This is a genomic window from Caulobacter sp. AVps16, from assembly GCF_058681455.1.
In genome coordinates this window covers 2,090,816-2,143,929 of sequence record NZ_CM178739.1, presented here as the reverse complement: position 1 = coordinate 2,143,929, position 53,114 = coordinate 2,090,816, and the positions used below count along the sequence as shown (strand labels likewise).

57 protein-coding genes and 1 tRNA gene (2 of these 58 running past the window's edge) are annotated in these 53,114 nt (G+C 65.5%); 39 read left to right on the top strand and 19 right to left on the bottom strand.

What is annotated here, in order from left to right:
- The 15 genes from rplE to ACW17U_RS10265 form a co-directional block, all read left to right on the top strand.
- Nucleotides 1–234 carry the 3' portion of a 50S ribosomal protein L5 gene (gene rplE, locus ACW17U_RS10335; RefSeq protein ID WP_062145545.1) on the top strand. The gene continues 324 nt to the left of window position 1, outside the view, so the window shows 234 of its 558 coding nt (coding positions 325–558); the start codon falls outside the window, past its left edge; it ends in the stop codon at nt 232–234.
- 21 nt (nt 235–255) lie between these two features.
- Complete coding sequence (gene rpsN / locus ACW17U_RS10330; RefSeq protein ID WP_035049371.1) at nt 256–561, top strand: 30S ribosomal protein S14; 306 nt, start codon at nt 256–258, stop codon at nt 559–561.
- Between the two features lie 10 nt (nt 562–571).
- Nucleotides 572–970, top strand: a complete 399-nt coding sequence (gene rpsH, locus ACW17U_RS10325) for a 30S ribosomal protein S8 (RefSeq protein WP_062145548.1) — start codon at nt 572–574, stop codon at nt 968–970.
- A gap of 18 nt (nt 971–988) precedes the next feature.
- Nucleotides 989–1,522: a 50S ribosomal protein L6 gene (rplF, locus tag ACW17U_RS10320; RefSeq protein ID WP_492052321.1), complete on the top strand. Its 534-nt coding sequence runs from the start codon at nt 989–991 to the stop codon at nt 1,520–1,522.
- Between the two features lie 3 nt (nt 1,523–1,525).
- Nucleotides 1,526–1,879 carry a 50S ribosomal protein L18 gene (gene rplR / locus ACW17U_RS10315; protein ID WP_062145552.1) on the top strand — a complete coding sequence of 118 codons (354 nt, stop codon included), beginning with the start codon at nt 1,526–1,528 and terminating at the stop codon, nt 1,877–1,879.
- 10 nt (nt 1,880–1,889) lie between these two features.
- A complete protein-coding gene (rpsE, locus tag ACW17U_RS10310) occupies nt 1,890–2,495 on the top strand; it encodes a 30S ribosomal protein S5 (protein WP_062145554.1) in 606 nt (201 codons plus the stop codon).
- A gap of 3 nt (nt 2,496–2,498) precedes the next feature.
- Complete coding sequence (gene rpmD, locus ACW17U_RS10305; protein ID WP_062145556.1) at nt 2,499–2,684, top strand: 50S ribosomal protein L30; 186 nt, start codon at nt 2,499–2,501, stop codon at nt 2,682–2,684.
- A 149-nt stretch (nt 2,685–2,833) separates the two neighbouring features.
- Nucleotides 2,834–3,325: a 50S ribosomal protein L15 gene (gene rplO, locus ACW17U_RS10300; protein WP_492052320.1), complete on the top strand. Its 492-nt coding sequence runs from the start codon at nt 2,834–2,836 to the stop codon at nt 3,323–3,325.
- A 184-nt stretch (nt 3,326–3,509) separates the two neighbouring features.
- On the top strand, nt 3,510–4,865 hold the full coding sequence (gene secY / locus ACW17U_RS10295) for a preprotein translocase subunit SecY (protein ID WP_062145560.1): 1,356 nt from the start codon (nt 3,510–3,512) through the stop codon (nt 4,863–4,865).
- Nucleotides 4,866–4,984: 119 nt separating this feature from the next.
- Nucleotides 4,985–5,554 carry an adenylate kinase gene (locus ACW17U_RS10290; protein ID WP_062145562.1) on the top strand — a complete coding sequence of 190 codons (570 nt, stop codon included), beginning with the start codon at nt 4,985–4,987 and terminating at the stop codon, nt 5,552–5,554.
- 173 nt (nt 5,555–5,727) lie between these two features.
- A complete protein-coding gene (gene rpsM / locus ACW17U_RS10285) occupies nt 5,728–6,096 on the top strand; it encodes a 30S ribosomal protein S13 (protein ID WP_062145564.1) in 369 nt (122 codons plus the stop codon).
- Nucleotides 6,097–6,108: 12 nt separating this feature from the next.
- Nucleotides 6,109–6,498, top strand: a complete 390-nt coding sequence (gene rpsK, locus ACW17U_RS10280) for a 30S ribosomal protein S11 (protein ID WP_062145566.1) — start codon at nt 6,109–6,111, stop codon at nt 6,496–6,498.
- A gap of 75 nt (nt 6,499–6,573) precedes the next feature.
- The gene (locus tag ACW17U_RS10275) at nt 6,574–7,590 is read left to right on the top strand and encodes a DNA-directed RNA polymerase subunit alpha (RefSeq protein ID WP_062145568.1); all 1,017 of its coding nucleotides are present in this window, start codon (nt 6,574–6,576) and stop codon (nt 7,588–7,590) included.
- Between the two features lie 191 nt (nt 7,591–7,781).
- Nucleotides 7,782–8,195, top strand: coding sequence for a 50S ribosomal protein L17 (gene rplQ, locus ACW17U_RS10270; RefSeq protein ID WP_062145570.1), 414 nt, complete (start codon nt 7,782–7,784; stop codon nt 8,193–8,195).
- Nucleotides 8,196–8,321: 126 nt separating this feature from the next.
- Nucleotides 8,322–8,747 (top strand): hypothetical protein, encoded by a 426-nt coding sequence (locus tag ACW17U_RS10265; protein WP_492052319.1) that lies wholly within the window; start codon nt 8,322–8,324, stop codon nt 8,745–8,747.
- A 10-nt stretch (nt 8,748–8,757) separates the two neighbouring features.
- Here ACW17U_RS10265 and ACW17U_RS10260 read toward each other — a convergent pair whose 3' ends face one another.
- Nucleotides 8,758–9,576 (bottom strand): ABC transporter permease, encoded by an 819-nt coding sequence (locus ACW17U_RS10260; RefSeq protein ID WP_492052318.1) that lies wholly within the window; start codon nt 9,574–9,576, stop codon nt 8,758–8,760.
- Nucleotides 9,576–10,493: an ABC transporter ATP-binding protein gene (locus ACW17U_RS10255; RefSeq protein ID WP_492052317.1), complete on the bottom strand. Its 918-nt coding sequence runs from the start codon at nt 10,491–10,493 to the stop codon at nt 9,576–9,578. Before ACW17U_RS10255 ends, ACW17U_RS10260 begins: the two co-directional genes overlap by 1 nt.
- A 157-nt stretch (nt 10,494–10,650) precedes the next feature.
- On the opposite strand from ACW17U_RS10255, the gene ACW17U_RS10250 reads away from it, so the two are divergent.
- From ACW17U_RS10250 to ACW17U_RS10220, 7 genes are all read left to right on the top strand, one after another.
- Nucleotides 10,651–11,907 (top strand): alkaline phosphatase family protein, encoded by a 1,257-nt coding sequence (locus tag ACW17U_RS10250; protein WP_492052316.1) that lies wholly within the window; start codon nt 10,651–10,653, stop codon nt 11,905–11,907.
- A gap of 83 nt (nt 11,908–11,990) precedes the next feature.
- Nucleotides 11,991–12,449 carry a VOC family protein gene (locus tag ACW17U_RS10245; RefSeq protein WP_492052315.1) on the top strand — a complete coding sequence of 153 codons (459 nt, stop codon included), beginning with the start codon at nt 11,991–11,993 and terminating at the stop codon, nt 12,447–12,449.
- The gene (locus tag ACW17U_RS10240) at nt 12,446–12,796 is read left to right on the top strand and encodes an MmcQ/YjbR family DNA-binding protein (RefSeq protein ID WP_492052314.1); all 351 of its coding nucleotides are present in this window, start codon (nt 12,446–12,448) and stop codon (nt 12,794–12,796) included. The genes ACW17U_RS10245 and ACW17U_RS10240 overlap by 4 nt, the downstream gene beginning before the upstream one ends.
- The gene (locus tag ACW17U_RS10235; protein ID WP_492052313.1) at nt 12,793–13,116 is read left to right on the top strand and encodes an ArsR/SmtB family transcription factor; all 324 of its coding nucleotides are present in this window, start codon (nt 12,793–12,795) and stop codon (nt 13,114–13,116) included. Before ACW17U_RS10240 ends, ACW17U_RS10235 begins: the two co-directional genes overlap by 4 nt.
- Nucleotides 13,113–13,619: an SRPBCC domain-containing protein gene (locus ACW17U_RS10230; protein WP_492052312.1), complete on the top strand. Its 507-nt coding sequence runs from the start codon at nt 13,113–13,115 to the stop codon at nt 13,617–13,619. Before ACW17U_RS10235 ends, ACW17U_RS10230 begins: the two co-directional genes overlap by 4 nt.
- Nucleotides 13,616–14,863, top strand: coding sequence for a TCR/Tet family MFS transporter (locus ACW17U_RS10225; protein WP_492052311.1), 1,248 nt, complete (start codon nt 13,616–13,618; stop codon nt 14,861–14,863). The genes ACW17U_RS10230 and ACW17U_RS10225 overlap by 4 nt, the downstream gene beginning before the upstream one ends.
- A 57-nt stretch (nt 14,864–14,920) precedes the next feature.
- Nucleotides 14,921–16,390 carry a Do family serine endopeptidase gene (locus tag ACW17U_RS10220; protein WP_492052310.1) on the top strand — a complete coding sequence of 490 codons (1,470 nt, stop codon included), beginning with the start codon at nt 14,921–14,923 and terminating at the stop codon, nt 16,388–16,390.
- 24 nt (nt 16,391–16,414) lie between these two features.
- Here the strand turns inward: ACW17U_RS10220 and ACW17U_RS10215 are convergent, their stop codons facing one another.
- The gene (locus ACW17U_RS10215; RefSeq protein ID WP_492052309.1) at nt 16,415–16,834 is read right to left on the bottom strand and encodes a VOC family protein; all 420 of its coding nucleotides are present in this window, start codon (nt 16,832–16,834) and stop codon (nt 16,415–16,417) included.
- A gap of 35 nt (nt 16,835–16,869) precedes the next feature.
- On the opposite strand from ACW17U_RS10215, the gene ACW17U_RS10210 reads away from it, so the two are divergent.
- Nucleotides 16,870–18,171: a replication-associated recombination protein A gene (locus ACW17U_RS10210; protein WP_492052308.1), complete on the top strand. Its 1,302-nt coding sequence runs from the start codon at nt 16,870–16,872 to the stop codon at nt 18,169–18,171.
- A gap of 151 nt (nt 18,172–18,322) precedes the next feature.
- Entirely contained in the window at nt 18,323–19,105 is a 783-nt protein-coding gene (locus ACW17U_RS10205) for an RluA family pseudouridine synthase (protein ID WP_492052307.1), read from the top strand.
- A gap of 20 nt (nt 19,106–19,125) precedes the next feature.
- Here the strand turns inward: ACW17U_RS10205 and ACW17U_RS10200 are convergent, their stop codons facing one another.
- The gene (locus tag ACW17U_RS10200; protein WP_492052306.1) at nt 19,126–20,385 is read right to left on the bottom strand and encodes a hypothetical protein; all 1,260 of its coding nucleotides are present in this window, start codon (nt 20,383–20,385) and stop codon (nt 19,126–19,128) included.
- A gap of 143 nt (nt 20,386–20,528) precedes the next feature.
- Here ACW17U_RS10200 and crcB point away from each other — a divergent pair, with 143 nt between their 5' ends.
- Genes crcB through ACW17U_RS10185 form a run of 3 tightly spaced genes read left to right on the top strand, consistent with a single transcriptional unit; the run spans nt 20,529 to nt 23,391 of the window.
- Nucleotides 20,529–20,915 carry a fluoride efflux transporter CrcB gene (gene crcB / locus ACW17U_RS10195; RefSeq protein WP_062145598.1) on the top strand — a complete coding sequence of 129 codons (387 nt, stop codon included), beginning with the start codon at nt 20,529–20,531 and terminating at the stop codon, nt 20,913–20,915.
- Entirely contained in the window at nt 20,912–21,901 is a 990-nt protein-coding gene (locus ACW17U_RS10190; protein WP_062145600.1) for an RluA family pseudouridine synthase, read from the top strand. Before crcB ends, ACW17U_RS10190 begins: the two co-directional genes overlap by 4 nt.
- Nucleotides 21,898–23,391 (top strand): putative 2OG-Fe(II) oxygenase, encoded by a 1,494-nt coding sequence (locus ACW17U_RS10185; protein WP_492052303.1) that lies wholly within the window; start codon nt 21,898–21,900, stop codon nt 23,389–23,391. The genes ACW17U_RS10190 and ACW17U_RS10185 overlap by 4 nt, the downstream gene beginning before the upstream one ends.
- 354 nt (nt 23,392–23,745) lie before the next feature.
- Here ACW17U_RS10185 and ACW17U_RS10180 read toward each other — a convergent pair whose 3' ends face one another.
- Entirely contained in the window at nt 23,746–24,975 is a 1,230-nt protein-coding gene (locus ACW17U_RS10180; protein WP_492052301.1) for a DUF1501 domain-containing protein, read from the bottom strand.
- Complete coding sequence (locus tag ACW17U_RS10175) at nt 24,972–26,342, bottom strand: DUF1800 domain-containing protein (RefSeq protein WP_492052299.1); 1,371 nt, start codon at nt 26,340–26,342, stop codon at nt 24,972–24,974. Before ACW17U_RS10175 ends, ACW17U_RS10180 begins: the two co-directional genes overlap by 4 nt.
- 44 nt (nt 26,343–26,386) lie before the next feature.
- Here ACW17U_RS10175 and ACW17U_RS10170 point away from each other — a divergent pair, with 44 nt between their 5' ends.
- Together ACW17U_RS10170 and ACW17U_RS10165 are read left to right on the top strand one after the other, a co-directional pair.
- The gene (locus ACW17U_RS10170; protein ID WP_492052297.1) at nt 26,387–27,193 is read left to right on the top strand and encodes an ATP12 family chaperone protein; all 807 of its coding nucleotides are present in this window, start codon (nt 26,387–26,389) and stop codon (nt 27,191–27,193) included.
- A 124-nt stretch (nt 27,194–27,317) separates the two neighbouring features.
- A complete protein-coding gene (locus ACW17U_RS10165; protein WP_492052295.1) occupies nt 27,318–28,850 on the top strand; it encodes an acyl-CoA carboxylase subunit beta in 1,533 nt (510 codons plus the stop codon).
- Nucleotides 28,851–29,651: 801 nt separating this feature from the next.
- Here ACW17U_RS10165 and ruvX read toward each other — a convergent pair.
- A complete protein-coding gene (gene ruvX / locus ACW17U_RS10160) occupies nt 29,652–30,143 on the bottom strand; it encodes a Holliday junction resolvase RuvX (protein WP_492052293.1) in 492 nt (163 codons plus the stop codon).
- 122 nt (nt 30,144–30,265) lie between these two features.
- On the opposite strand from ruvX, the gene gatC reads away from it, so the two are divergent.
- Genes gatC through gatB form a run of 3 tightly spaced genes read left to right on the top strand, consistent with a single transcriptional unit; the run spans nt 30,266 to nt 33,521 of the window.
- The gene (gene gatC, locus ACW17U_RS10155; RefSeq protein WP_062145614.1) at nt 30,266–30,553 is read left to right on the top strand and encodes an Asp-tRNA(Asn)/Glu-tRNA(Gln) amidotransferase subunit GatC; all 288 of its coding nucleotides are present in this window, start codon (nt 30,266–30,268) and stop codon (nt 30,551–30,553) included.
- Nucleotides 30,553–32,025: an Asp-tRNA(Asn)/Glu-tRNA(Gln) amidotransferase subunit GatA gene (gene gatA, locus ACW17U_RS10150; protein ID WP_492052291.1), complete on the top strand. Its 1,473-nt coding sequence runs from the start codon at nt 30,553–30,555 to the stop codon at nt 32,023–32,025. The genes gatC and gatA overlap by 1 nt, the downstream gene beginning before the upstream one ends.
- A 5-nt stretch (nt 32,026–32,030) precedes the next feature.
- Nucleotides 32,031–33,521, top strand: coding sequence for an Asp-tRNA(Asn)/Glu-tRNA(Gln) amidotransferase subunit GatB (gene gatB, locus ACW17U_RS10145; RefSeq protein ID WP_492055721.1), 1,491 nt, complete (start codon nt 32,031–32,033; stop codon nt 33,519–33,521).
- Nucleotides 33,522–33,576: 55 nt separating this feature from the next.
- On the opposite strand, the gene ACW17U_RS10140 is transcribed toward gatB, so the two are convergent.
- Nucleotides 33,577–34,074, bottom strand: a complete 498-nt coding sequence (locus tag ACW17U_RS10140; RefSeq protein ID WP_492052289.1) for an RcnB family protein — start codon at nt 34,072–34,074, stop codon at nt 33,577–33,579.
- Between the two features lie 594 nt (nt 34,075–34,668).
- On the opposite strand from ACW17U_RS10140, the gene ACW17U_RS10135 reads away from it, so the two are divergent.
- Nucleotides 34,669–34,941, top strand: coding sequence for an SEL1-like repeat protein (locus tag ACW17U_RS10135; RefSeq protein WP_062151334.1), 273 nt, complete (start codon nt 34,669–34,671; stop codon nt 34,939–34,941).
- A gap of 45 nt (nt 34,942–34,986) precedes the next feature.
- On the opposite strand, the gene ACW17U_RS10130 is transcribed toward ACW17U_RS10135, so the two are convergent.
- Complete coding sequence (locus ACW17U_RS10130; protein WP_062145622.1) at nt 34,987–35,727, bottom strand: polysaccharide biosynthesis/export family protein; 741 nt, start codon at nt 35,725–35,727, stop codon at nt 34,987–34,989.
- Between the two features lie 85 nt (nt 35,728–35,812).
- Here ACW17U_RS10130 and ACW17U_RS10125 point away from each other — a divergent pair, with 85 nt between their 5' ends.
- The 4 genes from ACW17U_RS10125 (at nt 35,813) to ACW17U_RS10110 (ending at nt 40,536) form a co-directional block, all read left to right on the top strand.
- Nucleotides 35,813–37,312: a GumC family protein gene (locus ACW17U_RS10125; RefSeq protein WP_492052288.1), complete on the top strand. Its 1,500-nt coding sequence runs from the start codon at nt 35,813–35,815 to the stop codon at nt 37,310–37,312.
- 88 nt (nt 37,313–37,400) lie between these two features.
- Complete coding sequence (locus ACW17U_RS10120; RefSeq protein ID WP_062145626.1) at nt 37,401–38,102, top strand: P-loop NTPase family protein; 702 nt, start codon at nt 37,401–37,403, stop codon at nt 38,100–38,102.
- 62 nt (nt 38,103–38,164) lie between these two features.
- Entirely contained in the window at nt 38,165–39,343 is a 1,179-nt protein-coding gene (locus ACW17U_RS10115) for an O-antigen ligase family protein (RefSeq protein ID WP_492052286.1), read from the top strand.
- A gap of 182 nt (nt 39,344–39,525) precedes the next feature.
- Nucleotides 39,526–40,536, top strand: coding sequence for a sterol desaturase family protein (locus tag ACW17U_RS10110; protein ID WP_492052284.1), 1,011 nt, complete (start codon nt 39,526–39,528; stop codon nt 40,534–40,536).
- Here the strand turns inward: ACW17U_RS10110 and hfsH are convergent.
- The 4 genes from hfsH to hfsE are packed head-to-tail and all read right to left on the bottom strand — an operon-like array spanning nt 40,533 to nt 45,257.
- Complete coding sequence (gene hfsH / locus ACW17U_RS10105; RefSeq protein WP_062145633.1) at nt 40,533–41,306, bottom strand: oligosaccharide deacetylase HfsH; 774 nt, start codon at nt 41,304–41,306, stop codon at nt 40,533–40,535. The two genes, ACW17U_RS10110 and hfsH, sit on opposite strands and share 4 nt — an antisense overlap.
- On the bottom strand, nt 41,306–42,238 hold the full coding sequence (gene hfsG / locus ACW17U_RS10100; RefSeq protein WP_492052282.1) for a polysaccharide biosynthesis protein HfsG: 933 nt from the start codon (nt 42,236–42,238) through the stop codon (nt 41,306–41,308). The genes hfsH and hfsG overlap by 1 nt, the downstream gene beginning before the upstream one ends.
- Entirely contained in the window at nt 42,235–43,677 is a 1,443-nt protein-coding gene (hfsF, locus tag ACW17U_RS10095) for a polysaccharide biosynthesis protein HfsF (protein ID WP_492052280.1), read from the bottom strand. Before hfsF ends, hfsG begins: the two co-directional genes overlap by 4 nt.
- Nucleotides 43,678–43,685: 8 nt before the next feature.
- The gene (gene hfsE, locus ACW17U_RS10090; RefSeq protein WP_492052278.1) at nt 43,686–45,257 is read right to left on the bottom strand and encodes a polysaccharide biosynthesis protein HfsE; all 1,572 of its coding nucleotides are present in this window, start codon (nt 45,255–45,257) and stop codon (nt 43,686–43,688) included.
- A gap of 130 nt (nt 45,258–45,387) precedes the next feature.
- Here hfsE and ACW17U_RS10085 point away from each other — a divergent pair.
- Nucleotides 45,388–45,478, top strand: a tRNA-Ser gene (locus tag ACW17U_RS10085).
- A gap of 111 nt (nt 45,479–45,589) precedes the next feature.
- Here ACW17U_RS10085 and ACW17U_RS10080 read toward each other — a convergent pair.
- Both ACW17U_RS10080 and ACW17U_RS10075 read right to left on the bottom strand, forming a co-directional pair.
- A complete protein-coding gene (locus ACW17U_RS10080; RefSeq protein ID WP_492052276.1) occupies nt 45,590–47,440 on the bottom strand; it encodes a phosphoenolpyruvate carboxykinase (GTP) in 1,851 nt (616 codons plus the stop codon).
- Between the two features lie 241 nt (nt 47,441–47,681).
- A complete protein-coding gene (locus ACW17U_RS10075) occupies nt 47,682–47,879 on the bottom strand; it encodes a con-10 family general stress protein (protein ID WP_084745799.1) in 198 nt (65 codons plus the stop codon).
- A 294-nt stretch (nt 47,880–48,173) separates the two neighbouring features.
- On the opposite strand from ACW17U_RS10075, the gene ACW17U_RS10070 reads away from it, so the two are divergent.
- Nucleotides 48,174–48,848, top strand: coding sequence for a DUF1345 domain-containing protein (locus ACW17U_RS10070; RefSeq protein ID WP_492052274.1), 675 nt, complete (start codon nt 48,174–48,176; stop codon nt 48,846–48,848).
- A 172-nt stretch (nt 48,849–49,020) separates the two neighbouring features.
- Here the strand turns inward: ACW17U_RS10070 and ACW17U_RS10065 are convergent, their stop codons facing one another.
- From ACW17U_RS10065 to ACW17U_RS10050, 4 genes are all read right to left on the bottom strand, one after another.
- Complete coding sequence (locus tag ACW17U_RS10065) at nt 49,021–50,466, bottom strand: ATP-binding protein (RefSeq protein ID WP_492052273.1); 1,446 nt, start codon at nt 50,464–50,466, stop codon at nt 49,021–49,023.
- Nucleotides 50,463–51,227, bottom strand: coding sequence for a response regulator (locus ACW17U_RS10060; RefSeq protein ID WP_062145659.1), 765 nt, complete (start codon nt 51,225–51,227; stop codon nt 50,463–50,465). Before ACW17U_RS10060 ends, ACW17U_RS10065 begins: the two co-directional genes overlap by 4 nt.
- Nucleotides 51,228–51,348: 121 nt before the next feature.
- Complete coding sequence (locus ACW17U_RS10055; protein ID WP_492052271.1) at nt 51,349–52,068, bottom strand: MBL fold metallo-hydrolase; 720 nt, start codon at nt 52,066–52,068, stop codon at nt 51,349–51,351.
- 101 nt (nt 52,069–52,169) lie between these two features.
- Nucleotides 52,170–53,114, bottom strand: the 3' portion of a protein-coding gene (locus tag ACW17U_RS10050; protein ID WP_166504159.1) for an amino acid permease. It continues 687 nt past the right edge of the window; only the last 945 of its 1,632 coding nucleotides appear in the window; its start codon lies off the right edge, out of view — the gene reads right to left on this strand; the stop codon is at nt 52,170–52,172.

Genomic DNA, 53,114 nt, shown 5'->3' with positions numbered 1-53,114 from the left:
CTGGTCACGATCGCGCTGCCGCGCGTGAAGGACTTCCGCGGCCTGAACGGCAAGAGCTTCGACGGCCGTGGCAACTATGCCATGGGCCTGAAGGAGCACCTGGTGTTCCCGGAAATCAACTATGACCAGATCGAACAGATCTGGGGCATGGACATCATCGTCTGCACCACTGCGAAGTCCGACCAGGAAGCCAAGGCGCTCCTGAAGGAATTCCAGTTCCCGTTCACGAATTAAGAGCGGGCAGGGAAACACACCATGGCCAAGAAAAGCGCCGTCAATCGTAACGAGATGGTCAAGACCCTCGTCAAGCAATTCGCCGACAAGCGCGCTGCGCTGAAGGCAATCGCCAACGACGAGAGCCTGCCGCTCGAGGATCGCTTCGAAGCTCGTCTGAAGCTCGCGAAGCTCCCGCGTAACTCCTCCGCCGTTCGCATCCGTAACCGGTGCGAAGTCACGGGCCGTCCGCGCGCCTATTATCGCAAGCTGAAGATGAGCCGTATCGCGCTCCGCGAGCTCGGCTCGTCGGGCCAGATCCCCGGCCTCGTCAAGTCGAGCTGGTGAGGACGATCATATGTCGATGAACGATCCCCTGAGCGACCTGATCGCTCGTATCAAGAACGCCGCCACGCGCAAGCGCGCCAAGGTTGCGACGCCGGCTTCCAAGCTGCGCGCCCGCGTCCTGGACGTGCTGGCCGACGAAGGCTACATCCGCGGCTACTCGCTCGTCGAGAAGCCCGGTGCGTTCCCCGAATTCGAGATCGAGCTCAAGTATTTTGACGGTGAGCCCGTGATCGCCGAGATCGCACGCGTGTCCAAGCCGGGCCGCCGCGTCTATTCGTCGATCAAGGACCTGAAGCCGATCAAGAACGGCCTGGGCATCTCGATCCTTTCGACGCCGAAGGGCGTCATGTCGGACTCCGCCGCACGCGACGCTAATGTCGGTGGCGAAGTCCTCTGCCGCGTCTACTAGGCGCGGGAGGGAAAGAGCATGTCACGTATCGGTAAGAAGGCCGTCGCAATCCCCAAGGGCGTCACTCTGACGCTCGAAGGTCAGACTGTTTCGGTCAAGGGCCCCAAGGGTCAACTCTCCTGGACCGTTCCGGAAGAAATCGAGATCAAGGTCGAAAGCGAAGAGCTGACCCTGACCCCGCGGAACGAAACCACCCGCGCCAAGTCGATGTGGGGTCTTTCCCGCACGCTGGTCGCCAACATGGTGCACGGCGTCACCACCGGCTTCGAGGAAACCCTCGAACTGGTGGGCGTTGGTTACCGCGCCGCGATGAAGGGCACTGCGCTCTCCATCCAGCTCGGTTTCAGCCACGATGTGGATGTCGAGGCTCCGGCCGGCGTCACCTTCGCGGTTCCGAAGCAAACCGAAATCAAGATCGCCGGCGCTGACAAGCAGGCGGTTGGCGAGATTGCCGCGAAGATCCGTCGCATTCGTCCGCCCGAGCCCTACAAGGGCAAGGGTGTCCGTTATGCCGGCGAGAAGGTTCGCCGCAAGGAAGGCAAGAAGAAGTAAGCCATGGCGCTCACACCTCGCGAATCCGCCGTGCGTCGTGCCCAACGCACCCGCACCCGCCTCAAGGCTCTGTCCAACGGTCGTCCGCGTCTTACGGTCTTCCGTTCGTCCAAGAACATTTACGCCCAGATCATCGATGATGAACGCGGCGTGACCCTGGCTGCCGCTTCCACCCTCGAAGGTGAAAGCAAGGGCGGCAAGGACAAGGACGCGGCAGCCCTGGTAGGCAAGCTCGTCGCCGAGCGCGCGATTGAAAAAGGCGTCAAGGACGTCGTTTTCGATCGCGGCGGCTACATCTTCCACGGTCGGGTGAAAGCCCTGGCTGACGCCGCGCGCGAAGCCGGCCTCAACTTCTAAGGGAAACATCATGGCTCGTGGTGACCAACAGCGCGGTGAAGGCGGTCCTCGCCGGGACCGTCGCGACCGCAACGCCCCCGAAGAGCGGGTCGACAGCGACATCGTCGAAAAGCTCGTTCACATCAACCGCGTCGCCGCCACCGTTAAGGGCGGCCGTCGCTTCAGCTTCGCTGCTCTGATGGTCGTTGGCGACCAAAAGGGCCGCGTCGGCTTCGGTCATGGCAAGGCACGTGAAGTGCCGGAAGCCATCCGCAAGGCGACCGAAGAAGCCAAGAAGACCATGGTCCGCGTTCCCCTCCGGGAATCGCGCACCCTGCACCACGACGGCTACGGCCGTTGGGGCGCTGGCAAGGTCATGATGCGCGCTGCCCCTCCCGGCACGGGCGTCATCGCCGGTGGTCCGATGCGTGCGGTTCTCGAAACCCTGGGCGTCCAGGACGTCGTGGCCAAGTCGACGGGTTCTTCGAACCCGTACAACATGGTTCGCGCCACGTTCGAGGCCCTGAAGGTTCAATCGTCGCCCCGCCAGATCGCCGCCAAGCGCGGCAAGAAGGTTGGCGACATTCTCGGCCGCCGCGCCGACGGAGCTTCGGCTCCGGACGCCATCGAGGGCTAAGACATGGCTGAAGTCAAAACCGTCAAGGTTCGCCAAACCGGCAGCCCGATCCGTCGCAACAGCATCCAGCGCGAAACGCTGGCTGGTCTGGGTCTCAACAAGCTGGGCCGCGTGTCCGAGCTGGAAGATACCCCTTCGGTTCGCGGCATGATCCGCAAGGTCCAGCATCTGCTGGAAATCGTCGAGTAGGTCTGCTACGAGACGCCGAAATCGCCACCCCGGTGAAAGCCGGGGTGGTTTTCGTTTGAACGGCGGCTTCGGCGGCCCTTCGGACGAACCCCTTTTTCAAAGCCGAGTCTGGCCCTCAGCCAGGCGCAGATCTCCAAGGAGAGGCACATATGACCAAACTTAATGAACTCGCTCCGGCTCCCGGTTCGACCAAGGGCCGCATGCGCGTCGGCCGTGGTCCGGGTTCGGGCAAGGGCAAGACCGCCGGTCGCGGTGTGAAGGGCCAGAAGGCACGCTCGGGCGTCGCCATCAACGGCTTCGAGGGTGGCCAGATGCCGCTCCACATGCGTATGCCTAAGCGCGGCTTCAACAATCCCTTCCGCCTGGACTTCGCCGAAGTGAACCTGTGGCGCCTCGAGCAGGCCGTCGAAGCCGGCAAGCTGAAGGCCGGTGCCGAGGTTTCGGTGGCTGACCTGGTCGCTGCCGGCGTGATCCGTCGCGAGCTGGACGGCGTCAAGCTGCTCGGCAAGGGCGAAATCAAGTCGGCCCTGAAGCTGACCGTCTATTCGGCGACCGACGCGGCCATCAAGGCTGTCGAAGCTGCCGGTGGTTCGGTGACCGTGACCAAGAAGGTCAAGGTCGAAGCCGAAGCCAAGGCCTGATCGATATAGCTGTCATCCCGGACGGCCGTCAGGCCGGACCGGGACCGTGGCCTGGTTCGGTGTCCTGCAAGGTCGCTGCGCCGGGGCCCGTTTCGCCGGGATGACAGTTCTTTTCGAGGCTCGCCGTGACATCACGGCGAGCCTCACCTATTTGTGGCTCAGTATTAGAGTCGTGGGGAATTGAATGGCCTCGGCCGCCGAACAACTCGCAGCCAATATGAATTTCGCGTCGTTCCAAAAGGCGACCGAACTTCATAAGCGCATCTGGTTCACGATCATCGCCTTGGTCGTCTTCCGTCTCGGCACCTATGTGCCGATCCCCGGCATCAATCCGGACGCCTTCGCCAGTGCCTTCGCCGGCCAGTCGAAGGGCATCCTGGGCATGTTCAACATGTTCTCGGGCGGTGCCGTTGAGCGGATGGCGATCTTCTCGCTGAACGTCATGCCCTATATCAGCGCCTCGATCATCGTGCAGCTGATGGGCTCGGTTTACCCGCCGTGGGAAAAGCTGAAGAAGGAAGGCGGCGAAGCCGGCCGCAAGACCCTCAACCAGTACACGCGCTATCTGGCCGTGATCCTGGCCATTGTGCAGTCGTTCTCGATCGCCGTGGGCCTGCATAGCCAGGCCGGTCTGGTGTTCGAAGGCATCAGCGCACCGTTCTTCATAGCCTCGACCGTTGTGGCCCTCACCGGCGGTACGATGTTCCTGATGTGGCTGGGTGAGCAGATCACCAGCCGTGGCGTGGGCAACGGCGTCTCGCTGATCATCTTCGCCGGTATCGTGGCGGGCCTGCCGCGTGGCATCGGCCAGCTGCTGGTGCAGTCGCAGACCTCGGGCAACTATGTCCCGCTGTTCGTGATCGTGGCCCTGGCGGTTGCGGCTGTCTGGGCGATCGTCTTCATCGAGCGCTCGCAGCGCCGCCTGCTGGTTCACTATCCCAAGCGCCAGCAGGGCAATCGCATGATCGGTGGCGACACCTCGTTCATGCCGCTGAAGATCAACACGGCCGGTGTGATCCCGCCGATCTTCGCCTCCAGCCTGCTGCTGCTGCCGACGACGGCCATGGGCTTCCTGTCGACAGCGAACCTGCCGCCCTGGGCTGGCTGGCTGCCGGCCACCGTTGGGGCCCTGCAGCATGGCCAGCCGGCGTTCATGATCCTCTATGCCGCCCTGATCATCTTCTTCTCGTTCTTCTACACCTCGGTGGTGTTCAACCCTGAAGAGACGGCCGAGAACCTGCGCAAGTATGGTGGCTTCCTGCCGGGCATCCGGCCTGGGAAGCGGACGGCGGAATATCTGGACTATGTCCTGACCCGCCTGACCGTGATCGGCGCGGCCTACATCACGGCAGTCTGTATCATGCCGGAGATCATGATGGCGGGGCTGGGGGCGACCCAGTTCGCCCTCGGGGGCACCTCCGTCCTGATCGTCGTGACCGTGACCATGGATACGGTCGCTCAGATCCAGTCCCAGTTGCTGGCGCACCAGTACGAGGGTCTGATCAAGAAATCGAAACTCCGCGGCAGCAAGGGCCGCTAGGATTTCAGCCTTCTGGAAGCCGGTTTGTGACAAAACCGGCTTCCGTTTTTTCCGCCCGCGCTCTAGGTCTGCGGGGAGGGTGACCGGGCGAAGACCCGGCGACGCGCGAAGGGACATTCATGAACTTGATCCTGTTCGGACCGCCGGCGGCGGGGAAGGGGACCCAGGCCAAGCGGCTCGTCACCGAGCGTGGCATGGTTCAGCTTTCAACGGGTGACATGCTTCGTGCAGCGATCGCCTCGGGCTCCGAGCTTGGGGCCCGGGTCAAGGGCGTGCTCGACCGGGGCGAACTGGTGACCGACGAAATCGTCATTGCCCTGATTGAAGATCGCCTGCCCGAGGCCGAAGCGGCCGGTGGCGCGATCTTTGATGGCTTCCCCCGGACGGTGGCCCAGGCAGAGGCTCTGGACAAAATGCTGGCCGCTCGCGGCCAGAAGATCGACCTCGTCCTCCGACTCAAGGTAGACGAGCCCTCCCTGGTGGAGCGGATCTCGAAACGATTCGCCGAACAGGGTCGCCCGGACGACAATCCCGATGTCTTCGTGACCCGCCTGGCGGCTTACAACGCCCAGACCGCGCCTCTGCTGCCCTACTACGAGGGGCAGGGGAAGCTTAAGGAGCTGGACGGCATGGCGGACGTGGAAACGGTCGCTGCCTCTATCGACGCTGCCCTTTCGGGTGTGGCGTAAGACATTTTCAATTCGTTGATTTTCGGCGGATTCAACCATTGACGGCGGCGCAACGATCCCTATAACGGGGCGCTTCCGCGAAAGGGCGCGATCTGTGCGCGCCGGACTGGGTCGAAAGACCGGGCCGGGCGCGCCGTTCGCGTCTTTAGTGCGTGACTAGGAGAACATTAGACGTGGCCCGTATCGCAGGCGTCAACATCCCGACGAACAAGCGCGTTTTGATCGCGCTTCAGTACATTCATGGCATCGGCCAGAAGTCCGCTCGTGACATCGTCACGAAGGTGGGCATCGACGATACCCGCCGCGTCAACCAGCTGACCGACGCCGAGGTCCTGCAGATCCGTGAAACGATCGACAAGGACTTCACCGTCGAAGGCGACCTGCGCCGCGAAAACTCGATGAACATCAAGCGCCTGATGGACCTGGCCTGCTATCGCGGCCTGCGTCACCGTAAGGGCCTGCCGGTCCGCGGTCAGCGCACGCACACGAACGCCCGCACCCGCAAGGGTCCGGCCAAGCCGATCGCCGGCAAGAAGAAATAAGGTAGCCTGACGATGGCCAAGGAAACGGGTCGCGTTAAAAAGCGCGAACGCAAGAACATCACCTCGGGCGTGGCGCACGTGAACGCCTCGTTCAACAACACCATGATCACCATCACCGACGCTCAGGGAAATACGATTTCCTGGTCGAGCGCCGGCATGATGGGCTTCAAGGGTTCGCGCAAGTCGACCCCTTATGCTGCCCAGATGGCTGCGGAAGACGCGGGCAAGAAGGCTGCCGAGCACGGCGTGAAGACCCTCGAGGTCAACGTGTCGGGTCCGGGTTCGGGCCGTGAATCGGCCCTGCGCGCCCTCCAGGCCGCTGGCATGACCATCACGACCATCCGCGACGTCACGCCGATCCCGCACAACGGCTGCCGTCCGCCCAAGCGTCGTCGCGTCTAGTACTTTTTAGACTCAATTCTCCTTCGCCGGCTGCGCAAAACGCGGCCGGCGAGCCGCGTTCAAGGGATCGACCACGTGATCGAAAGAAACTGGAACGAGCTGATCCGTCCTGAGAAGCCGCAAATCGAGACTGGCGCCGACGCGACCCGCAAGGCGCGCATCGTGGCTGAGCCGCTCGAGCGCGGCTTTGGCGTGACGCTCGGCAACGCGCTCCGCCGCGTTCTGCTCTCGTCGCTTCAGGGCGCCGCCGTTACCGCCATCCAGATTGATGGCGTTGTCCACGAATTCTCCTCGCTCGAGGGCGTCCGCGAAGACGTCGTCGACATCGTTCTGAACATCAAGCAACTGGCCGTGCGCATGCACGCCGAGGGCCCGAAGCGCATGACGCTCCGCGCCACCGGCCCCGGCCCGGTGACCGCTGGCCAGATCGAAACGCCTTCGGATATCGAGATCCTGAACCCCGACCACGTGCTCTGCACGCTGGACGACGGTGCCACCGTGCGCATGGAGTTCACGGTCAACACTGGCAAGGGTTATGTCCCGGCCGACAAGAACCGTCCGGAAGACGCGCCGATCGGCCTGATCGCCGTCGACGCCCTGTACTCGCCGGTCAAGCGCGTCGCCTATCGCGTCGAACCGACGCGTCAAGGCCAGTCGCTCGACTATGACAAGCTGATCCTGGAAGTCGAAACCAACGGCGCTGTTACGCCGGTGGACGCCGTGGCCTATGCCGCCCGGATCCTGCAAGACCAACTGCAGATCTTCATCACCTTCGAAGAGCCCAAGGCCAAGTCGGCCGACGAGGCCAAGCCTGAGCTGCCGTTCAACCCGGCGCTCCTGAAGAAGGTCGATGAGCTGGAACTGTCGGTTCGTTCGGCCAACTGCCTGAAGAACGACAACATCGTCTACATCGGCGATCTGATCCAGAAGACCGAAGCCGAGATGCTGCGCACGCCGAACTTCGGCCGCAAGTCCTTGAACGAAATCAAGGAAGTGCTGGCTGGCATGGCGCTGCACCTGGGCATGGACGTGCCGAACTGGCCGCCCGAAAACATCGAAGACCTGGCCAAGAAGTTCGAAGACCAGATCTAAGATTAGCGTATCGCGCTCGATCCGGGCCGCTCGCCACCCCTCGGGACTGGCGGGCGGCCTGGGCCTTTTGAAGCCGCACCTGCGGTGGAGGGCCCCGGCGCTTCGTTCTGACCCGGCCGGGAACAGGCTGGGATGGGTGACAATCAGCGCTAGATCGCGCCACTGCGGGCCAAGGCCCAGGAGACACTACAATGCGTCACGGTAAAGCTCACCGTAAGCTCGGCCGCACCTCGGCTCACCGCACCGCCATGTTCGCCAACATGTCGGCCTCGCTGATCAAGCACGAGCAGATCGTCACCACCCTGCCCAAGGCCAAGGAACTGCGTCCCTTCGTCGAAAAGCTGGTCACCCTGGCCAAGCGCGGCGACCTGCACGCCCGTCGTCAGGCCATCTCGACCGTCCGCGACGTCGAGCAGGTCGGCAAGCTGTTCGCCACCATCGGTCCCCGCTACAAGGACCGTCAGGGCGGCTATATCCGCGTCCTGAAGGCCGGCTTCCGCTATGGCGACAACGCCCCGCTTGCCGTGATCGAGTTCGTCGACCGCGACGTCTCGGCCAAGGGCAAGGACTCGGGTCCGGACTACTCGGCCCAGGCCGAAGACTAAATCTCAGCCCCGGCTGAAACGAAGGGCCCCGGAGCGATCCGGGGCCCTTTGTCGTTTCTGGGCCCGGAGTGGACAGCCGCGCCGCCCTGAACCACTCTTCCGGAACACAAGCCGGGGGAACTATCCATGTTGCGTGCCATCCTTGCTGTCCTGGGGGCGATCGCCGCCAATATCATCCTCGTCACCCTTTGCGAGATGGTCCTGAAGGCCGGCTTTCCGCCGCCGCCGGGCCTGGACCTCAATGATCCGGCTCAGTTGAAGACCTTCGCCCAGTCCATGCCGCCCCTGGCCCTGGCCGGACTGGTGGTTGGCTGGGCCGTGGGGGCGTTCGGCAGTGCGGCGGCGGGCTTCCTGATTGCCCGCAGGACCTGGGCCGCCTGGGTCGGGCCGGCTTTCAATCTGCTGGGCGTGGTGATGAGCGTCACCATGATCCCGCATCCGCTCTGGGTGGCGGTCATCGGCGTCGTGACGCCCTTCATCGCCGGCTGGAGCGCACCGCGCCTGTGGGGCGTGCGTCCTGCCGCCGCTGAGGCCGTGGCGTCGGGCGACTGATGCCCGGCTCCTATTCCCGCGTCAGGTCCTGGCGCTGGAACAGGGCGATGGCAGCGGCCATCAGGGCCAGGGTCCAGGCGAGCAGGGCCAGGAAGGCCCAGCCGACGGCTCCGCTGTCCATGCCGGCATGGTTCGGGGCCGCCGCGAAGGCGCGCAGCAGATCGGCGTCATAGGCAGGAATGGCCAGGACCTTCCAGTTCGGCTCGGGGTTCATCGCTCCCAGTGTTCCAGCCAAAACCGACTGCACGAAGCGCACGACCAGACAGACCACGACGGCGGCCATGGGCGAGCGCGCGACCACCGCCACACAGGCCGCGAGCGCCGCCAGGCACATGGCTTCCAGCCAGGTGACCACGAAGACACCAGCGATTTCGGCCAGGCCGAGGGACGAGGCGACAATGGCCTTGCTGTTGATCCCCGCACCGATCACCGCCGCCAGCAGGGTCAGCAGAACCGTCAGGACAAGGTTCCACAGGACCGCTTCGGCGATCACGATCAGCTTGGCGGCCAGCAGGTTGAAGCGGCTGTTGCGCGGCGTGCGCAGTCGCCAGGTTTCCCAGCGATAGTCGCCGGCCAGGATCGAGGCCGCACCGATCATCAGAAACAGGGCGGCCATGGTCGAGGCCCCGGAGCCGAGGGCCTTGATGACCTGGGCGGCCAGATCGATCGTCGCGCCGGGGAACGGGCGCTTGATCACATGGCGCACGAACAGGTCGCCGCCGATGGCGAGGGCGAAGCCGACCAGGGGCGCAAAACAGAAGCCCCAGAACAGGGCGGAGCGATCCCGTAGCAGGCGGAAGCGTTCGGCGGCGATGGCGTCGACCAGCATCAGGCGGCTCCTTCCGGGGTGGCGGCCGTCGGCACTTGGCCCAGCGATTTCAGATAGACACCTTCAAGGTCGACCTCGCGCCAGCGGGCCTCGACGATTTCGGCGCCGGCCTCGACCAGGGCGCGGATCACGGCCGGCGCCTCGGGGCGCGGAATGTCGGCCAGGACGGCGTCGGGTCCATCGGCCTCGCCGCGATCACCCAGCACTGCCAGGACCGGGGCGAGGGGAGAGGCCAGGGTCAGGCGCAGGCGGGCTTCGCCGGCGGTGAGGTCATCGACGCGGCCCTCTGCCACGACCTTGCCGTGCGAGAGGATGGCGACGCGATCACAGACGCGCTTGACCTCGTCAAGTTGGTGGCTGGCCAGGATGACCGTCACGCCCTCGCGTTTTGCCAGATCGACGATCAGGGCGCGGATCTCCTGGATGCCGGCCGGGTCCATGCCGCTGGTCGGCTCGTCCAGGATGACCAGTTCGGGCCTGGTCAGGAAGGCCGCCGCCAGACCCAGACGCTGCTTCATGCCGACCGAGAAGCCGCTGGTGGCGCGATCGGCGGCATGGGTCAGACTGACCCGCTCTAGCCATGCGGGGATATCGGGGTTCTGGAAACCGCTTTCCAGGGCCAGCATCTGCAGGGTTTCCCGGGCGGTCAGATAGGGCGGATAGCGCGGGGTCTCGATCATGGCTCCGACGCGGCGCAGGGCGGCGAGGTCACCTGCGGGGGCCCCGAACAGCCGTGCGGTCCCGCTGGTGGGCCTGACGAGGCCCAGCGCGATGCGGAACAGGGTGCTCTTGCCGGCCCCGTTGGGGCCCAGCACGCCAAATACGCCGCCTACGGGAATGGCGATCGAGAAGTCGTCGAGCGCCCGAACGGCTCCATAGGTCTTGGTAAGGCCGGTGGCCTCAAGGGCGATGCTCATGCGCGCGCGACATCCAGGTCAGGAGAATCCTGCCAATGGGGTAACTATGGGCGTGCGGTCTGCGTCCGCCAAGTTAAGTCGCGGTCATACGCGGCTGTCACACGGGCGAGACCTGGGGATGGCATCGACGCCAAATGAACATGGGATGGGGTGTGTGATGAAGAGCCTGTATCGCCTTGCGGCCCTCGGCGCCGTGCTGCTGCTGTCGGCCTGCGCATCCCTCGGCGGCAGCATCGGCGGCGAGGGCAGGGGCACCCAAAGTCGGCTGACGATCCTGATCTCGAGCGATGGTTTCCGCGCCGACTATCTGGGCCGCGGCGACACGCCGGCCCTCGATGCCCTGGCGGCCGAAGGCGCACAGGGCGGCATGCGTCCCTCGTTTCCGACCCTGACCTTTCCCAACCACTACACCCTGATCACCGGCAAGCGGCCCGACCGCAATGGCATCGTCAACAATGTCATGGAGGACCCGGCCATTCCGGGCGTGCGCTTCTCCATGTCGAACGCCGCCGCCGTACAGGACCCGCGCTGGTGGAACCAGGCCCTGCCGTTCTGGGTCTCGGTCGAGCAGCAGGGGATGAAGGCTGGGGCCATGTTCTGGCCCGGCTCGGAAGCCGACATTGCCGGCGTTCGCCCCTCGCGCTGGATGACCTTCAACCAGGCCCTGCCGTCCAATGACCGGGTCGATACCCTGCTCGCCTGGCTGGATGATCCCAAGGGGCCGGAGCTGCGGTTCGCCACCCTCTATTTCGACGTCGTCGACACCGAGGGCCATCATTATGGTCCGGACTCGCCCGAACGGCGGGCGGCTACCGTCGAGGTCGACCAGGCCGTGGCGCGGCTGGTGGCCGGCCTGAAGGCGCGGGGCCGGCTGGAGACGACCGACATCGTGCTGGTCGCCGACCATGGCATGGCCGCAGTTCCGCCCAGCCAGCGCTGGCCCCTGGATGATGTCGTCGATCTCTCCAAGCTCAAGCTGGTCTCCACCGGCGCGGTCGTCGGCCTGACGCCGCTGCCGGGCCATGAGGCCGAGGTCGAGGCGGCCCTGCTCAAGCCACTGCCGCATCTGACCTGCTGGAAGAAGGGGCAGATCCCCGAGCGCTATCACTACGGGCGTAATCCGCGCGTGCCGGCCATTGTCTGCCTGTCGGAAACCGGCTGGTACGTCACCACCCGCAAGATGATGGAAAAGCCCGGCAAATGGGACCTGCGCGACGGGGGGCAGCATGGCTTCGACCCCTATGACCCGGCCATGCGGGCGATGTTCATCGCTCGGGGCCCATCCTTCAGGCCCGGGGTGAAGCTGCCGGATTTCGACAATGTCGATGTCTATCCGCTGCTGGCCCGGGTCTCTGGCGTCAAGCCGGAGAAGGGCGACGGCAGTCTGAAGGTCGTAGGGCAGGCGCTGCGCTAGGGTCCGCCGACAAGCGCCTCCCCCCTTGCGAAGTTAGTTTCTATATGAGTTAAATATTGTCGATATCCGACAGGAGCGGCAACATGGCTGACGGGCGTCCCAACCTCATCCCGGCGGTCTGTTACCGCGATCCCAGGGCGGCGCTCGCCTGGCTGGAAAACGCCTTCGGCTTCGAACTGGTCTTTCTGGTCGAGGATGCCGAGGGCAATCTCGGCCATTCGGAAATGCGCTTCGGCAATGCCGCCGTGATGATCGGCAACGAGTGGAGCGACGACCACAAGAGCCCGGCTTCGCTGGGTGGCAAGAACACCCAGACGGTGCACATCCAGCTGAGCGAGGGCGATCTCGACGCCCATTGTGCGCGGGCCCGGGCGGCGGGCGCTGACATCATCGTCGAGCCCGAGACCCAGTTCTATGGGGACCGCACCTATCGCTGCAAAGACCCCGAAGGGCACATCTGGACGGTGGCGCGAAACGTCGAGACCGTGTCGGTCGAGGAGATGGAACGCCGCACGGGCCTGAAGATCACGGGGCAAGGGTGACCGAGGACGATTTTCGCCGCATCGCCCTGTCGCTGCCGGGCGCGATCGAAAGCGCGCACATGGGCACGGTCGATTTCCGGGCCGGACGCATCTTCGCGACCCTGGGCTATCCCGATGCCGCCTATGGCATGGTCAAGCTGACGCCTGACCGGCAGGACATGCTGGTGGCGGCCGAGCCCGCGATCTTTCAGCCCGTCAAGGGCGGGTGGGGTGCCAAGGGGGCGACCTTGCTGTGCCTGGCTGCCTGTGACGCGCCGACGGCGACCGGTGCCCTGACCGCCGCCTGGCGTGGTGTCGCCTCGAAGACCCAGTTGAAGGCGTACGATGCCGTCCATGGGGCCGCGTGACCGCCTCCATCGATCGCACCCTGAGCGCTCTCGCCGATCCGCACCGTCGCCGGGTCGTCGATCTGCTGCGGCAACGACCGCATCGGGCGGGGGAACTGGCCGAGGCGATCGGCCTGACCCCGCCGGCCATGAGCCGGCACCTGCGGGCCCTGCGACTGTCAGGCCTCGTCGAGGAAAGCCATCCTGCCTTCGACGCCCGGGTGCGTGTCTATCATCTGCGACCCGGTCCCATGGACGAGTTGAAGGCCTGGCTCGAGATCGCCGAGACCCATTGGGTTGACCAGCTGACGGCGCTCAAGGCCCATGTGGAGGGCGAATGAGCTCGCGCGTTGTTGTCGCCCTGCGCATCAAGGCCCCGCCGATCCGGGTGTTCGAGGCCTTCACCCGGGAGATCGCCACCTGGTGGCGGCCCAATACGCTGTTCACTTTCACGCCGAGGTCGCCCGGGGTGATGGCCTTCGAGGACGGCGAGGGCGGTCTGCGCCTGGTGGAGCGTCTGGCCTCCGGCAAGGTGTTCGAGGTCGGCAGGGTGCGGGTCTGGGAACCCGGTCAGCGCCTTGTCGTCGGCTGGCGCCAGGCGACCTTCGCGCCGGACATGGACACCGAGGTCGAGGTCCGCTTCGAGGCGGTCGAGGACGGCACCCGGGTGACGGTCGAGCACCGGGGCTGGGAGAGCGTGCCGGCTGAGCATGTGGCGCGCCACAGGTTTCCGGACGGCCTGTTTCTGCGGCGGCATGGCGAATGGTGGCGCGATCTGCTGCAGGGCCTTGCCGTGGTCGCCCTGGACCGGCAACAAGGGCCGGCAGGGGAGAACGCATCATGAATCAGGCCATTTCAGGAGGTCGCCGACAGGCGGCCCTGGGCTTTATCTTCGTCACGGCCGTGATGGATGTGCTGTCCCTGGGCGTGATGATCCCGGTCCTGCCGGAGCTGGTGAAGCGGTTCAATGGCGGCGACACGGCCGATGCTGCGGTCTGGAATGTGCTGTTCGCCACCACCTGGGGCGTGATGCAGTTCATCTGCGCGCCGGTCCTGGGCCTGCTGTCCGACCGGTTCGGCCGCCGTCCGGTGATCCTGACCTCGATCTTCGGCCTCGGCGTGGACTTCCTGTTCATGGCCCTCGCGCCGAACCTCTGGTGGCTGTTCATCGGACGGATTCTGAACGGCATGACCGCGGCCAGCTTCTCGACCGCCGGGGCCTATGTGGCGGACGTCACCACGCCGGAAAATCGCGCCAAGGGCTTTGGCCTGATGGGCGCGGCCTTCGGGGTCGGCTTTACCTTCGGTCCGGCCCTCGGCGGCTTTCTGTGGCAGTTCGACCATCGCCTGCCGTTCCTGGTCTGCGCGGCCCTGGCCCTGTGCAACTGGCTGTACGGCTATTTCGTGCTGCCGGAATCCCTGCCGCCGGAACGCCGGATCAAGGCGTTCGACTGGAAGAGGGCCAATCCGATCGGATCCCTGAACCTGCTCAGGAGCAAGCCCGACCTGCTGGGCCTGGCCGGGGTCGGCTTCCTGTTCCAGCTGGCCCACAACGTCCTGCCATCGGTGTTCGTGCTCTATATGGGCTTCCGTTTTCAGTGGTCGCCGCAGGTGATCGGCCTGACCCTGATGGCCAGCGGCATTGCCGGCATCCTGCTGCAGGCCTTTCTGGTCGGCCGGATCGTCAAGGCGGTGGGCGAGCGCGGCGCTCTGCTGATCGGCCTGCTCTGCGGCTTCGTCGGCTTCCTGATCTATGGCCTGGCCCCGACCAGCTGGGTCTATCTTTGCGGCCTGCCGATCTTCGCCTTCTCCGGCCTGATCCAGCCCGGGCTGCAGGGACTGATGACCCGTCGCGTCTCGGCGCAGGAACAGGGCCAGCTGCAGGGGGCCAATTCGGCCATGCTGGGCATCACCTCGATTATCGGTCCGACCCTGTACCTGGCCCCGTTCGCCTGGGCGGTCCGGCACGATGCGACCCTGCACATGCCGGGCCTTCCTGTCCTGATCGCGGCCGTGCTGATGCTGGCGGGTGCAGGACTGGCGTTCCGTTTCGCCCATCCTATCTCAGGCGAGGCCCGCCCGGCCTGACCGCCCGTGGCCGGAACGGACACGGCGCGGCCATCAATGCGCCCGAAAGCTCGGCTGATGTCCAGGTTGCTATCAAGGAGACGCTCCACGCCCATGCGAGCCCATCGCGCTTTGCTTCCCGCCCTGATCCTGCTGGCCGCCTGTTCGCCGCAAGGCCAGTCCAAGGCCCAGGCCATCCCGGACCTGGCCCAGCCCACCCGCCGAGCGCCCAGTGATCCGGCCTCGATGAAGGCCTCGTTCTCGCCGGTCGTGAAGAAGGCCGCTCCGGCCGTGGTCAATGTCGCCAGCCGCCGGGTCGTGCGCGCCCAGGCGCGGGATCCGTTCTGGGACATGTTCATGGGTGGCAGCGGCGTACCGCGCGAACAGGTGCAGGGCTCGCTCGGCTCCGGTGCCATTGTCCGCGCCGACGGGGTGATCATCACCAACCACCACAATATTGATGGCATTGTCGAAGGCCGGGGCGAGATCACGGTCCAGCTGGCCGATCGCCGCGAGTTCATCGCCACCGTCCTGCTCGATGATCCGCGCGCCGATCTGGCCGTTCTGAAGATCGACACCAAGGGCGAGCGCCTGCCGGTCATGGCCATCGACGACCAGGAACAGCTTGAGGTCGGCGATCTGGTCCTGGCCCTGGGCAATCCGTTCGGCGTCGGCCAGACCGTCACCAACGGCATCATCTCGGCCCTGGCCCGCACCGATGTCGGGGCCGCCGACTTCGGCAGCTACATCCAGACCGACGCCTCGATCAATCCGGGCAATTCCGGCGGGCCCCTGGTCGACATGGACGGCGACCTGATCGGCATCAACACCTTCATCATCTCGCGCTCGGGCTCTTCGAGCGGCGTCGGCTTTGCCATACCGGCCGCGGTCGTGCGCCAGGTGGTCAATGCGGCCCTGGGCGGCGGCCACAGCGTGGTCCGGCCCTGGCTGGGCGTGAAGGGCCAGCCCGTCACCGCCGAGATCGCCCGCTCCCTGGGCATGAGCGCCCCGCGCGGCGTTCTGGTCGCCCAGGTCTATCCCGGCTCATCGGCCGACAAGGCCGGCCTGCAGGACAGCGACGTGATCCTGTCGATCGACGGCAAGGTGGTGAACGACCAAGGCGGCGGCGCCTTTGCGATCGGCACCCACAAGGTCGGGGATCGCGTGCCGATGGTCATCCGTCGCGGCGAACGGGAGCAGACCCTCACGGTTCGCGCCGAGGCCGCGCCGGAAAGCCCGGTTCGCGACGAGAAGACCCTGACCGGACGCAACCCCTTTGACGGAGCGACGGTGCTGAACCTGTCGCCTGCCGTAGCCCAGGACCTCGGTGTCGATCCCTTTGCCGGCCGGGGCGTTCTGGTCAGCAAGGTCGGGCAGGGCTTTGCCCTGAGCGCCGGCCTGAGGCCCGGTGACTTCATTCGCGAGGTCAATGGTCGTGTGATCAACACGGTCGCCGACCTGTCGGCCCTGTCTGCCGGCGCCAGCCGCAACTGGACGGTGACCATCGAGCGCGGCGGTCAGAGGATCACGGCGCAGTTCAATACCTGATCCTCTAGCCTTGAAGATCGGGGGCTAGCCCTTGATCTTCAAGGCAATGGACCAGCAGTGGCCGAACGGGTCGACGATCATGCCGAAGCGGTCGCCCCAGAACTGGTCAGCTAACGGGAAGCGAATGGTCGCGCCGGCCGCGACCGCGCGGTCCCACCAGACGTCAGCGTCATCGACCTGCAGGTGCAGGGTCACGGAGGCCGGCGGGGTAAAGGGCGCGCCGCCCATCATTTCGGAGAAGTGGTCGGAAACCATCACCCAGGCACCGTTGATCAGCATCCGCGAGTGCATCAGTCGCTCGCCGTCGTCGGCGGTGTTACGGAAGGTCTCCTGGGCCCCGAAGGCCTGTTGATAGAAGGCCACAGCGGCCTTGGCCCCGACGACTGACAGATAGGGCGTGACGCCATCTTCGGGGCCGCGTGTCGGATCGCCGTCGTTGGTCATGGTGGTTCCTCCCGGGATTTTGTAATCCTGCCTCCATGTCCGATCTTTTCCAAGCCGCCGGCCTGACCCCGCATGCGCCGACGCCGCTCGCCGAGCGGCTAAGGCCCCAGACGCTGGACCAGGTGGTGGGGCAACAGCACCTGCTCGGGGCCGAGGGCCCGATCGGCCGGATGGCGGCGGCCCGGCGCCTGGCCTCGATGATCCTCTGGGGCCCGCCCGGCACCGGCAAGACCACCATCGCCCGCCTGCTGGCCAAGGCCGGCGGCTATGAGTTCCAGCAGATTTCGGCGGTGTTCTCCGGCGTCGCCGACCTGAAGAAGGCCTTTGAGCAGGCGAGGGGCCGCCGGATGGCCGGCCAGAGCACCCTGCTGTTCGTCGACGAGATCCACCGCTTCAACCGCGCCCAGCAGGACGGTTTCCTGCCGTTTGTGGAGGAGGGCGTAATCACCCTGGTCGGGGCCACCACCGAGAACCCCTCGTTCGAGCTGAACGGCGCTCTGCTGTCGCGCTGTCAGGTCTTCGTGCTCAAGCGCCTGGACGAGGAGGCGCTTGAAGCTCTGCTGGTCAAGGCCGAGGTGGCCGAGGGCCGCAAGCTGCCCCTGGATGCCGAGGCGCGCTTCACCCTGATCGCCATGGCCGACGGTGACGGCCGCTATTTGCTGACCCTGACCGAGACCCTGCTGTCGGTGGGCACGGACACGCCGCTCAATGCTGTCCAGCTGGGCCAGTTCCTGCAGAAGCGCCGCCCGGCCTATGACAAGAACCGCGAGGAGCACTACAATCTCGTCTCGGCCCTGCACAAATCGGTGCGCGGCAGCGATCCGGATGCGGCGCTCTACTGGCTGGCCCGGATGCTGGAGGGCGGCGAGGATCCGCTGTTCATCGCTCGCCGGCTGGTGCGCATGGCGTCAGAAGACATCGGCGCGGCCGATCCGCTATCCCTGCTGCTGACCACCGCGGCCAAGGACGCCTTCGACTTTCTCGGCAGTCCGGAGGGCGAGCTGGCCCTGGCCCAGGCCGTGGTCCACATGGCCAGCGCGCCCAAGTCCAATGCCGTCTATGCCGCCTTCAAGGCCGCCCGCCGCGCGGCCAAGGAGACCGGCTCCCTGGCCCCTCCGGCCCATATCCTCAACGCCCCGACCAAGCTGATGAAGTCGCTGGGCTATGGCGACGGCTATGCCTATGACCACGACGTCGAGGGCGGCGTTTCGGGCCAGAACTATTTCCCGGATGGCATGGCGCGGCCGAAGTTCTACGAACCTAAGGCCGTAGGGGCAGAGGCCAAGGTGCGGGAACGGCTGGACGCGTGGAACAAAGTACGAAGGAACGGGAAGTGACCCCTTCTCCCCTTGCGGGAGAAGGTGGCGCGCAGCGCCGGATGAGGGGTTGCGCGGCGATGCCGCGACGTCTCAATGCGGTCATGCTCCAACGACCCCTCATCCGACCCGCTGACGCGTGCCACCTTCTCCCGCATGGGGAGAAGGATCTGTGAGCCGCCGTCCGCCCCTCGCGCCCAAGCCCAAGGCCTCCGACGCCCCGATCGCCCTGACCGAGGACGAGATCGCCCTGGCGCGCTCCTGGGTGATCCATGAGGACGACAGCGTCATTGTCCTGAACAAGCCTGCCGGCCTGTCCAGCCAGGGCGGCCGCATCCAGGCCCATACCCTGGACGATCTGCTGTGGGCCTTCGCACGCCCCGGCCGGCCCCGGCCGCGCCTGATCCACCGGCTGGACCGCGACACCTCCGGCGTCATCCTGACGGCCAAGACCAAGCCGGGGGCGGCCTTTCTGGGCAAGGCCCTGATGGGCAAGCGCTTCCGCAAGTCCTACATGGCCATCGTCGCGCCGGGCGCGCCGGAACCCAAGGGTGGCATGATCGACAGTCCGCTGCGCCGGGAGTCGATCGGTCGCGAGGCCTATATGCGGGTCTGCGCGCCGGACCATCCCGATGCCGAGACCGCCCGCAGCCGCTATCGCACCCTGTCGGCCAATGCGACCGCCGCCCTGGTCGAGCTGTCGCCGGATACGGGACGCATGCACCAGCTAAGAGTCCACATGGCCTCGATCGGCCGGCCTATCTCGGGCGACAGCCGCTATGGCGGAGCCCTGATGCTGGCCGGGACGGCGGTCCCGCGCCTGATGCTGCACGCCGCCCAGCTGGTCTTTCCGCATCCGGACGGCGGCGAGCGGCGGATCGCCGCCCCTCTGCCGGCCGACATGGTGGCGATGCTGGACCGCCTTGGCTTGGAGCCGCCGGCGACGCGCGCCTGAACCCGGTCCCCTTGGACTGATCAGGCGGCTGTCGCCGTCGACCGCGCGGCGGCGGCTCTGGCGGCGGCCAGGGGATGCACCGCCCGCAAGGCCGCATGGGTCAGTCCAGCCGTTTCGGCGGCGGCGAAATAGCCCTCGGCAGGCAGGCCCTGCAGCGTGGTCATCGGCGCAAGGGGCCTGGCGTCGCGGCCGAAGTTCATGATGTCCAGCGCGATCCGCTCCGCCGAGCCGGTCAGGTCCGAGGCGTCGAGCACCAGGCCGGCCAGACGCGCATCCTTCAGGCCGAGCAGGGCGTCCTTTTCCGCCGGGACCCGGGCGATCACGCCGCGGGTCAGGGCCTTCAGCAGGCCCACGACCTCCAGAAGTCGTCCCGCAGGCGTTCCCCGCGTGATGTCCACCAGCTCGATCATCACCCCGCCCCGGAGGAGGGCCAGGGACAGGCCCGGCGTTCCGGTCAGCATGTCGCGGCCGCGCTGGGTGCCGAGGGTGCGGAACGAGGCCGGCAGGATCAGGTCCGGGACATTGTTGCCCTGGGCACCGCGCGCGAACAGGGCGGCATATTTCAGGGTCGCCTCATCGATGAAGGCGATGTCCCGATCGGGCAGACGGCCGACCGCCCGCATATTGGCCTGACGGCCACTGCCCAGATGGGTCACCACCGGCTCGATGCGGATGGCCGTCGTCACGTTGCGGCGCAGGCTGATGACATGTTCCAGGGTGAAGTCGACCCGCAGGGCGGCCCCACTGCCGGTCGTGAAGGCCACCGGATTGCGCCGGGCCTCGTCGCTGGCCTCGACCTCGCGCCGGACCGGCGAGCGCTGGGAGTCGCGGCGGGCGCGGGCGGCCAGAACGGTTGCGGCATCGATCTGGCGGCAGACGGCTTCGCCGTTCTCAAGGCCGATGACGGCACTGATGCCCAGATCATCCGTCTCGACCGAACCCAGCAGGTGCTTGAGCACATCTTCCAGAATGCGCACGCTGGTCGCCTGGGCGGCCAGGCCCTGGTCGTTATTCATGGCGATCAGGAATTCACTGTCCGAAATGCGGGCCCGCATGTCGTTGCGATCCAGATGTTCGGACAGCTTGCGCTCGACATAGGTCCAGACATCGCCGCGCTTCTGCCCCCACCAGTCGCCGGCCCAGGCCCGGACGGCCTTGACGCTGATGACGTTCACGGAGCCGCGCGTGATCAGCTCCGATCCGGCCAGCCGGTGCAGGACCGGGGCAGGCAGGGCCACACGCTGGGTCAGGTCGTCGTGGTCGTTGGCGTCGCGGGACATGGGGCTCGGTTCACATGAGGAGCCCCCAGAGTGTGACTTGCGCGCTTAACCTCTCGTTCAGAAACAGGGTTTCCGGCTGTGTTCACCTTGAAGAGGGCGTCGCACGACTTGGCGTTCGGCCCCGCTCGGCGCATAAGGAGCCGATGACCAAACTGCTTCTCGTGGCCGCCGGCGGCGCCGTCGGCTCGGTCGCCCGCTATCTGGTGGGCGTGCAAGCCCTCCGGCTGCTCGGATCGGCTTGGCCTTACGGTACCTTCCTGGTGAATGTGACCGGCGGGTTCCTGATGGGTGTGCTGGCCTCCTGGCTGGCCCATCGCGGCAATGCCAGCCATGAACCGGTCCGCCTGTTGTTCGCCGTCGGCGTCATGGGCGGCTTCACGACCTTTTCGGCCTTTTCGCTGGAGACCGCGCTGATGATCCAGAAGCGCGACTACGGCCAGGCCTTCACCTATACCGCTGCCAGCGTGCTTCTGTCCGTGGCGGCCCTTTACGCGGGGATGTACATCGCCCGCAGGATGTTCGCGGCATGAAAGAAGTACGCACGCTCTATGTTGACGCGGGCGAGGACGGGGTCCGGGTGGACCGCTGGTTCAAGCGCCGGTGGCCCCATCTGAACCATATCCAGCTCAACAAGCTGTTCCGCTCCGGTCAGGTGCGGGTCGACGGCTCGCGCGTGAAGGCCGACACCAAGCTGGCGGCGGGCTCGCAGATCCGCGTGCCGCCCCTGCCGGAAGCCCCCGATCCGGACGAGAAACTGGCCCTGTCCAAGCGCGACATCGCGTTTGCCAAGTCACTCGTGCTGTATGAGGACGAGGAAGTCCTGGCCCTGAACAAGCCGGCCGGTCTGGCTGTGCAGGGTGGCACCAAGACCACCCACCATATCGACAAGCTGCTGTCGGCCTGGGGAGAGGGCGTCAACCGGCCCAAGCTGGTCCACCGCCTCGACCGCGATACCTCCGGCGTGCTGCTGCTGGGCAAGACCCCGGCCGCCGCCGCGCGCCTGTCGGGCTCGTTCGCCAAGCGCAAGGCGCAGAAGACCTACTGGGCCATCGTCCAGGGCAATCCGCACCCGGTCGAAGGCGTCATCGAGCTGCATCTGGCCAAGCGCGGCGTCGGCGACCGGGAACTGGTCGTGCCGGCCGAGCCCAAGGACAAGGACGCTCAGCCGGCCGAGACCGAGTTCGTCTCGATCAGCCGCGCCGGGCCGCGCGTCACCTGGATGGCCCTGCGTCCCCATACCGGCCGCACCCACCAGCTGCGCGCCCACATGAAGGCCATCGGCCACCCGATCCTCGGCGATCCCAAATACAGCGACGAGAAATCGACCCAGCTGTCGGAAGGCCTGAAACTGCAGCTTCACGCCCGCTCGGTGATGCTGCCGCACCCGTCGGTGGGCATGCTGTTCATCGAGGCCCCGATCAGCCCCGAGCTGAAGGCCGGCTTTGCCAAGTTCGGCTTCTCGGAAGATGAGGCTGATCAGGATCCGTTCGCCAAAAGGCAGATCAAGCGGCGATGACGGCGGAGATCGTCCGGCAGGCCTGGACCCTCGTGGACCAGGGGCGGGCGGTTGAGGCCGTCGCCCTGACCAAGGCGGCTGCGGCTGCGCCCCAGGCCACGGCAGGCCTGTTGATCGTCCATGCGGCGGCTCTGAAGGGTGCGGACCGTCCGGACGAGGCCCTGGCCTTCAATCGCCGGGCTGTGGCGGCAACACCGAACGATCGCATCGCCTGGTACAATCTGGCGGCCACCCTGGGCGATCTGGCCGAGGCCGGGGAAGGCGAGACGGCGATCCGCAAGGCCATGGCCCTGGGCCTCGACGTGCCGGAGGCCTGGCTAGTCCTGGGTCGCGCCCTGCAGGGTCAGAGCCGCTATGACGAGGCCGAGGCCGCCTTCCTGGCCGCCATTGGCCGGCGGGACGGTTTTGCCGAGGCTCACCGCAACCTGGCCCAGCTGCGCTGGATGCGGTCCGGGGACCTGGCCTGGGCCCTGAACGCCCTGACGGCCTCGCTGGGACGCAGCCCCGACGATACGGGCCTCATCCTGCTCAGAAGCACGGTGGAGGAGTTTGCCGGCGACCGACCGGCCGCCTATGCCACCCTGACCCAGGCCCTCGCGCGTCGGCCCGGTGACGTCCTGCTCCTGCTGGCCGCCTCGCACATGGCTGGCGAGATCGGCGAGGTCGAGACCATGCTGGACCTCGCCCGGGCGGCCGAGCCGATGGCACCCCATGCCCCGCAGGTCCTGGTCGCCCTGACCGAGGCCCAGCTGGCGGTCGGCGATCCGGCCGCCGCCGCCCAGACGGCCGAGCGTCTGAGGGTCGCCGCGCCCCTCGATCAATATGCCCTGGCCCTGCAATCGACCGCCTGGCGACTGGCCGATGATCCGCGTCAGGCGAGCCTCAATGACTATGCGAGCCTGGTCCGGGGTTACACCCTGCCGACCCCCGAGGGCTGGGACAGCCTGGCGGCCTTTCTGGACGCACTGCGCGCCCGCCTGGCTGAGCGGCACGATCTGAAGACCCATCCCCTGCAGCAGTCCCTGCGCGGCGGCAGTCAGGTGCCCTCGCTGCACCAGTCGCCCGACTCGCTGTTCCAGGCCTTTTTCGCCCAGGTCCGCAAGGTGGTGGCGCGCTACCTCGCCGACATCGGTCCCGGCGATGATCCGCTGCGCGCGCGGGCCACGGGCGATTTCCGGTTCAGCGGCGGCTGGTCGGTCCGGCTGGCCCCGAACGGCTTCCATGCCGACCATGTGCATCCGCAAGGCTGGATCTCGTCAGCCTTCTATCTGGACCTGCCGGTCGGCGTCGCCGACGACACGCGGCGCGAAGGCTGGATCAAGTTCGGCCAACCCGGCTGCGTGACCCGTCCGGCCCTCGGGCCCGAGCATGAGGTGCGTCCGGAGCCAGGGATGCTGGTGCTGTTCCCGTCCTACATGTGGCACGGCACCCGGGCCTTCACCTCGCCCGAGCATCGCCTGACCATGGCGTTCGACGTGGTGCCTCAGTAGATCCGCTCTGCTCCGCTTGCCGAAGGCTGGAGGCCCAAACTCAGCAGTGGGTGCCGAAAGCGGGCGTTGCGATCGGCTGTTGGGGGTGGATAGCGGACATCACTACCCTTCTCCCCTTGCGGGAGAAGGTGTCAGCGAAGCTGACGGATGAGGGGTTGAGAACCTTATCGGAAAGGCCGGCGCGACCCCTCACCCGACCCGCTCCGCGGGCCACCCTCTCCCGCAAGGGGAGAGGGCAAGGTCCGATCCGGGTCGTGTGCAGCCCTCAGCGCGGCAGCACACTGCAGACGTTCAGATCGCGCCCGGGACCGCTGGTCGATCCCGGTAACAACACACCACAGGGAACGGAGTTCGTCAGACCAGCCCCGTGACAGCCCGGGCCCCGCTGCTGTCCGGGAACACCCGGCTCTCGAGCGCGGCGCGGTCGAGGCCCAGATGATCGCTCAGCAGGCCCTTGAACAGACCGCGCAGGTCGAGGCTCGGGGCCAGGTCGCGGTTCTCGAACAGGGCGTTCGGGGCCAGGCCCGGCCAGTCGCCGATGATCCCGCCCGGCTTCAGGGCACCGCCCAGCAGAAGCGCCGTGGAGGCCGTGCCGTGGTCGGTGCCGCCGGTGCCGTTGGCGCGGGCAGTGCGGCCAAACTCCGTCACCGTGAGCACCACGGTGTTCTGCCATTCCGCGCCGAGGCCGGTATTGAGGCCTGCCAGCACCGAGTCCAGATAGGCCAGGCGGGTGGCGATCTGGCCGTTCTGGCCGGCATGGGTATCCCAGCCGTCGAGCGACAGGGCCGCGATGCGGGGGCCGCCCTCCTGGACGAGGAAGCCGGCCAGGGTGGCACCCAGCTTGCGGGCCGCCTCGCGTCCCTCCCGGCCGCCGCGACCGGGGGCGGGAGCCATCATGCCGCCGGTCGGTGACTGGGCTCCAAGGGCGGTCTGGGCCATGGCTTCGGTTTCCAGGCCGCGCGCCAGGGAAGGGCCCATCAGCGGGTCATTGCGATAGAGGTCCTGCAGCAGGGCCGGCAGGCGGGGGGAGTCCTCGACGCTCGGACCCGGCGACCAGCTGGCGGCCTGCACCTTGCCCCGCAGGATCAGCGGCGTGGTGGCCCCGACGGAGAGACCGCCGGCCTTGCCGGAGGCGGGGAAGGTTTCCAGGGCCCGGTTCAGCCAGCCCGAGGTGGTGGCATAGACCTGGGCCGAGCCGCTCTCGAGCACGTCCTGGGCCTCGAAATGCGAGCGGGCCCGGTCCGGCGATGCCACGGCCGGCGCGATCCGGGCATGGCCCTGCAGGGCCAGGGCGTGGACGGCGGTCAGGGCCGGGTGGAGGGCGAAGGTTCCGTCGAGCTTCAGACCGTCCTCCTTCCGGATGGCGAGGTCACGCCGCAGGGCCTGATAGTGCGGGTCGCCGACGGGCGGACTGACCGACAGGCCGTCCATGCCGCCGCGACAGATCACGACCACCAGCTTGCGCCGGTCCAGGGCGCTGTCGCGGTCCGCCAGGGCCGGGCGTCCCAGGAAGGTCACGGACAGGCCGAGACCGGCGGCAGCGGCCAGGGCCTGGCGGCGGTTGATCATCGGGTGAGCGGTCATCGACGCTGGAACTCCGGGCTCATCAGCAGCAGGGCGAAGGCCTCGCTGCGGGTTTCGGCGCGCGCCACGGCCTGGGCGCTCGGGACCGACAGGCGGGCTCCCAGGGCATTCTGGGCGGCTACAGAAGGGTCCATGCGCTCAGCAATGACCTCGGCGAAGGCCTGGCTCCATTGCAGGCGCTTGATCAGGCCGTCGGGCGAGCACCATTCCCCGGCCATATCCGACCAGCCCTTGGGCGACGGCGCGGAGAAGCCCCGCTGGCCCAGGCTGATCAGGGGGAGGGTGATGCGCTCGAAGGCCGAGGGCTGGGCCCCGATCAGGCGCCAGGCCGAGATCAGGAACTCGTAAGGGGTCTTGAACTTGCTCGCGGCCGGGTCCCAGGACTCCGGGGCCTCGATGAGGGTGCGGGCGACGCGATCCAGCCGGCCGCCGCTGTCCCGGAAACTGGCCTCCAGCCGGGCGACCAGGCTCGGCGGCGGATCATCGGCCACGAAATGCCGGGCGATCTTGAAGGCCAGATGCCGGGCCGTGGCCGGATGGGCGGCGAGGTCCTTGAGGATGCCCAGGCCCTGGCCAAGGTCGCCCGCCCTGTAGGTCTTGCCCAGCAGGGTGCGGGGGCCGGGCTCGTGGATGTTTTCCCGGAACACGAACTGGCCGGCCCGGGCATCGTCTTCGCGGCCGATGCTGAACCCGGTCAGGGCCCGGGCCAGTTCCGTCACGTCGGCCTGGCTGTAGCCGGCCTCGATCCCGAGCGTATGCAGTTCAAGGATCTCGCGGGCGAGATTTTCATTGAGGCCCCGCCGGCTGTTGCGGTCGCCCAGGGCGCTGTTGGGACCGACCGACTGGGCCTGGTCGAGATAGGTCAGCATGGCCGGATGAGTGCTGGCGGCGACCAGCAGGTCTTCGAAGCGGCCAAAGGCGTAGGGGCGGATCACCTCCTGTTCGAAGGGGCCGACCATGGCGGCGGTGATCTCCTTGGTGCTGGAGACCGTGAAGTGGTTGGCCCAGAACAGCGCCCAGCGCTCGCGAAAGCCGTCCGCCGTGCCGGCCCCCAGCCGCGCCCTTGCCAGAAAGTCGGCGGCGGCCTTGTCGCGCAGGACGCGGTTGGCCTGCTGCACCGCGACCGTGCGGGGTTCGCCATCATCCCTGGCCTCGCGGCGCAGTGCCTGATAGGCCCGCATGGCCACGAAGCGCTGGGCGGCCGTCTCGGGCCTGTCCTGAGGCTGGTCGGCGCCGCGACCGTCGATCTGGTCGATCAGCGACCCGCGCGGATCGTGCGCCGCCGCCGTGATGTCGCCGGGCCGCGCACCAAGACCGAAGCGGGTCACGGCCAGGGCCGCCATCATGTCTTTGTCGGGCAGGGACAAGGTCAGGCTCTCCGGGTTCCCGGCACTTGTATCCGGGGGCGTTCTTGACCATTCAACGCCCTGGACCGGACGATCCGTCGTCCAATGCCCTGTACCTGCCGAAGGAGGCCTCATCCGTGGCCGAGAAAACCCCGCCCCTCGAAAAGCCCCGCCGGTTCTACAAGGCAGTCACGGTCGGGTCCGTGGACGCAGGTTATGCCGTGCAGCTGGATGGCCGCACGCCCAAGTCGCCGGCCAAGTCGGCCCTGGTCCTGCCGTCGGAAGCCCTGGCCCAGCTGGTTGCCGACGAATGGGCGGCGCAGGACAAGGTCATCGACTCGACCGTCATGCCGGCCACCCGCCTGGCCTTTACCGCCATTGACCGCATTGCCGAGACCCGCGCCGCCGTGGCCGCCGAGGTCGCGGCCTATGCCGGCTCCGATCTGCTCTGCTACCGCGCCGAGCACCCGACGCCGCTCGTCGAGCGGCAGACCCGCGACTGGCAGCCCGTGCTCGACTGGGCCGAACAGGCCCTGGGCCTGAGCTTCCAGCCCGTCACCGGGATCATCCATACGCCCCAGCCGCCCCAGACCCTGGCGCGGGTGGAGGCCCTGGCCGCCTCGCTTGACGATTTCAGCCTGGCCGGGGTGGCCTATGCCGCCGGCCTGCTGGGGTCGTCGGTCCTGGCCCTGGCTCTGCGCGCCGGCGAACTGGATGGCCAGAGGGCGCTGGACCTGTCGCGCCTTGAGGAAATCTTCCAGGCCGATACCTGGGGCCAGGACGAGGAAGCCCGGCTGCGCGCCGACAACCTGGCGATCGAGGCCCTGGCCCTTGAGCGCTGGTTCCTGGCCCTGGCCCGGACCCAGCCCTAGCGGCCGGCTTTGCTGCACTGCCGTAAGGGCTGGCTTGCCAGTCCGGCCGCGCGGCTTTACCCCTCGTCCGATAAGGCGGCCCCACGGCCTGGGAGATCGCCGTCTGGAGCAGGGGAACGCATCCGTGCAGAATATTCTCGAGGAACTGGATCGTCGTCGCGAGCAGGCCAAGGGCGGCGGCGGCGACAAACGCGTCGCGGCCCAGCACGCCAAGGGCAAGCTGACGGCTCGCGAGCGCATCGACCTGCTCCTCGACGAAGGCAGCTTCGAAGAGTTCGACATGTTCGTCGAGCACCGCAGCGCCGACTTCGGCATGCAGGACCAGAAGATCCCCGGAGACGGCGTCGTCACCGGCTGGGGCACGATCAATGGCAAGGTCGTCTATGTCTTCTCCAAGGATTTCACGGTGTTCGGCGGCTCGCTGTCGGGTGCTCACGCGGCCAAGATCGTCAAGGTCCAGCGCCAGGCCATGAAGGTCGGCGCGCCGATCATCGGCCTGTTCGATGCCGGCGGGGCCCGCATTCAGGAGGGTGTCGACAGCCTGGCCGGCTATGCCGACATCTTCATGGAAAACGTCCTGGCCTCGGGTGTCGTGCCGCAGATCAGCGTGATCATGGGCCCCTGCGCCGGCGGCGACGTCTATTCGCCGGCCATGACCGACTTCATCTTCATGGTGAAGGACACCAGCTACATGTTCGTGACCGGTCCTGACGTGGTCAAGACGGTCACCAACGAGGTGGTCACTGCCGAGGAACTGGGCGGAGCCCGGGTCCACGCGGCCAAGTCGGGCGTCGCCGAAGGGGCTTTCGAGAACGACCTGGAGGCCATGACCCAGGTCCGCCGCCTGGTCGATTTCCTGCCCAGCTCCAATCGCGAAACGGCGCCCGACCGCGAGAGCTTCGATGAGCCCCTTCGCGAGGAGATGAGCCTCGACACCCTGATCCCCAGCGATCCGGGCAAGCCCTACGACATGAAGGAACTGATCCTGAAGATCGTCGACGAAGCCGACTTCTTCGAGATCTCCAGCGAATGGGCCAAGAACATCATCTGCGGCTTTGCCCGTATGGACGGCGAGAGCGTCGGCATCGTTGCCAACCAGCCCCAGGTTCTGGCCGGGGTGCTGGACATCGATTCCAGCCGCAAGGCCGCGCGCTTCGTGCGCTTCTGCGACGCCTTCAACATTCCGATCGTCACCCTGGTCGACGTCCCGGGCTTCATGCCGGGCACCAAGCAGGAATATGGCGGCCTGATCAAACACGGCGCCAAGCTGCTGTTCGCCTATGCCGAGGCCACGGTGCCCAAGATCACGGTCATCACCCGCAAGGCCTATGGCGGCGCCTATGACGTGATGAGCTCCAAGCACCTGCGCGGCGACCTCAACTATGCCTGGCCCACCGCCGAGATCGCGGTCATGGGGGCCAAGGGGGCGGTCGAGATCATCTTCCGCGCCGAGGCTAAGGATCCGGTCGCCCTGGCTGCCCGCGAGGCCGAATACAAGGCCGCCTTCGCCAATCCGTTCGTAGCCGCCAGCCGCGGCTATATCGACGACGTGATCATGCCGCACGGCACCCGTCGGCGGATTGTCCGGGGCCTGAAGAGCCTGAAGGGCAAGGAACTGTCCAACCCCTGGAAGAAGCACGACAACATCCCGCTCTAGGGCCTGTCGGCGTGGTCAACCGGCCAGCGCCGCTGGCCCCCTCCTGACCTGCTGCGCAGGTCGTCCTCCCCCCTGCGGGGGGAAGATGAGATTGCCGCCCTACATCTTCCCCCTGCGGGGGAAGACGGCTGCGTAGCAGCCCGTAGGGGGCAAGTACGGGGAAAGACTGCCCCTTATCCCCGTGCTTTCCCGAACCAACCCCAGCCCATTCAACGCCCTGTAAAAACAACCACCGCGCCCGTCCGACGCGCCCAATCCTCCCGTATTCTGTACCCACCTCGTCGCGAGGAAAGGGCGCAAGGCCAGCGACCATTGCGGCGGCGGGGGGTGATCGAGCGGGGCTGGGGTCGAGGGGGATACTCGACCGGTCCGGGGATCTGGTTGCTGGCCAGACCCGCCCGCCGTCGGCGTGGTTGAAGGCAAAAGGGCGTGTCTGGCTGTAAGCCCGTCCTCTTCGACCGCCGGAACGCGCTGGAAACGGCGGGATCCGGGTCCCGGTAAGGCCTCAACAGGGCCACCTGGCGGGAGGCTGACGGAAAACGGTGACGCGGAGCGGACGGCTTCGTCGAAACGGTTACTCTATCCAATCATCCGGGCGAGCCCGGACGCTTCGCGACCCTTTCCACAACTCAGCGAGAGATCGTGTGAGGTCGCGAAGCCGTGTCCGTCTGACTTGCCCCCTACGGGTCGCTTCGCGACCGTCTTCCCCCGGAGGGGGAAGATGAAAGGCGCGAACCCATCTTCCCCCTCCGGGGGAGGACGACCGCGATAGCGGTCAGGAGGGGGCGAGTGGTGAATCGATCAAACCTTGCCGGCCGCCTCGCGGATGCCCCTCATCCGCTCCAGCGCGCCCTGCAGGATCCAGCCGGCGGCCATCTTGTCGACCACCTCGGCGCGACGCTTGCGATTGACGTCGTGCTCCTCGATCAGCACCCGGGTCACGGCAGCGGTCGACAGGCGCTCGTCCCAGAAGGTGATCGGCACGTGCGGTTGCAGGCGCAACAGGTTGCGGCCAAGGGCGCGGTTGGACTGGCAGCGGACGCCCTCGGTGCCGTCCATGTTCATCGGCAGGCCAATGACGATGCCGGCGGCCTTGCGGCTACCCATCAGCTTGAAGAGCGTCTCGGCGTCCTCGGTGAACTTGGACTTGCGGATCAGGGCCAGGGGACTAGCGACGGTCAGGGTGACGTCGGAAACGGCCACGCCGATGGTTTTTTCGCCGGGATCGAGGCCGACGATCGGCAGGTAATCGGGGATGGCGGCGGCGAAGTCTTCGATGTCTAAAACGGGCATCGCGCCTCATAACACATCGAAGCGCCCAACTTACATTGGGAAGCGCCCAACTTAGGTTAGGAACCCTTGTCAAAGCGCCCCTCTGGCGGCTAACCCACGCGCTTGGAATTCAGGAGGCCCCCATGGCCATTGACGTCGCCACAGTGCGCAAGGTCGCGCGGCTCGCGCGGATCGCCACACCCGAAGATCGCCTGGAGCCCCTGGCCCAGGAGCTCAACGGCATCATGGCGTGGATTGAACAGCTGGCCGAGGTCGATACCGACGGCGTCGAGCCCCTGACCAGCGTGGTCGGGGCCGGTGCCCCGTTGCGCGAGGACGTGGTGACCATGGGCGGCGACGCCTCGGTGATCACCTCCAATGCGCCCAAGTCTGTCGACGGCTTCTTCGTCGTGCCCAAGGTGGTCGAATAATGAGTGCCCTGACCTCCCTGACCCTGAAGGGTGCCATCGATGGCCTGACGGCCGGCGACTTCACCTCGGTCGAACTGACCACGGCCCATATCGAGGCCATTGAGGCCGCGCGGGCCCTGAACGCCTTCATCGTCGAGACCCCGGAACAGGCCCTGGCCATGGCCGCGGCCTCCGACGCCCGCCGCGCCCTGGGTGCAGCCGGCCCGCTGGACGGCGCGCCCCTGGGCATCAAGGACCTGTTCTGCACCAAAGGCGTCCAGACGACCGCCTGCTCGAACATCCTCAAGGGCTTTGTCCCGGAGTACGAATCCACCGTCACCAGCCAGCTGTGGCGCGACGGTGCGGTGATGCTGGGCAAGCTCAACCTCGACCAGTTCGCCATGGGCTCGTCCAACGAGACCAGCGCCTTCGGCCCGGTGACCAATCCCTGGCGCTCGACGGCCAGCAACAAGGCCCTGACCCCCGGCGGCTCGTCGGGTGGATCGGCTGCGGCCGTGGCCGCCGACCTGTGCCTGGGGGCCACCGCCACCGACACCGGCGGCTCGATCCGCCAGCCGGCCGCCTTTACCGGCACTGTGGGCATCAAGCCGACCTATGGCCGCTGCTCGCGCTGGGGCGTCGTGGCCTTTGCCAGCTCGCTGGACCAGGCCGGCCCGATCGCCAAGACCGTCGAGGATGCGGCCCTGCTGCTGACCTCGATGTGCGGCCATGACCCCAAGGACTCCACCAGCCTCGACGTGCCGGTGCCGGACTTCACCCAGTTCGTCGGCAAGTCGGTCAAGGGCCTGAAGATCGGGATTCCCAAGGAATACCGCGTCGACAACATGCCGGCCGAGATCGAGAAGCTGTGGGAAGACGGCATCGCCTGGCTGAAGGAAGCCGGCTGCGAGATCGTCGACATCACCCTGCCGCACACCAAGTACGCCCTGCCGGCCTATTACATCGTCGCTCCGGCCGAAGCCTCGTCGAACCTGGCCCGTTATGACGGCATGCGCTACGGCCTGCGGGCCGAGGGCGGCAACCTGACCGAAACCTATGAGAACACCCGCGCCGAAGGCTTCGGCGACGAGGTCAAGCGCCGCATCCTGATCGGCACCTATGTGCTCAGCGCCGGCTATTATGACGCCTATTATCTGAAGGCCCTGAAGGTGCGTCGCCGCATCGCCGAGGACTTCGACAAGGCCTGGGAGCGCTGCGACGCCATCCTGACCCCGACGGCCCCGTCGGCGGCCTTCGGCCTGGGCGAGAACAGCAATGATCCGATCGCCATGTACCTGAATGACGTGTTCACGGTGACGACCAACCTTGCCGGCCTGCCGGGTCTGTCCCTGCCGGCCGGCCTCGATGCCAATGGTCTGCCTCTGGGCCTGCAGATCATCGGCAAGCCCCTCGATGAGGGCACGGTATTCTCGGTGGCCGGGGCGCTGGAAAAGGCGGCCGGGTTCAACGCCAAGGCCGGAAAGTGGTGGTGAGCGCGATGACCGATTCCAAGACCATTCAGGGCCGCACCGGCCCCTGGGAAATCGTTCTGGGCCTTGAGGTCCACGCCCAGGTTGCCAGCAAGTCCAAGCTGTTCTCCGGCGCGGCCGTCGGCTTCGGCGCGGGCCCCAATGAGCAGGTCAGCCTGGTGGATGCCGCCATGCCCGGCATGCTGCCGGTCCTGAACGGCTTCTGCGTTGAGCAGGCGGTCAAGACGGGTCTGGGCCTGAAGGCCAAGATCAATCTGAAGAGCCGGTTCGACCGCAAGAACTACTTCTATCCCGACCTGCCGCAGGGCTATCAGATCAGCCAGTTCGATCAGCCGATCGTCGGTGAGGGCGTCGTCACGGTCGAGCGCGACGACGGCACGACCTTCGAGGTGCGCATCGAGCGCCTGCACCTGGAGCAGGATGCCGGCAAGTCGCTGCACGATCAGGATCCGAACGCGACCTATGTCGACCTGAACCGTGCGGGTACGGCGCTGATGGAGATCGTCTCCAAGCCCGACATGCGGACCTCGGAAGAGGCCGCCGCCTATGTGAAGAAGCTGCGGACGATCCTGGTCTATCTGGGCACCTGCGATGGCGACATGGACAAGGGCAACCTGCGCGCCGACGTCAATGTCTCGGTGTGCCGTCCCGGGGCCTACGAGAAGTTCCGCGAGACCGGCAGCTTCAGCCATCTGGGCACGCGCTGCGAGATCAAGAACGTCAACTCGTACCGCTATATCCAGCAGGCCATCGAATATGAGGCCCGTCGCCAGATCGAGATCCTCGAAGACGGTGGCAAGGTTGATCAGGAAACGCGCCTGTTCGATCCGAACAAGCTGGAAACCCGCTCGATGCGGTCCAAGGAAGAGGCGCATGACTATCGCTACTTCCCCGATCCCGACCTGCTGCCGCTGATCCTTGATCCCGACTGGGTGCAGTCGATCGAGGCCACCCTGCCGGAGCTGCCGGACGCCAAGAAGGCGCGTCTTCAGAGCGAGTATGGCCTGTCGGCCTATGATGCCGGGGTGCTGATCATTGAAAGCGACCGGGCCGACTATTTCGAAGCCGCCGCCAAGGGGCGGGATGCCAAGCTGGTGTCCAACTGGGTGACCAATGAGCTGCTCTCGAAGCTGTCCTCGGGCGGCCACGAGATCGCCAACTCGCCCTTGCCCTCGTCCGACATCGCCCAGCTGGTCGAGCTGATCGAGAACGGCACCATCTCGTCGAAGATCGCCAAGGAGGTCTTCGAGCACATGTGGGCCGGCGAGGGGCGTCCTGCCGAGATCGTCGAGAAGCGTGGCCTGGTCCAGATCAACGATACCGGGGCCATCGAGGCGGCTATTGACGCCCTGATCGCCGCCAATCCGGACAAGGCTGCGGCCGTGAAGGACAAGCCCCAGGCCATCGGCTGGTTCGTCGGCCAGGTGATGAAGGAGACCGGTGGCAAGGCCAATCCGGCCACGGTCAACGATCTCCTGAAGTCCAAGCTGGGCCTGTAGGCCTGAAACCGCGCCCCGGACCCTGGGTCCCGGGGCGCGGCAGTCTAGGCGGCGGCTAGTAGCCGCCGTTCATCACGTCGAAGATCAGTCCGGTCGCAATGGCGGCGAGGACATAGTCATTGCCGGCCCGGTACCAGTAATAGCCGCGCGGCGGCGCATGCAGACGGTAGCGGTGGTAGTCGTGAACGACATAGCCCCCGCTGCGATAATAGGGCGGCAGATAGGCTCCGCGCCGCCAGGCATTGTATCCGGGCCTATAGCCAGGGCGGCCGTAATAGTGTGACGGGGGCGCGCCGTAATAGAAGCGGTCGCGATAGTAGTAACCATTGTGGCGGCCGCGATCCCAGCGGTCTTCTCGCCGGTCCCAGCGGTCCTCGCGGCGGTTCCAGCGTCCGCCGTCGTGCCGGGCGTCGCGACGATCTTCACGGCGGTCCCAGCGATCCTCGCGACGGTCCCATCCGCCGCGATCCTGGGCCGAAGCGTCGCTGGCCGTGAGCGCGATGGGGGCGGCCACCGAGGCGACCGCAGCGATGGTGAGCAACAGACGTTTCATCTCGTCCACTCCTTTTGGTCGGGCGGTTTCTCAACCGCCGAGTCCCTCGACCTGGCGAGCAAGGTTGTTCTGGCCGGCTGAACCGGGCCTGAATGGGGCTGTCAGGCACCGGTCTTGCTCCGGTGGTCAGGGCGCTTGGTGTGGTGAATCGGCAACGTGCGGATCGGGATTTGATCTGCGACCAATCGTCCAAGGCGGACGGCTTCAACGCGACATGGCTTGCCTGCGGCACAAACCGGCGCTTCAGTGATGGTGCAGAGGGGCGCTTCGGCCTGGGCTCGACCCTAGCCGCTCGGGGCCCCAAAGCGCCGGAATGGCCTGACAAACCGGCCGTTTGACGTGTCTCTGGCGGCTTTGAGTCTTCGCTGGGCTCGACCTGGCGATAGACGTCCTGGGTTGCCGAAGGGCGCGGCGTTAACTCGCCGTATACATGCCTTTACACTGAGTAATACCCCTGAAGAATGCATGTATTCAGATCATGATTCATGATGTCGCGCCGCTTAACTATATATTCAGTGGCGATGGACTTTCCTGCTCTCAGGCCTGAGATCGGACAGAACGTCTGAGGGGCCTGCAAGTGGAGAAGACGCCATGATGATGAGCCTCGAACCCCCGCCCGCCCATGTCCTGCCGCTGCCGACCCCTGAGTCCTCGGGCGACGAGCTGTTCCGCATGGGGCTGATGTATTCCACCGGCCAGGGTGGTGCGCCTGTCGACTATGTCTCGGCTCATATGCTGTTCAATCTGGCAGCCATGCGCGGCTCGGTCGAAGCAAAGGTCTATCGCAAGGAACTGTCGCAGGAGATGGCCAGCGAAGACGTCGCCGAAGCCCAGCGCGCCGCGCGGGAATGGCTGGCACACGGCTGAATCCGGCTTTCCGGATTCGGCAGCAGGCCAGTCCTCAGCTGGAGTCTATTGGCCGACGCCGTTGACTGCGTAGCTGAAACTGACCGGTAGCAGGTCCCGGAAATACTGCTGCATGAATAGACCCGTTTCGGCCGCTCCGCTGCGGGGCACGTAAACGATGTCGAACCTGCGGAGCGGGATCAGGTCTATGCCACCCGGATTGGTCATGCCCTTCAGGAGGTCGGCTGTCCGCAACATGGCGCGGCCGTCTGGCCCGCGACGAATGATCACAACCTGGCTGCGCTTTGAGGATGCCTTGAAGCCGCCAGCCTGAATGACGGCGCGCAGCGCGTCCACATCACCCGGCATGTCGTAGACGCCGGGAGCGCCGACCTCGCCGCCAACAAACACCTTGAGCGGCATTGTGGCTTTCACCGCCACTTGCACCTGTGGCCTGAGCAGCTGGCTGCCATAGGCCTCGGTGATCGCATCCTCCAGCTCAAAAATCGTACGGTCCGCTGCCATTACCGGTCCCAGCAGGGGCAGGACAATGCGCCCGTCCGGCTGAATGATGGCCGTTCTGTTGAGTTCGGTGGCCGATGCCACCGTCACCTCGACCTCATCGCCTGGATAGAACCGATAGGAGGGCTCCTGTTCGGACCAGTCCGCATAGCCGATGTTCGGGAAGTTCGCGCTGGGGCGTGGCGCGGGCGTGAGCGGCTCGCCGTCCACATGGCTACAGGCCGTTACACCACTGCTCAGAAGCAGGATGGCCAGGGCCGTCGAAAGGGGCGTGCGTGAGTGCATGCAGCAAGTCTTAACAGGAATGGGTAACGAACTCTTAAGGGCGGGCGGACCAGTTTGGCTCTGAGAGTGAACCCTTCGGATTCGTATGTCGACGACGAGCGCCTGGACCAGTGTGCCGCACGATCCTCCATCGCAACGCGACTGGGCGACCCGTGCCCGCTATGCGCCGTCCGACTTCATCACGCTGCTATGGCGAGAACGTTTCCTGATGCTGGGCATTTTCCTGGTGATTGCCGGCCTGGGCATCGCCTTCTCGCTGACCCTGAAAAAGAACTACACCGCAGAATCCAGCCTCTTCGTTCGCCTGGGCCAGGAATATGTCTATGAACCCCGCGCCGGCGATGCTGGCCGCGGAGCGGTGCCGGACGTGGATCAGGTCATTCAGTCTGAGGCCGAAATTCTCGGGAGCGGCGAACTTCGAGAGCGGGTTATTCGCAAGCTCGGCTTCGCGGAAGTGTTTCCCTCACAGGCCGCAAAATATGCCGCTGCGACGCCGGAAGGTAAGCGCAAGTTGATCGCCCTCGGCCGCGATTCCATCGCCAAGAACCTCAAGATCGAGACCGCGCCGGACAATTCCATTATCCGGCTGTCTTACCAGAACGAAGCTCCGGATCGGGCTGAGAAGGTGTTGAACACCCTGCTGGAAGAGTATCTCACCTATCGTCGGCGGCTGCTGATTGGTGGCGACGACCGTGTCCTGCAGCGGCAGAAAGACATCTTCGAGCAAAAGCTCCAGGAGACGGACACGAGCTACCAGTCCTTCCTGACCACCAATGACATCGGCGACTTTTCGGCCCAGAAGGCGACGCTGACGCAACTGCAGACTCAGGTCGAGCAGCAGAAGTACTCGATTGAAGCCCAGTTGCAGGATCGCACCGCCCGACTGGCTGCGGTCGAGTCTGAACTCGCGCGGACGCCGGCCGAAACCGTGCTCTATCGCGATGCCGACACGACGGCGGCGGCAAAACTCAACCAGTTGAAGCTGGATCGTGAGGGTTTGCTCTCTCGCTATCGTTCCGATGCGAGCCCGGTTCGCGATATCGATGCCCAGATTGCCCAACTGGAAAAGGGCATGGCGGCGGGGCGCACCAGTGGTGAGGGCGCGCGGCGGAGTGGCCCCAATCCGATTTGGCAAACCCTGCAGACCTCCCGCAACGACCTGATCGCCGAAGTCGCGGCCCTTCGGGTGTCTGAGGCAACCGCGGGTCAGCAGGTCGCGGATGTGAATCAGCGCTTGCTGCGCCTGGCTGAACTTGAGCCGCAGTTCAATCAGCTGAGCCGCGATCGCGATGTCCTGTCGTCCAATGTTCGTGACTTCACGGTCAAGGAGCAGCAGGACGAGGCGCAACGTCGGATGTCATCGGAAAGCAGCGACAATATTCGCATCGTCCAGCGCGCTGTGGCACCGTCTCAAGGCAAGAGCCTGCAGAAGCCCATTCTTGCCCTGACGATCCTGTTTGCGGCCTTCACGGCAGCCTGTGCCGGCCTGGTTAGGATGTTTCTCCGTCCTGGCTTGCAGACCCCTGCTTCGGCGGCTCGGACCTTGAACCTCCCGGTTCTGGCCTCCGCCGGCTACAAGCCCTGAGCGGTTCCCAATGAGTGCTTTGGTCGCCTTTCGCGCGCTCAGGGAATGGCGCTAGTTTGAAGCTTCTGAACGCGCGGCGATTCGACGGATGGTAGATTTGAACGCCGAGATGGCGGAGTTGTGGAGCTCACTGGGCGCACCAGCGCCTGGGCGTCCGCACGTCATCCAGGTGGTTGCCGCCCGGAGAGGTGAGGGCACATCCACCATAGCCCGCGAACTCGCCCGCTTCACCTCCGCCCGCGCCGGCCGCAAGACCTGGCTGGTCGATATGGATCTGGCGACTTCAAACCAGTTCCAGACCCTTTCGTCGCAGCCCGAGCGGTTTGGCGTCCTGGGACCGGCCGTGGCCGCTTCGCCTGATGAGTCGGCCTTCTTCACGGTTCAGCCACCGGCTCCCCGCTCTGACGGTGGCGTCTGGCCGGATTCCAAGTACCTGACCGCACATAGTGTCGGCGGATCTCGCCTTTGGGTTACGCGCTTCAATCGCGATGCTCTTCGAGGGCGTCAAAAGGTCCACATCATTCCGGGTGCCGAGTATTGGCAGGCGCTGCGTCGCCACGCGGAGGTCATTGTCGTCGACAGTCCGTCGACAGATCGCTCCCAGGCTGCCCTGACCGTAGCCCAGCACATGGATCAGACGGTTCTGGTGGTTTCGGCCCAGCAACCTGACGTCAAGCCTCCCGCCCAGCTGCGCGATGCCCTGGCCACAGCGGGTGGTCGTTGCGCGGGTGTGTTCTTCAACCAGGCCTCTGTGCAGCCGCCCGCCTTCCTGCGGGCGATCCTCCCGTGACGCAGCCGGGGAGGGCACCGCTCCTCCTGCCTCAGATCGCGCTTTTCTGCGCGGCAGTCGCCATGCTGCTGCTCTACAGCGGCGGCTGGGCCCTACCGCTTTTTGGTGAAAAGGCCGACGAGTCCGCCGCAGGCTTCATGCGCGTCGCCTATCTGCCCGCCTATGCCGCAGGCTTTCTGCTGATCGCGCTCAATCCTCGCAACCTGCTGCGGGTGCTGGTTCGCCAGCCGCTTTTGATCGCGCTGATGCTGATCGTGATTGGCTCGACCTTCTGGTCCATAGCGCCGGACGTCACGACCCGTCGCGCGTTTGCGGTCACCTGCACCACCCTGGGCGGACTGGCGCTCGCCGCCCGCTACAAGTGGGCTGAACTGGCCGAGGTGGTGGGAGCGACCTTTGTCGTGCTGATCGTTGCCAGCTTCTTTGTCTGTCTGGCCGTGCCGTCCATCGGCGTGATGACGGAGCTGTTCCCTGGAGCCTGGAGAGGGCTGTGGATGGAGAAGAACGGGCTCGGGGGGCTGATGGCCCTCGGCTTCTGTTTGCTCTCGGCTGCCGCTCTGCTCAATCCCCAGAGGGCAAGGCTTTGGTGGCCCTTCGCAGGCCTGGCACTGGTGCTGGTCCTGATGTCCACATCCAAGACGTCCCTGGCCTCTCTTCTCGTCGGGGCGGCGGCCTTGGTCTTTGTTCTGATCGCCAGACGGAGCCCCGCAGCCAGCGCGGCCATCACCTGGACGGGCGTGACCGGCGTTCTGCTGGTGGCAGGGTTCCTGCTCGTGGCTTCCGATGTGTTCTTTGCCATTCTTGGCAAGGACGCCACCCTGACAGGCCGAACGGAGATCTGGAGTGCGGCCATGCGCCAGATCGAACTCAGACCCTGGACCGGCTATGGCTACGCTGCCGTTTGGGACAACAAATCCGGATGGGGCCCTTTTGCCTGGATCTCCAAGGATGCGGGGTTCCAGGCCCACCATGCTCACAACTCCTGGATCGAGCAGTGGCTTGGTATGGGCATCATCGGCCTGGCGGCCTGGGGTCTATTCTATCTTCAGACCCTGACCCTGGCGATCATCGCCGTGTTCCGTGAGCGCGGAGCGCTGCTCGTCTTTCCGTTTCTGGTTGTCTACACCCTGGTGTCGCTGACTGAGAGCATCGCGGTGGTCTACAACGACTTTCGCTGGGCGCTTTTTGTGACGTTTGCGGCCAAGCTGGCCTTTTCGGATTGGCAGCAGGCACGCGACTAGGCGCTGGCGCGAACCAAGTTTTTAACCGCCGTGACCTAGGATCTCCGTTCAGATCCTAGACGTCGAAATGGGCGGAGCCCTGATCAGTGCAGACCACAGCCATTCAGGCCGGGCCGAACGACGGTTCCAGCGAAGACCAATCCAGCACGGGGAACAAGCCCTCGGGGTCTGGGCCGGCGCGCTTGGCGATCATTCTCAGCTTTCTGGTCTATGTTGCCCTGGTGGGCCTGGCATGGTGGAGCGTCCTGCAGGTCGTGCCGGGCCAGGTGTCTCTGACCCTGCTGGGCCGGACGCTGCAGACGGATTCGGCGCATGAGCACATCAACAATGCCGCCCTGATCTTCCTGCTTCTGCCTTCGGCACTCTGGATCGAGGCGGTTACCGTTGGATGGTCGAAGAGTTCGGCCCGCCAGCTGCTCTTTTCCCCAACCGCCTCACTGAAGTCCGATCTGGCCTGCTTCGTCTTGGGGCAGGCCCGCATTCTCGACATTGTCGGGCGTGTTCTGATGCTGGGGGCCTCGATGGTTTCCGGCGCCTGGGTTCAGAACTGGCTGCGGACCACCACGGGCCTGGATATCGGGCCACCGCCGGTGCCATTGCCGCTCCAGGTCGTGTTCTATTTCTATGTCTACACCTTCTTCGACTACTGGACCCACCGGCTGGACCACACCCGCCGCTTCTGGCCTCTGCACCGCTATCACCATTCAGCGAGCGACTTTGGCGTGATCACCGCCGGTCGACAGCACCCGGCGGCCTTTACAGGTGTCTTTGTGGTCAATCTGCCGATGGCTGTTCTCGGTGCGCCGGCGGATGTGATGATCTACGTCAATGTCCTTGTGGTGGGCATTGGCTTCCTGATCCATTCGAGGATTGACGCGAACTGGGGATGGGTCGGTCGCTATCTGATCCAGTCGCCCAATCATCACCGCCTGCACCACAAGCTGGATATGAGCCATCCTACGGGGCACTTCGCGATCGCTCCGATCTGGGACCGGATGTTCGGCACCTGGTACGGCGACGCGGATGCGTCAATCGCCATTGGCGTCGACACACCCTACCGGCATGGATTGTTCGTCCTGCGCGACATGCTGCGTGACTATCTGCACTTCTGGATCGGTCTGTTCGGGGGGCGCAATGATGGGCCGGATTCGGACCTGTCTCTGCTACCGAAGCCCCGTGCCGCGAAGCTCTAGAGGCCGATCCGGCGGGCCCCTTCGGCGACGGTAACGACGTCGAAGCCGGCATGAATTGCGCCATCGACCAGTCGCTCAAGCGCTTGGGTCGAACAGCCCCATTGGGACGGCGTGTCAGAGACGTCGTGGGTATAGAGGATCAGCCAGGCCTTGCGCGCATGGGCACGGTCCAGCCAGTTCAGGGCGACAGATTCTCCGTCCTCGCCCTCAATCCCCACGGCGGGGGCCTGGTTCAGGTCTGCGCCATTGGCGATCAGACCGTGATGCAGGGCTCTGACGGTCTTGAACCGCGCCGCCAAGAGCTGTTTGGCAGGCGCGCCGACGTCTCCATAGGGATAGGCGAAGCTGACGGGAGCAGCGACACCCCAAGACCTTAGCGCCGCAGCGTTCTGGTCCAGGTCGGCTTGTGTCGCCTCTTGTGTCGATTGACCACAATCGAGGTGGGAGTAGGTGTGGCACCCGATCTCGTGACCGGCCTCATGCAGGCGCGCTGCGTCCTCGCCCGTGGCGAACCGACCCATGGGGCCTTCGCGTCCCGTCAGGCCGGCTGCGAAATAATAGGTGCCGCGCAGGCCCCGCGCCTCCAGGACGGCTGCGCCAGCGACGCAGGCCGTGGCCGGGGCATCGTCAAAACTGAAAGAGACCATGGGTCGCTCCAGCTTGACCCGCGCCGGGCGGCGATAGGCCAGTCGGATGAGCCGGCGACGCAACTTCCCCTTCAGGGTGCGGTCGGGCTCATAGGCGTCGACCTTGTCATGGCTGGTCTGCATCATACGGCTTCACAATAGAGCGCGGCGCGATAGAGCCGCATGGCCAAGGCTCGCAGGGCGGTCGGAGCGGCCTCGTTGAGAGCAAATGCCTTCAACAGGGGCCGCCAGGCCGTCCTGAGCGGGATGTGTTTCAGGGCGCGCGCCACCTTGTAGCTGGGATAGGTGCTGACGATCTCGCGGTGGGCGCTGACGACGCGGGCAAAGTTCGATGCCGACTGCTCATACTTGGCCGCTATGACCGGCGCAGTATCGAGGCCCAGATGCGTGGCTGAATTGTCGATGTGCAGAATGGGATGGCTGCGTCCGACCCGCATGGCCCACTCGACGTCCTCCCAGCCCCAACCGCTGAACCCCTCATCGAAGGCGACCGCTTCAAAGACGTCGCGGCGGACCAGCAGATTGGAGGTAAAGACGTGCTTTTCCGGGGCCTTGGCCCGCTCCGGTGCAGGCGTGCAGTCTCCCCGCAACGCCATGGCCCGATGAAGGGCGTGCTCGGGGCGAAGGAGGGTCTGGTTGAGGGTAAAGCCGCCAAAGGCGATCGGCGTGTTCTCCCGTTCGGCCAGGGCCGCCCAACGGGCCAGGAAATCAGCGGGATCGGGCAGCATGTCGCTGTCGAGAAACAGGAAGTGGTTCGCGCGCGCATGCCTGGCCAGCAGGTTGCGCCCCTTGGAGCGGCCCTGGTTGGCCGTCAGTCGAACCAGGCGAGCGGGCAGCCGCATCCGCTCGATCCGGCCGGCGATGCGGCTGGCCAGGGCATCGTCTCCGCTTCCGTCGTCCAGAACGATGACCTCAGCACAAACAGCCGGATCATCGAGCGCTGCAAGCAGGGCTGACGGGTCATCGCGAAACATCGGGATCAACACGGAGAGGCGTGGCTTGGCCGTCGTCCAGGCTGCATTGTCCACGATGAACTCTTTGACCGGAGAGATCATGCAGGACGGGCCTTTCGTCGAATGAGACCAGAGATCTTGCCGCGAAGACCGTCGACATCGAGTCCCAGCATGATGCCGCCATAGACGACCGCACCCACGCCCGCCTTCAGGATCAGTTCCTGAAGGCCGCCGGGAGAGGGCATGGCCATGACAGAGACCGCCATGACTACACAGCCTAGGCCCGACTTGCCCAGCGTGCGCCAGGGAATTGGCAGGGGCTGAGCGCCTTGGCCAAGGGTCCAGGCCGCCAGCGCGCCGATCCCATAGCTCGCCGTTGTGGCCCAAAGGGCACCGTTCAGGCCGAGCCTGGGGATCAGGACCAGGTTCAGCACCAGATTGGCAAGGGCTGGGACCGCCATGGCGACGATCAGCATCGGTGTGCGTCGACCCAGGGTGAAGGCCTGGAGCAGATAGTAGGTGGTGACACCCGCCAGCCAGCCGCTGGCGGCGATCCAGGGAACGACCTGAACCGCGCCGGCGCGGAGCGACTCGCCGACCATCAGTTCGACCAGCGGCTCGGCGACCAGGGCGAGACCCACAGCGGCGGGCAGGGTCAGCAGGACCATGAAGGAGGCCTGCTCGCGGGCAGCATCCTTCAAGGCTGCAGCACCGCCACGCTCCAGTGCGGATACAAGGGCGGGGCCGCCCGCCATGCCCAGCCAGATGAAGACGACGTCCAGGGTCCGGCTGCCCAGTGAATAGCCGGCATGGTAGACCCCGACCGCTGCTTCACCCAGATAAGCCGCCAGAAGGAAACGGTCTGTGGTCGCAAGCACCAGGGCCAGGATCAGCGACAGCGCGACCGGCACGCCATAGGTCGCATAGTCACGAGCCAGGGCCCGATCGAAGTGCCCCCCTCTCATCCGCCCCAGGTCCGTGGGAAGCACGAATATGAGGCAGAGCAGCGAGATCGCCCCCATGCCCATCAGGGGTGCCGCGCCGCCCAGGCCGGCAAGGGCAAGGACCAGGCCCAGGAGGAAGCCGCCAACGGTCTGGACGATGTCGAGCAGGGCCGCGCTTGAGACTTCGCCCGCAGCCCGACGGCGTTCCTGGGACAGCTTGGTCAGGCTTTTGATACTGGCGGAGGCGAAGGCCGCAGCCAAAGCGACCTTCATCGGGGCGGCGAGCGGCAGCAGGAACAGGACGAAGCCCGCTATCACGGGGATCACCAGGGCGCAGCCAAACCATAGGCGATACAGCGTCGCGAAGTGGTCCGGCAGTCGACCATCTTCGCTGCGAGCCGCGAAGAAGCGCGCCATGGCCGCTTCAGACCAGGTCAGAAGGAGGGTCTGGGTCAGGCTCAAGGCCGAGAAGGCCAGGGCGTAGCTGCCATATTCCTCAGGCGTGAGAACCCTCGTGAACAGGACGATGGTCAGCAGGCCAACCACGCCCTGGGCGATGTTGACCGGCAGATAGCCGAGGATGCCACGCCAGAACATCGTAGACCTCAGCGCACTGTCGCCCGGTCCCCCAGCAGGCAGGGGATGGTCATGATGATGATGTAGAGGTCGAGCCAGAAGGATTGCCGTTCGATGTAGTCCACGTCCAGGGCAACCCGCTCGCGGACGAGTTCTGGTGTATCAACCGGTCCGCGTGAGCCGTTTATGGCGGCCCAGCCTGTGACGCCCGGCTTCATGCGATGTCGGTGGGCGTATTGCTCCACCAGTTTTGCCGACTCCACGTCGCCGGTCTTCATGCCGACTGCGTGGGGTCGCGGACCGACGATCGACATCTCGCCCGCCAGGACGTTGAACAACTGGGGAAGCTCATCGAGGCTTGTCTTGCGGATAAACCGCCCAACCTTGGTCACGCGATCATCATTGGCGCTGATCTGGCGGACAGCCTTGGCGTCAGCCATGTCGTGGCGCATGGAGCGGAACTTCCAGACGAGGATCTCCTCGTTGTTGAAGCCATGCCGACGTTGACGGAAAAAGACCGGGCCAGGACTGTCCAGGCGGACGGCGATGGCCACGATCGCCATGATCGGCGCGGCGACGATCAGGCCACTGATTCCGACAACCAGATCCTGCAGGCGTTTGACTATGGCTTTGCGCGTGCTGCCTAGGTTGCCGGATAGGTCTGTCAGGGCGGCATCGGCAATGCGGGACACTGCGGCATCGCTGGCCTGATCGCGGCCGACGTCGACGAACAGACTGATCGGATTGGGCAGGACTTCCAGCTTTTCTACCAGCTGCCGGACCCGGCTCTGAGCGGCCGGTGTGACCGTGATCACGATGCGGTCAACATAAGGCATGACACGGTGGTCGATCAGGGCTGAGGTGTCGCCCAGCACGGGTACGCCCAAAAGGTTTTCCGGCGCGCGGTCCAGCCGGTCATCGAAGATCCCCAGCACATTGACCTCGCCGGTTCGCAATGCGGCTTCAATCAGATGCTGAGCATTGGCAGTAGCGCCGACCACAACGATATTGGGCGTCAGACGTCCATGCCGGCGCCCGCGGCCGATGATGATCCACCAGCCGGTGTGCAGGACCAGAACCAGGGGAGCCAGGCCCATAAAGGCGACGACCGGAAAGACCGTGGGGGCGTTCCAGGCGGGCAGGGCGGTGTTTACCGCCAGGACTGTGGTTGCCCCTGCGCCAAAGGCGGCCGCGACTCGCAGGGCGTGTCGGGGCAGGGGCTCGCGCCGCGCGAAAACATAGGCGTCCAGAGCCCGAAGCGAGAGGAGCAGCACGAGCAGGCCCCCACCCAGGGACAGGATGGCGTGTCCGGGAATTAGAGGGTCCCCGGGGCGCTGCGACATTATTGCGAACATCGCCGCGCAGTATCCGGCTGCGATAAGCGCATCGACGGCCCGGAACGCCCGAGCCAGGGCGCGCGCCTCGAATCGAGCCCGCGCCGGAACCAGATGCTCGGGACGGAAAGGGCCTCTGCGCGCGCTGGATGGTGAATGTCGCGAAGTCCGGCTGCGGGGGGGCGTTGGGACCACGTCCACCTTCGGCGCACCGTCGGATGCGGCGTCGCTCGGGACCGGGAGATCGCGGGAAATGACGGGCGGCATGGGCTCTGGACCGATAAACTAGCAACCAATCTAGCTTCGCGGTCTGAGCTTGACGTTAACGCACCGATTTCCTTCCACGCATGATTGTCATGGGCCCACGAACAGGCTATCCAGCCGCTCCCTCTCAGGAGGAGACGTGGCCGAGAGGCTGAAGGCACCGCTTTGCTAAAGCGGCATACCCCAAAAGGGTATCGAGGGTTCGAATCCCTCCGTCTCCGCCACCTACCCTCATTTTCATTGCCGCCGGGCGAGTCCGGTCGAGAGATCCCTCGAATCGAGCCGAACTGCAGTCATGGGCCGCCCAGCAGGGCGGAGCGACCCATGACCGATTGCTAGACGCTTTCGAGCGCGCGGGTCTCGACAGTCGCAGGCGCAAGGCGAGCCTGCAGTGCCTCAAGTTGGTCGTAGAGTGTCTGGGGCATACGCGAGCCAAGCCGACGGTAGCCATCCTCGATGAGTTTGGCCTCTTCAAGCCAGACCGACTTGTCGATCGAAAGCAGGAGTTTGAGGTCTTCTGGCGTCAGGTTCAGCCCGGCAACGTCCAGAGCGTCAGGCGCGGGAAGACGGCCGATGGCCGAGTCGGTCGCCCCTGCCTCGCCCTCGAGGCGCTCGACGATCCATTTGAGAACGCGGGCATTTTCCCCATAGCCAGGCCAGACAAACCGGCCGGTATCGTCCTTGCGGAACCAGTTGACGAAATAGATGCGCGGAAGCTTGGCGGGATCAGCCTGGGCACCGACCTTCAGCCAGTGACTGAAATAGTCGCCCATGTTGTAGCCGCAGAAGGGCAGCATCGCGAACGGATCCCGGCGAAGTTCGCCGATCTTGTTCTCGGCCGCAGCCGTCCCTTCGGACGCGACGTTGGAGGCGAGGAAAACGCCATGCTCCCAGTCGAAGGCCTCAGTGACCAGGGGCACCGCTGAAGCGCGGCGACCGCCAAACAGAATCGCCGAGATGGGCACTCCCGCCGGGTCCTCCCATTCGTCGGCGATGACCGGGCACTGGCCGGCCGGGACGGCGAAGCGGGCATTGGGGTGGGCTGCAGGTTCGCCCATGGCCGGGGTCCAGGCACGACCCTTCCAGTCGGTCAGGCCTTCCGGCGGCGTTGAGGTCAGGCCTTCCCACCAGACGTCGCCATCCGCTGTCAGGGCGACATTGGTATAGATACAGTTGGCGTGCAGGGTATCGATCGCGTTTCGGTTGGTCTTGTTGCCCGTGCCGGGGGCCACGCCGAAGAAGCCGGCTTCGGGATTGATGGCATACAGTCGGCCATCGGTCCCAAAACGCATCCAGCAGATATCGTCGCCAATGGTTTCGGCCTTCCAGCCTGGCAGGGTCGGCTGCAGCATGGCCATATTGGTCTTGCCGCAGGCGCTGGGGAAGGCCGCCGCGACATAGCGAACCTTGCCGGCAGGCGAGGTGAGCTTGAGGATGAGCATGTGCTCGGCCAGCCAGCCCTCGTCGCGGGCCATCACCGAAGCAATACGCAGGGCATAGCACTTCTTGCCAAGCAGGGCGTTGCCGCCATAGCCGGAACCAAAGGACCAGATTTCCCGGCTTTCCGGGAAATGAACGATGTACTTCTCTTCATTGCACGGCCAGGCCACGTCGGCCTGCCCGTCTGCCAGAGGCGCGCCCAGTGTGTGGAGCGCCGGCACAAAGAAGCCGTCTTCGCCCAGGGCGTCTAGCGCGGGCTGTCCCATGCGGGTCATGACCCGCATCGACACCGCGACATAGGCGCTGTCGGTGATCTCGACGCCAAGTGCACTGATCGGGGATCCAACCGGACCCATGGAGAAGGGTACGACATACATGGTCCTGCCGCGCATGCAGCCGTCGAACAGTTCGCCAAGGACCGCGCGCATCTCCTGTGGGTCGCGCCAGTTGTTGGTGGGGCCAGCGTCGTCCTTGTCCTGCGAACAGATAAAGGTTCGGCTTTCCACCCTCGCAACGTCGCGTGGATCGGAGGCGGCGTAGAACGAGTTTGGGCGGAGGGCAGGATTCAGGCGCTTCAGCGTACCGGTGGCGACAAGCTCACTGGTCAGTTGCTCCCATTCTGCATCTGAGCCGTCACACCAATGGATCGCCTTGGGCTTGGTGAGAGCGGCGACCTCGTTGACCCATGCCAAGAGACGCACGTGTTTGGTAGGGGGCACCACGGTGCCCGGCCCTTCGATCTGCATTGCTCATCCTGCCTGCGTATTTTGGCGGAACTATTGTCCGCCTTTAACGTCAGTATAGCGACCTTGAGCAACGCCGATAGACTGTCATGCCTATGACAACGTTGTCGCTTTTCAGAAGGGCAAAATCAGTCGTCTTGCTGCTCTTCAGTTTCAAGTTGAGCGATATTTTGCCTGTGGTGGCCCCGCAGCCGATCGCCATGACCTATAGACCGAAGGTTGGCATGACCCTGAAGACGGAGCGTTAGTCGCTTGGCCTTAGGTGGCGCGATGATGACCCACCCTTCCGGCCCGCGTTGGCGGCGAGGTCTCGATCCTTGGCGAAGCTTCGCTTTTCGCTCGGCACGCTGGCTCCGCCTTTCCGCGCAATCTCACGGCGCTTTTCGGGGTCCATGGCGGCGAAACCGCGGCGGCCGCGGGGAGGTTCGCTAGTGAGGTCCATTGGAAGGGCTCCAGCTCGATACAGGTCTAGATCGCTGAGAGGCGCGCAGCGTCGTAGGGGCGCTGATCGCCAGGGTCGGCCGGCAAGGTATTGGGTGGGACTTCATCGGGCAGCGTGTCCGGGTCGTATTCCGGAAAGGGTGTTTCAGGGGACAGAGGAGAATCTGGGTCGGTCATGGTGGCGGGTCCTGCGCGGTCCATGACGTAACTGGCGAAGCTGTATTCGGTTCACACCAAGACGCGGCTAATCGGGTCTAATAGGCCCCTTTGCGACCCGGATCAGGAGATCCAGCCCGTGCCGAAGTCCGACAGATCCAAGCCTTCGACCCATATCACCCCGCCACACTGGCGATTGGGAGCCGGATGCCTTGTTGGTCTTGCCGCCTGGTGTCTCGCCGTGAAACTGCAGGCCCCGCCGGGCTCCCCGCTCCTGGTGGGCTGGAATGCCGCAGCGAACGCCTATCTGGCTCTGACCTGGCGAATGTTTCTGCGCGCCGAAGAGGCCGAAATTCGTATTCGCGCGGCCCGGGACGATGAGGGGCGCTCGGTGCTGATGCTGATCGTCCTTGCTGCGATCGCTGTCAGTTTGGCCGCTGTGGTCGACGCCATGGTCGCCGCGAGGACTGTACAGGGCTCAGCCAAGACATTTCTGGCGGTCAATGCCGGCGCAACGCTGGTCCTATCATGGCTGACTTTGCAGTCGGTCTTCGTACCGCACTATGCCCATCGCCATTTCGGCGACGGCAACCGTCATGGCGGGATCGGGTTTCCCGGTGAACCACCAAGCAGCTATATGGATTTCGTCTATCTGGCCTTCAGCGTCGGGGCGACCTTCCAGGTATCGGACAACACGGTGCTGACCTCTCGTTTGCGGCGACTGGTAACCGCCCATGCGGCCACTGCCTTTGCCTACAACACGGCTATCCTTGCCCTGGGGATCAACATCATCGCGGGCGTAATCGGCAGTTAGCAGCGTCGCGCTTGCACTGGCATTTCAGGCACCAGGCCGGTTGCACGTTGGCCGCCCCGAGCGCCTCATCCCAGGTTTGGCGGCGGTGAAAGCCTGCATCCGCCGCCCATGACCAGTTGCAACTCGGCCAGCAGGGAATAGGACGCTGCGCCTGCAATGGGGCTGATCTGGGTCAGATCGGCAGCCTTACGCTGGCTCGCAAGCCGCCGCCGGGACGATTGGTCAGAGTGACGTCACCGCCGTGTGCGCGGGCCAGGGAGCGGACGACCGCCAAGCCCAGACCGATGCCACCCGTCTCGCGATTGCGTGATGGCTCGCCACGGAAGAACGGCTCGAAAACACGGTCCAGTTCAGCGGGCGGTATGCCGGGGCCATCATCGTCGATCTCAATGATCGCGGTATCGCCCTGTGCGAAAATCCGTCCCCGCGCCGAATGCCCATACTTCAGAGCATTATCGACCAGATTGACGATCAGGCGCTTGAGGGCAATGGAGTCGCCCTCGATCACAATCCTTTCTGCCTGTTCGACGGCGGCCTGGCCCCCGGTTTCGGCAGCCTCGTCCATCACGCTTTCCAGGAGCGAGGCCAGTTCCAGCTTGGTGCGTTCAGCGGGGCGATTGGTGTCACGGACAAAGGCCAAGGCCGCCGAGATCATGGCTTCCATCTGGTCGATATCTGCCGCGAGCTTGGTCCGGACCTCATCAGGAGTCGCCTCGATCCTGAACCTCAAGCGGGTCAAAGGCGTTCGCAAATCGTGGGCGATCGCCCCGATCATGGCGGTCCGGTCTTCGACATAACGGCGGAGGCGCTCCTGCATCATGTTGAAAGCCTTGGCGGCTGCGGTGACCTCGGTTGACCCGGAAAGGTCCAGGGGTGCCGCTCGCGGATCACGACCCAGTCGCTCGGCCGCATCGGCGAAGGCGCTGATCGGCTCGGCAAGTCGGCGAGCGAACAACCAGGCCAGGGGGGCCACGGCCAGCACCGACAGAACCAGGATCAGCAGGATTCTTTGCTGCCAGCTGTCGAAACGGAAGCTTGGCTTGGGCTCGACAACCATCCAGGTGCCGCCCTGTTGCCGTACGCCGAGTTTGAAATCCCCGAAAATGAAGGGTTCATCGCGAGGCGGGGCGGCACGAGCGCCGGGCTCGCCAGCCGGCGTGGGCCGGCGCGCGATAGACGGATCACGGGGATCAACTGGGCGACCCTGACGTCCTGGTTCGCCTGGATCTCCAGTGCCGCCAGGTTTTTCAGCGGAAGAAGCCTTGAAGCGACGGACGAAGAAGCGCGGTCCGTTGTCTGTGACGATCTCGATGCGCTCGGGCGCGACATCGAGGGCCCGGCCGATACCGGCCTTGAATTCGGCGCGTCGGGCGGAGTCGGGGCCTCCTGACGGCATGTTGGCACGCGGCTGCACAACCAGCGCACGGCCGTCGCGGGGCTGAACCATGTGCCCGGTCTTCAGGGCGCGCGCGATCTCAGACAGCCGATAAAGTTCGGGCGGGGGCGGCGGCAGTGTGAAGATGACCGCGATAGCGATCAGTTGAGCCGCTACCAGGGTCAGCGTCACCAGTCCTAGCGCCTGCACGAACAGGGGCGCGCTGCGGCGATGCGGGCTCATGGTGTGCGCAAGACCTTGGCGGTGAACATGTAGCCTTCGCTCCGGATCGTGCGGATGAGCTCACTGCCGCCGCCATCGTCCAGCTTTCGCCTTAGACGGCTGATCTGGACATCGATGGCGCGGTCATAGGCATCGGACTCCCGGCCGCGGGCCAGGTCCAGGAGCTGGTCTCGGGTCAGGACCCGCTGGGGGCGCTCGACAAAGGCGCGAAGCAGGGAAAACTCGCCGCTGGACAGGTTCACGACCACAGCCTGGGGCGAGCGCAATTCGCGGCGAACCAGATCCAGTCGCCAGCCGGCAAATTCACAGGCTGCGCCGATGCCGTCATCACTGTTCCGCGGCTCCTGCCGACGCCTTAGTACCGCTCGAATGCGCGCCAGCAGTTCCCGCGGATTACAGGGTTTGGGCAGATAGTCATCCGCCCCGAGTTCAAGGCCCACGATGCGGTCAGTCTCATCACCCATGGCCGACAGCATGATAATCGCGGGGCCGTCCTGAGCTGACAGTCGCCGGCAGATGGCCAGGCCATCCTCGCCGGGCAGCATGACGTCCAGAACGATCAGATCAACCGGCCCCCGCGCCAGTACCTGCTCCATGGTCCTGGCGTCCGATGCCGTTTCCACGGCGTAGCCGTGGCGTCCGAGGAAGTCCGAGACGACGTCGCGAATTCCGGGGTCGTCATCAACAATGAGAATGCGCGATGTGGCGTGGCGCAAACTCTCCGGATCGGCCGCGAAGCCGGTGTTTGGAACGGTTTCCATGAGATGCTCCTCTCATGTTCCCATGGCGGCCAGATTTCACGCCTGAAACAGCTGCGCAACCAGACCCTTCGATTTGTGCCTCCATCGACCAGGGACGGCGGACGCGATCCAAATCCTGCCGCTAGCCCGGTGAAGTGTTCTTCGGAATGGCATAGTCGGGGCCCGCTATAGTCTGGGCCTCGATGGCGAGGTCGCTGACATAGGGATTGCTGCGGCGTTCAGCGGCAAAGCTGGACATCGGGCCGTGACCCGGAACGAAGCGAACATCGCCGCCCAGCGGCCATAGTTTCTGGGTGATGGAGTCGAGCAAATCCTGGTGGTTGCCGCGCGGAAAATCCGTCCGGCCGATCGAGCCCTGGAATAGAACATCGCCAACCTGGGCAAACCGGGCTTCACGGTGGAAGAACACGACATGGCCCGGGGTGTGGCCAGGGCAGTGATAGACCTCGAACTCGGTTTCACCCAGCGTGACCCGGTCGCCATCCTCAAGCCAACGGTCTGGTTCGAAAATTCTGGCTTCAGGAATCCCGTAGCGCTCGCCACTGGTCTGGATCTGGTCGATCCAGAACTGGTCATCCCGGTGGGGGCCTTCGATCGGCACCCCGGTCAGGCGCTTCAGCTCAGCTGCACCGCCGGCATGGTCCATATGACCGTGCGTGATCCAGATCTTCTCCAGCGTCAGGCCCTGATCGGCCAGAGCTCGCATCAGGCGCGGCACCTCTCCACCCGGATCGATCACAGCGGCCTTCAGGGTCCTGGCGCACCAGACGATGGTGCAATTCTGCTGCAGGGGGGTGACCGGTGCGATGACGGCGCGGATCGGAAGCTGGGTCTGGCTCACGGGAACTCCTTGAAGCGGTCAACATAGGCGCTGTCGATCGCCCAAGAAAGAAGGCCCGGGATCGCTCCCGGGCCTCCAATCACAACAGGCTGATTTCAGGCCTATTTCTTCACGTCATCGACGCCCTTGCCGAAGGCTTCAGCGGCACCTTCAAGCTGGGAATCGTCGGTGATGTCGATGCCCTTGGCGAGCTTGGAGTGCCAGTAGCCGTAGGCGATGTAGATCACGGCACCCACCGCCGCATAACCGCCCAGGATCATGAGAGGCAGCGGGTTGTCATTCATGGCGTGAACGATCATCGGCTGGAAGTTCTGGAAGGCCAGGAACAGACAGGCCAGGATGCCCAGAACGGCCGTGAAGATCCCGCCCGGCACCTTGAAGGGGCGCGGCAGGTCCGGGTGTTTGATGCGCAGATAGATCACCGACAGACAGACGATCGAGAAGGCAACGGCCGTTCCCAGCGAGACCAGGTCACCCAGCAGGCTGATCGGGAGGAACGAGGCGGCGATGGCGATGACGATACCCAGCAGGATCGTGCCCATCCACGGTGTGCGGAACTTCGGGTGGATCGCGGCGAAGACCGGCGGCAGCAAGCCGTCCCGGGCCATGGTGTAGAAGATCCGCGTTTGTCCGTAGCAAAGGACCAGCATCACCGACGCCAAGCCGGTGATCGCGCCAACCTTGATCATCAGGCTGATGGCGTTCATCTGACCGCTTTCAACGAAGGGCCAGGGGAAATTCGCCCATTCCAGGCCCATGCGGTCGATGGCGACAGCGATGGGAGCCGGGCTTGCGAGTTCCTTGTACGGGACGACGCCGGTCATGACGGCGGCGACAGCCATGTAGATCAAGGTGCAGATGACAAGGGCACCCAGGATGCCGATCGGCACGTCCTTGGAGGGGTTCTTGGCTTCAGCTGCGGCGGTCGAGACAGCTTCGAAACCAACGTAGGCAAAGAAGATGATCGCCGCGCCGCGGAAGATTCCGCCTGCGCCGAATTCGCCGGGCTGGCCGGTGGGTTCAGGGATGAAGGGGTGCCAGTTGGC

What these genes read in the sequence shown, in the direction of transcription:
- rpsN (WP_035049371.1), top strand. Translation starts at nt 256, where the DNA reads ATGGCCAAGAAAAGCGCCGTCAATCGTAACGAGATGGTCAAGACCCTC.
- rpsH (WP_062145548.1), top strand. Translation starts at nt 572, where the DNA reads ATGTCGATGAACGATCCCCTGAGCGACCTGATCGCTCGTATCAAGAAC.
- rplF (WP_492052321.1), top strand. Translation starts at nt 989, where the DNA reads ATGTCACGTATCGGTAAGAAGGCCGTCGCAATCCCCAAGGGCGTCACT.
- rplR (WP_062145552.1), top strand. Translation starts at nt 1,526, where the DNA reads ATGGCGCTCACACCTCGCGAATCCGCCGTGCGTCGTGCCCAACGCACC.
- rpsE (WP_062145554.1), top strand. Translation starts at nt 1,890, where the DNA reads ATGGCTCGTGGTGACCAACAGCGCGGTGAAGGCGGTCCTCGCCGGGAC.
- rpmD (WP_062145556.1), top strand. Translation starts at nt 2,499, where the DNA reads ATGGCTGAAGTCAAAACCGTCAAGGTTCGCCAAACCGGCAGCCCGATC.
- rplO (WP_492052320.1), top strand. Translation starts at nt 2,834, where the DNA reads ATGACCAAACTTAATGAACTCGCTCCGGCTCCCGGTTCGACCAAGGGC.
- secY (WP_062145560.1), top strand. Translation starts at nt 3,510, where the DNA reads ATGGCCTCGGCCGCCGAACAACTCGCAGCCAATATGAATTTCGCGTCG.
- ACW17U_RS10290 (WP_062145562.1), top strand. Translation starts at nt 4,985, where the DNA reads ATGAACTTGATCCTGTTCGGACCGCCGGCGGCGGGGAAGGGGACCCAG.
- rpsK (WP_062145566.1), top strand. Translation starts at nt 6,109, where the DNA reads ATGGCCAAGGAAACGGGTCGCGTTAAAAAGCGCGAACGCAAGAACATC.
- rplQ (WP_062145570.1), top strand. Translation starts at nt 7,782, where the DNA reads ATGCGTCACGGTAAAGCTCACCGTAAGCTCGGCCGCACCTCGGCTCAC.
- ACW17U_RS10265 (WP_492052319.1), top strand. Translation starts at nt 8,322, where the DNA reads ATGTTGCGTGCCATCCTTGCTGTCCTGGGGGCGATCGCCGCCAATATC.
- ACW17U_RS10260 (WP_492052318.1), bottom strand. Translation starts at nt 9,576, where the DNA reads ATGCTGGTCGACGCCATCGCCGCCGAACGCTTCCGCCTGCTACGGGAT.
- ACW17U_RS10255 (WP_492052317.1), bottom strand. Translation starts at nt 10,493, where the DNA reads ATGAGCATCGCCCTTGAGGCCACCGGCCTTACCAAGACCTATGGAGCC.
- ACW17U_RS10250 (WP_492052316.1), top strand. Translation starts at nt 10,651, where the DNA reads ATGAAGAGCCTGTATCGCCTTGCGGCCCTCGGCGCCGTGCTGCTGCTG.
- ACW17U_RS10245 (WP_492052315.1), top strand. Translation starts at nt 11,991, where the DNA reads ATGGCTGACGGGCGTCCCAACCTCATCCCGGCGGTCTGTTACCGCGAT.
- ACW17U_RS10230 (WP_492052312.1), top strand. Translation starts at nt 13,113, where the DNA reads ATGAGCTCGCGCGTTGTTGTCGCCCTGCGCATCAAGGCCCCGCCGATC.
- ACW17U_RS10225 (WP_492052311.1), top strand. Translation starts at nt 13,616, where the DNA reads ATGAATCAGGCCATTTCAGGAGGTCGCCGACAGGCGGCCCTGGGCTTT.
- ACW17U_RS10220 (WP_492052310.1), top strand. Translation starts at nt 14,921, where the DNA reads ATGTCCAGGTTGCTATCAAGGAGACGCTCCACGCCCATGCGAGCCCAT.
- ACW17U_RS10215 (WP_492052309.1), bottom strand. Translation starts at nt 16,834, where the DNA reads ATGACCAACGACGGCGATCCGACACGCGGCCCCGAAGATGGCGTCACG.
- ACW17U_RS10210 (WP_492052308.1), top strand. Translation starts at nt 16,870, where the DNA reads ATGTCCGATCTTTTCCAAGCCGCCGGCCTGACCCCGCATGCGCCGACG.
- ACW17U_RS10200 (WP_492052306.1), bottom strand. Translation starts at nt 20,385, where the DNA reads ATGTCCCGCGACGCCAACGACCACGACGACCTGACCCAGCGTGTGGCC.
- crcB (WP_062145598.1), top strand. Translation starts at nt 20,529, where the DNA reads ATGACCAAACTGCTTCTCGTGGCCGCCGGCGGCGCCGTCGGCTCGGTC.
- ACW17U_RS10190 (WP_062145600.1), top strand. Translation starts at nt 20,912, where the DNA reads ATGAAAGAAGTACGCACGCTCTATGTTGACGCGGGCGAGGACGGGGTC.
- ACW17U_RS10185 (WP_492052303.1), top strand. Translation starts at nt 21,898, where the DNA reads ATGACGGCGGAGATCGTCCGGCAGGCCTGGACCCTCGTGGACCAGGGG.
- ACW17U_RS10180 (WP_492052301.1), bottom strand. Translation starts at nt 24,975, where the DNA reads ATGACCGCTCACCCGATGATCAACCGCCGCCAGGCCCTGGCCGCTGCC.
- ruvX (WP_492052293.1), bottom strand. Translation starts at nt 30,143, where the DNA reads ATGCCCGTTTTAGACATCGAAGACTTCGCCGCCGCCATCCCCGATTAC.
- gatC (WP_062145614.1), top strand. Translation starts at nt 30,266, where the DNA reads ATGGCCATTGACGTCGCCACAGTGCGCAAGGTCGCGCGGCTCGCGCGG.
- gatA (WP_492052291.1), top strand. Translation starts at nt 30,553, where the DNA reads ATGAGTGCCCTGACCTCCCTGACCCTGAAGGGTGCCATCGATGGCCTG.
- gatB (WP_492055721.1), top strand. Translation starts at nt 32,031, where the DNA reads ATGACCGATTCCAAGACCATTCAGGGCCGCACCGGCCCCTGGGAAATC.
- ACW17U_RS10140 (WP_492052289.1), bottom strand. Translation starts at nt 34,074, where the DNA reads ATGAAACGTCTGTTGCTCACCATCGCTGCGGTCGCCTCGGTGGCCGCC.
- ACW17U_RS10135 (WP_062151334.1), top strand. Translation starts at nt 34,669, where the DNA reads ATGATGAGCCTCGAACCCCCGCCCGCCCATGTCCTGCCGCTGCCGACC.
- ACW17U_RS10130 (WP_062145622.1), bottom strand. Translation starts at nt 35,727, where the DNA reads ATGCACTCACGCACGCCCCTTTCGACGGCCCTGGCCATCCTGCTTCTG.
- ACW17U_RS10125 (WP_492052288.1), top strand. Translation starts at nt 35,813, where the DNA reads ATGTCGACGACGAGCGCCTGGACCAGTGTGCCGCACGATCCTCCATCG.
- ACW17U_RS10120 (WP_062145626.1), top strand. Translation starts at nt 37,401, where the DNA reads ATGGTAGATTTGAACGCCGAGATGGCGGAGTTGTGGAGCTCACTGGGC.
- ACW17U_RS10115 (WP_492052286.1), top strand. Translation starts at nt 38,165, where the DNA reads ATGCTGCTGCTCTACAGCGGCGGCTGGGCCCTACCGCTTTTTGGTGAA.
- hfsH (WP_062145633.1), bottom strand. Translation starts at nt 41,306, where the DNA reads ATGCAGACCAGCCATGACAAGGTCGACGCCTATGAGCCCGACCGCACC.
- hfsG (WP_492052282.1), bottom strand. Translation starts at nt 42,238, where the DNA reads ATGATCTCTCCGGTCAAAGAGTTCATCGTGGACAATGCAGCCTGGACG.
- hfsF (WP_492052280.1), bottom strand. Translation starts at nt 43,677, where the DNA reads ATGTTCTGGCGTGGCATCCTCGGCTATCTGCCGGTCAACATCGCCCAG.
- hfsE (WP_492052278.1), bottom strand. Translation starts at nt 45,257, where the DNA reads ATGCCGCCCGTCATTTCCCGCGATCTCCCGGTCCCGAGCGACGCCGCA.
- ACW17U_RS10080 (WP_492052276.1), bottom strand. Translation starts at nt 47,440, where the DNA reads ATGCAGATCGAAGGGCCGGGCACCGTGGTGCCCCCTACCAAACACGTG.
- ACW17U_RS10075 (WP_084745799.1), bottom strand. Translation starts at nt 47,879, where the DNA reads ATGGACCTCACTAGCGAACCTCCCCGCGGCCGCCGCGGTTTCGCCGCC.
- ACW17U_RS10065 (WP_492052273.1), bottom strand. Translation starts at nt 50,466, where the DNA reads ATGAGCCCGCATCGCCGCAGCGCGCCCCTGTTCGTGCAGGCGCTAGGA.
- ACW17U_RS10060 (WP_062145659.1), bottom strand. Translation starts at nt 51,227, where the DNA reads ATGGAAACCGTTCCAAACACCGGCTTCGCGGCCGATCCGGAGAGTTTG.